This is a genomic window from Kocuria sp. APC 4018, from assembly GCF_030407675.1.
Taxonomy (GTDB): domain Bacteria; phylum Actinomycetota; class Actinomycetes; order Actinomycetales; family Micrococcaceae; genus Kocuria; species Kocuria rhizophila.
Window position 1 is genome coordinate 1 of sequence record NZ_JASDCY010000004.1, and the last position, 57,671, is coordinate 57,671.

General features: G+C 70.9%; 46 protein-coding genes and 4 tRNA genes. 30 read left to right on the forward strand and 20 right to left on the reverse strand.

The genetic code is table 11. The features are described 5' to 3' along the window. From QL985_RS01330 to QL985_RS01365, 8 genes are all read left to right on the forward strand, one after another. Positions 1-1,046, forward strand: a 1,046-nt coding sequence (locus QL985_RS01330; protein WP_290147308.1) for a PH domain-containing protein, incomplete at its 5' end; no start/stop codon positions are given. Positions 1,047-1,098: 52 nt separating this feature from the next. Beyond that, positions 1,099-2,088, forward strand: a complete 990-nt coding sequence (locus tag QL985_RS01335; RefSeq protein ID WP_019310543.1) for a DUF2520 domain-containing protein — start codon at positions 1,099-1,101, stop codon at positions 2,086-2,088. Continuing rightward, positions 2,085-2,933 (forward strand): pantoate--beta-alanine ligase, encoded by an 849-nt coding sequence (panC, locus tag QL985_RS01340; protein ID WP_053069381.1) that lies wholly within the window; start codon positions 2,085-2,087, stop codon positions 2,931-2,933. Before QL985_RS01335 ends, panC begins: the two co-directional genes overlap by 4 nt. A gap of 24 nt (positions 2,934-2,957) precedes the next feature. Further along, complete coding sequence (gene lysS, locus QL985_RS01345; RefSeq protein ID WP_019310541.1) at positions 2,958-4,490, forward strand: lysine--tRNA ligase; 1,533 nt, start codon at positions 2,958-2,960, stop codon at positions 4,488-4,490. Positions 4,491-4,551: 61 nt separating this feature from the next. Next, entirely contained in the window at positions 4,552-4,827 is a 276-nt protein-coding gene (locus tag QL985_RS01350; RefSeq protein ID WP_035885298.1) for a hypothetical protein, read from the forward strand. Positions 4,828-5,047: 220 nt separating this feature from the next. Next, positions 5,048-5,389 (forward strand): Lsr2 family protein, encoded by a 342-nt coding sequence (locus tag QL985_RS01355; RefSeq protein ID WP_019310539.1) that lies wholly within the window; start codon positions 5,048-5,050, stop codon positions 5,387-5,389. A gap of 283 nt (positions 5,390-5,672) precedes the next feature. After that, entirely contained in the window at positions 5,673-8,291 is a 2,619-nt protein-coding gene (locus QL985_RS01360) for an ATP-dependent Clp protease ATP-binding subunit (RefSeq protein WP_070636670.1), read from the forward strand. Positions 8,292-8,412: 121 nt separating this feature from the next. Beyond that, positions 8,413-8,931 carry an amino-acid N-acetyltransferase gene (locus QL985_RS01365; RefSeq protein ID WP_029603384.1) on the forward strand — a complete coding sequence of 173 codons (519 nt, stop codon included), beginning with the start codon at positions 8,413-8,415 and terminating at the stop codon, positions 8,929-8,931. On the opposite strand, the gene QL985_RS01370 is transcribed toward QL985_RS01365, so the two are convergent. Continuing rightward, a complete protein-coding gene (locus QL985_RS01370; RefSeq protein ID WP_052239250.1) occupies positions 8,915-9,898 on the reverse strand; it encodes an A/G-specific adenine glycosylase in 984 nt (327 codons plus the stop codon). The two genes, QL985_RS01365 and QL985_RS01370, sit on opposite strands and share 17 nt — an antisense overlap. Before the next feature lie 25 nt (positions 9,899-9,923). Between QL985_RS01370 and QL985_RS01375 the strand changes: the two genes are divergently transcribed. Then, positions 9,924-10,661, forward strand: coding sequence for a DUF4232 domain-containing protein (locus tag QL985_RS01375; RefSeq protein ID WP_121566302.1), 738 nt, complete (start codon positions 9,924-9,926; stop codon positions 10,659-10,661). A 28-nt stretch (positions 10,662-10,689) separates the two neighbouring features. On the opposite strand, the gene disA is transcribed toward QL985_RS01375, so the two are convergent. The 3 genes from disA to QL985_RS01390 all read right to left on the reverse strand — a co-directional run bounded on the left by disA (position 10,690) and on the right by QL985_RS01390 (position 14,548). Next, on the reverse strand, positions 10,690-11,766 hold the full coding sequence (disA, locus tag QL985_RS01380; protein WP_039101049.1) for a DNA integrity scanning diadenylate cyclase DisA: 1,077 nt from the start codon (positions 11,764-11,766) through the stop codon (positions 10,690-10,692). Between the two features lie 127 nt (positions 11,767-11,893). Continuing rightward, positions 11,894-13,285, reverse strand: coding sequence for a DNA repair protein RadA (radA, locus tag QL985_RS01385; RefSeq protein WP_039101096.1), 1,392 nt, complete (start codon positions 13,283-13,285; stop codon positions 11,894-11,896). A gap of 105 nt (positions 13,286-13,390) precedes the next feature. Continuing rightward, entirely contained in the window at positions 13,391-14,548 is a 1,158-nt protein-coding gene (locus tag QL985_RS01390; RefSeq protein WP_039101050.1) for an FUSC family protein, read from the reverse strand. Positions 14,549-14,784: 236 nt separating this feature from the next. On the opposite strand from QL985_RS01390, the gene pstS reads away from it, so the two are divergent. The 4 genes from pstS (at position 14,785) to pstB (ending at position 18,919) form a co-directional block, all read left to right on the forward strand. Continuing rightward, complete coding sequence (pstS, locus tag QL985_RS01395) at positions 14,785-15,891, forward strand: phosphate ABC transporter substrate-binding protein PstS (protein ID WP_039101051.1); 1,107 nt, start codon at positions 14,785-14,787, stop codon at positions 15,889-15,891. A 148-nt stretch (positions 15,892-16,039) separates the two neighbouring features. Then, positions 16,040-16,987, forward strand: a complete 948-nt coding sequence (gene pstC / locus QL985_RS01400; RefSeq protein ID WP_047979436.1) for a phosphate ABC transporter permease subunit PstC — start codon at positions 16,040-16,042, stop codon at positions 16,985-16,987. Then, complete coding sequence (gene pstA, locus QL985_RS01405) at positions 16,987-18,105, forward strand: phosphate ABC transporter permease PstA (RefSeq protein WP_102613582.1); 1,119 nt, start codon at positions 16,987-16,989, stop codon at positions 18,103-18,105. Before pstC ends, pstA begins: the two co-directional genes overlap by 1 nt. Positions 18,106-18,139: 34 nt before the next feature. Then, positions 18,140-18,919, forward strand: coding sequence for a phosphate ABC transporter ATP-binding protein PstB (gene pstB / locus QL985_RS01410; RefSeq protein WP_019310528.1), 780 nt, complete (start codon positions 18,140-18,142; stop codon positions 18,917-18,919). Between the two features lie 101 nt (positions 18,920-19,020). On the opposite strand, the gene QL985_RS01415 is transcribed toward pstB, so the two are convergent. From QL985_RS01415 to glsA, 4 genes are all read right to left on the reverse strand, one after another. Then, the gene (locus QL985_RS01415; protein ID WP_039101054.1) at positions 19,021-20,052 is read right to left on the reverse strand and encodes an inorganic phosphate transporter; all 1,032 of its coding nucleotides are present in this window, start codon (positions 20,050-20,052) and stop codon (positions 19,021-19,023) included. Between the two features lie 6 nt (positions 20,053-20,058). Continuing rightward, positions 20,059-20,676, reverse strand: coding sequence for a hypothetical protein (locus QL985_RS01420; protein ID WP_121566301.1), 618 nt, complete (start codon positions 20,674-20,676; stop codon positions 20,059-20,061). A 339-nt stretch (positions 20,677-21,015) separates the two neighbouring features. Continuing rightward, positions 21,016-21,636: a hypothetical protein gene (locus QL985_RS01425; protein WP_019310525.1), complete on the reverse strand. Its 621-nt coding sequence runs from the start codon at positions 21,634-21,636 to the stop codon at positions 21,016-21,018. Between the two features lie 275 nt (positions 21,637-21,911). Further along, positions 21,912-23,753, reverse strand: coding sequence for a glutaminase A (gene glsA / locus QL985_RS01430; protein ID WP_052239247.1), 1,842 nt, complete (start codon positions 23,751-23,753; stop codon positions 21,912-21,914). A gap of 259 nt (positions 23,754-24,012) precedes the next feature. Here glsA and QL985_RS01435 point away from each other — a divergent pair. After that, positions 24,013-24,088: transfer RNA gene (locus tag QL985_RS01435), tRNA-Lys, on the forward strand. Positions 24,089-24,337: 249 nt separating this feature from the next. On the opposite strand, the gene QL985_RS01440 is transcribed toward QL985_RS01435, so the two are convergent. Beyond that, the gene (locus QL985_RS01440; RefSeq protein WP_239357802.1) at positions 24,338-24,730 is read right to left on the reverse strand and encodes an SRPBCC family protein; all 393 of its coding nucleotides are present in this window, start codon (positions 24,728-24,730) and stop codon (positions 24,338-24,340) included. Positions 24,731-25,340: 610 nt separating this feature from the next. On the opposite strand from QL985_RS01440, the gene QL985_RS01445 reads away from it, so the two are divergent. Both QL985_RS01445 and QL985_RS01450 read left to right on the forward strand, forming a co-directional pair. Further along, positions 25,341-27,497: a RecQ family ATP-dependent DNA helicase gene (locus QL985_RS01445; RefSeq protein ID WP_039101056.1), complete on the forward strand. Its 2,157-nt coding sequence runs from the start codon at positions 25,341-25,343 to the stop codon at positions 27,495-27,497. A 118-nt stretch (positions 27,498-27,615) separates the two neighbouring features. Then, a complete protein-coding gene (locus QL985_RS01450) occupies positions 27,616-28,707 on the forward strand; it encodes a glycosyltransferase (protein WP_237573704.1) in 1,092 nt (363 codons plus the stop codon). A 44-nt stretch (positions 28,708-28,751) separates the two neighbouring features. Here QL985_RS01450 and QL985_RS01455 read toward each other — a convergent pair whose 3' ends face one another. Then, positions 28,752-30,263, reverse strand: coding sequence for a lipopolysaccharide biosynthesis protein (locus QL985_RS01455; RefSeq protein WP_050899492.1), 1,512 nt, complete (start codon positions 30,261-30,263; stop codon positions 28,752-28,754). Between the two features lie 10 nt (positions 30,264-30,273). After that, the gene (locus QL985_RS01460; RefSeq protein WP_019310519.1) at positions 30,274-31,395 is read right to left on the reverse strand and encodes a glycosyltransferase; all 1,122 of its coding nucleotides are present in this window, start codon (positions 31,393-31,395) and stop codon (positions 30,274-30,276) included. 263 nt (positions 31,396-31,658) lie between these two features. On the opposite strand from QL985_RS01460, the gene QL985_RS01465 reads away from it, so the two are divergent. From QL985_RS01465 to QL985_RS01475, 3 genes are all read left to right on the forward strand, one after another. Further along, positions 31,659-31,748, forward strand: a tRNA-Ser gene (locus QL985_RS01465). A 192-nt stretch (positions 31,749-31,940) separates the two neighbouring features. After that, a complete protein-coding gene (locus tag QL985_RS01470; RefSeq protein ID WP_259905333.1) occupies positions 31,941-33,917 on the forward strand; it encodes a S8 family serine peptidase in 1,977 nt (658 codons plus the stop codon). Between the two features lie 88 nt (positions 33,918-34,005). After that, entirely contained in the window at positions 34,006-36,009 is a 2,004-nt protein-coding gene (locus tag QL985_RS01475) for an FAD/NAD(P)-binding protein (protein WP_259905332.1), read from the forward strand. A 45-nt stretch (positions 36,010-36,054) separates the two neighbouring features. Here the strand turns inward: QL985_RS01475 and QL985_RS01480 are convergent, their stop codons facing one another. Beyond that, positions 36,055-36,990 (reverse strand): sugar-binding transcriptional regulator, encoded by a 936-nt coding sequence (locus QL985_RS01480; protein ID WP_259905331.1) that lies wholly within the window; start codon positions 36,988-36,990, stop codon positions 36,055-36,057. A 31-nt stretch (positions 36,991-37,021) separates the two neighbouring features. Further along, on the reverse strand, positions 37,022-38,239 hold the full coding sequence (locus tag QL985_RS01485) for a nucleoside transporter C-terminal domain-containing protein (RefSeq protein ID WP_259905330.1): 1,218 nt from the start codon (positions 38,237-38,239) through the stop codon (positions 37,022-37,024). A gap of 174 nt (positions 38,240-38,413) precedes the next feature. On the opposite strand from QL985_RS01485, the gene QL985_RS01490 reads away from it, so the two are divergent. The 3 genes from QL985_RS01490 to QL985_RS01500 all read left to right on the forward strand — a co-directional run bounded on the left by QL985_RS01490 (position 38,414) and on the right by QL985_RS01500 (position 42,161). Continuing rightward, entirely contained in the window at positions 38,414-39,709 is a 1,296-nt protein-coding gene (locus tag QL985_RS01490) for a thymidine phosphorylase (protein WP_121566296.1), read from the forward strand. Positions 39,710-39,801: 92 nt separating this feature from the next. After that, positions 39,802-40,458 carry a deoxyribose-phosphate aldolase gene (gene deoC / locus QL985_RS01495; protein ID WP_039101062.1) on the forward strand — a complete coding sequence of 219 codons (657 nt, stop codon included), beginning with the start codon at positions 39,802-39,804 and terminating at the stop codon, positions 40,456-40,458. Continuing rightward, a complete protein-coding gene (locus QL985_RS01500; RefSeq protein WP_259905328.1) occupies positions 40,458-42,161 on the forward strand; it encodes a phospho-sugar mutase in 1,704 nt (567 codons plus the stop codon). Before deoC ends, QL985_RS01500 begins: the two co-directional genes overlap by 1 nt. Positions 42,162-42,258: 97 nt before the next feature. Here QL985_RS01500 and QL985_RS01505 read toward each other — a convergent pair. Then, a tRNA-Ser gene (locus QL985_RS01505) sits at positions 42,259-42,346 on the reverse strand. A gap of 224 nt (positions 42,347-42,570) precedes the next feature. Between QL985_RS01505 and QL985_RS01510 the strand changes: the two genes are divergently transcribed. The 5 genes from QL985_RS01510 (at position 42,571) to QL985_RS01530 (ending at position 49,901) form a co-directional block, all read left to right on the forward strand. Then, on the forward strand, positions 42,571-43,554 hold the full coding sequence (locus QL985_RS01510) for an NAD(P)H-quinone oxidoreductase (RefSeq protein WP_191550733.1): 984 nt from the start codon (positions 42,571-42,573) through the stop codon (positions 43,552-43,554). A gap of 118 nt (positions 43,555-43,672) precedes the next feature. Then, positions 43,673-45,958: a carbon starvation CstA family protein gene (locus QL985_RS01515; RefSeq protein ID WP_223110584.1), complete on the forward strand. Its 2,286-nt coding sequence runs from the start codon at positions 43,673-43,675 to the stop codon at positions 45,956-45,958. Then, positions 45,958-46,182, forward strand: a complete 225-nt coding sequence (locus QL985_RS01520) for a YbdD/YjiX family protein (protein WP_135010770.1) — start codon at positions 45,958-45,960, stop codon at positions 46,180-46,182. The genes QL985_RS01515 and QL985_RS01520 overlap by 1 nt, the downstream gene beginning before the upstream one ends. A 46-nt stretch (positions 46,183-46,228) precedes the next feature. Then, positions 46,229-46,846: a hypothetical protein gene (locus tag QL985_RS01525; RefSeq protein WP_259905327.1), complete on the forward strand. Its 618-nt coding sequence runs from the start codon at positions 46,229-46,231 to the stop codon at positions 46,844-46,846. A 376-nt stretch (positions 46,847-47,222) separates the two neighbouring features. After that, on the forward strand, positions 47,223-49,901 hold the full coding sequence (locus QL985_RS01530) for an HAD-IC family P-type ATPase (RefSeq protein ID WP_259905326.1): 2,679 nt from the start codon (positions 47,223-47,225) through the stop codon (positions 49,899-49,901). Between the two features lie 90 nt (positions 49,902-49,991). Here QL985_RS01530 and QL985_RS01535 read toward each other — a convergent pair. From QL985_RS01535 to tmk, 4 genes are all read right to left on the reverse strand, one after another. Then, a tRNA-Thr gene (locus QL985_RS01535) sits at positions 49,992-50,067 on the reverse strand. An 86-nt stretch (positions 50,068-50,153) separates the two neighbouring features. Beyond that, entirely contained in the window at positions 50,154-51,728 is a 1,575-nt protein-coding gene (locus tag QL985_RS01540; protein ID WP_259905325.1) for an alpha/beta hydrolase, read from the reverse strand. Between the two features lie 17 nt (positions 51,729-51,745). Then, positions 51,746-52,873, reverse strand: a complete 1,128-nt coding sequence (locus tag QL985_RS01545; protein WP_121566292.1) for a DNA polymerase III subunit delta' — start codon at positions 52,871-52,873, stop codon at positions 51,746-51,748. Continuing rightward, positions 52,870-53,526, reverse strand: coding sequence for a dTMP kinase (gene tmk / locus QL985_RS01550; protein ID WP_259905322.1), 657 nt, complete (start codon positions 53,524-53,526; stop codon positions 52,870-52,872). The genes QL985_RS01545 and tmk overlap by 4 nt, the downstream gene beginning before the upstream one ends. Positions 53,527-53,621: 95 nt before the next feature. On the opposite strand from tmk, the gene QL985_RS01555 reads away from it, so the two are divergent. Next, entirely contained in the window at positions 53,622-54,752 is a 1,131-nt protein-coding gene (locus QL985_RS01555) for a PLP-dependent aspartate aminotransferase family protein (RefSeq protein ID WP_259905321.1), read from the forward strand. Positions 54,753-54,761: 9 nt separating this feature from the next. After that, positions 54,762-55,112, forward strand: coding sequence for a DUF2516 family protein (locus tag QL985_RS01560; RefSeq protein WP_259905320.1), 351 nt, complete (start codon positions 54,762-54,764; stop codon positions 55,110-55,112). Between the two features lie 98 nt (positions 55,113-55,210). On the opposite strand, the gene QL985_RS01565 is transcribed toward QL985_RS01560, so the two are convergent. Beyond that, positions 55,211-56,002, reverse strand: a complete 792-nt coding sequence (locus tag QL985_RS01565; RefSeq protein WP_259905319.1) for a class I SAM-dependent methyltransferase — start codon at positions 56,000-56,002, stop codon at positions 55,211-55,213. Between the two features lie 67 nt (positions 56,003-56,069). On the opposite strand from QL985_RS01565, the gene QL985_RS01570 reads away from it, so the two are divergent. Further along, complete coding sequence (locus tag QL985_RS01570; protein ID WP_019310500.1) at positions 56,070-56,828, forward strand: phosphoglyceromutase; 759 nt, start codon at positions 56,070-56,072, stop codon at positions 56,826-56,828. A gap of 75 nt (positions 56,829-56,903) precedes the next feature. On the opposite strand, the gene phoU is transcribed toward QL985_RS01570, so the two are convergent. Further along, entirely contained in the window at positions 56,904-57,602 is a 699-nt protein-coding gene (phoU, locus tag QL985_RS01575) for a phosphate signaling complex protein PhoU (RefSeq protein ID WP_019310499.1), read from the reverse strand. Positions 57,603-57,671 lie beyond the last annotated feature (69 nt).

Here is a 57,671-nt window from a genome sequence, read left to right on the forward strand (position 1 = left end):
CCCCGTGGGCGCTGGCCCCCGCGGACGGCCCGGGCGGCGTCGCCCACTCCGGTGCGGGGACGCAGGGGGCGGCCGTACGACGCCGCACCGGCATGGACCTGCGCATGGCCGAGAAGTACGGCCTGCTGAACCAGCAGGACGAGCTGCGGCGCGTGTTCATCGTGCCCACGGGGCGCGTGCTGCTCGGGCTGGTCTGCTCGCCGCCCGCCGTGGCGCTGGTGCTGATCGCGCTCATCACCGCGGGTCTGGCGCTGTGGTTCCCGGAGGCCCTGATCATCGTGCTGCCCTCGGCGATCGCGCCGCTGCTGGGTGTGCTGTCCGGGCTGTACACGCGGCTGGAGCGCAGCTGGGGATTCACGCTGAGCGAGGTCCCCTCCGGGGTGCGCACGCGCGCGGGGCTGTTCAACGAGCGCTCCTCCACGATCCCCACCGGCCGGGTGCAGGCCCTGCAGGTCACCCGGCCCCTGCTGTGGCGCTTCTTCGGCGGTCACAGGGTGGTGGTCACCACCGCGGGCAAGGGCGGCGCAGGGGAGACGGAGGACCTCGGCTCCGTGGTGCTGCCCGTGGGCACGTGGGACAACGTCCAGGAGATCCTGCGTCTGGTGCTGCCTCTGGAGCACGCCCCGCGTGACCTCGTGCGGGAGGGACTCTCGGGGGTCGGGGGCTCGTCACGGTTCACGGCGAACCCCCGCCGCAGCCGGTGGCTGGACCCGGTCACGTGGCGGCGCAACGGCTTCGCCCTGGACGACTCCTCCCTGGTGCTGCGCTGGGGCCGGATCACTCGCCACGCCTGCGTGGTGCCGCACCACAAGACACAGTCCGTGGCCGTTCGCCAGGGCCCGGTGGAGCGACGGATGGGTCTGAGCGGTGTGGCGGTGCACGTGACCCCGGGCGCCGTGACCACCGCGCTCGACCACCTGGACGTCCGCACGGCCCGGGAGCTGCAGTGGCGTCACGCGCAGCTGACCCGCGCCGCCAGGGAGCGGGACGCCGCCGGCGGGTCCTGGGCCGCGCTCCCGCCCGAGGGATCCGCGTCCGAGGTGTGAGCGCCGTGCGCTACCCTGTGCGTGCCGTCGTCCCCCTGTGAGGAGTTCCCGCGTGTCCCAACCCAGTCACCGTCCCGGCCGTCTCGGCGTGGGCGTCATCAGCGCGGGCAGGGTCGGTGCCGTGCTCGGTGCGGCGTTGCGGGGCGCGGGCCACGCCGTGGTGGGTGTGCACGCGTCGTCGGAGGCCAGCCGCGAACGCGCCGCGACCCTGCTCCCGGACGTTCCCGTGCTGGACGTGCAGAGCATCGTGGAGCGCAGCGAGCTGGTCCTGCTCGCCGTGCCGGACGACCAGCTTCCCGGTCTGGTGAGCGGGCTCGCGGCCACCGGTGCGTGGCAGCCGGGCCAGCTCGTGGTCCACACGGCGGGCCGCCACGGCACGGGCGTCCTGGAACCCGTCCGGGCGGCCGGTGGCATCGGGCTCGCCGTGCATCCCGCCATGACCTTCACGGGGCTCAGCCTCGACCTGCAGCGCCTCGCGGACTGCAGCTTCGGGGTCACCGCCGCGGCACCCGTGCTGCCCATCGCCCAGGCCCTCGTGGTGGAGATGGGAGCCGAGCCGGTGGTGGTCGCGGAGGCGGACCGCCCGCTCTACCACGCGGCGCTCGCCCACGGCTCGAACCACGTGATGACGGTTCTGGGAGAGTCCATGCAGCTGCTCGGGGAGATCGGGGTGGAGCACCCGGACCGCGTGCTGGGCCCGCTCGTGCGCGCCACGGTGGACAACGCCCTGGCCTCCGGGGAGAACGCCCTCACGGGTCCCGTGGCCCGCGGTGACGTCACCACGGTGGCCGCGCACGTGGCCGCGCTGCGGGAACTGGCGGGCGGCGGTGCCAGGGCCGGGCACGACGCCGCGGGCCCCGTTGGCAGCGCCGACCACGACGCCGCGGGCCCCACCGGGAACGCCGACCACGACGCCGCCCGGCAGCTGCTGGCCGGCTACCGCGCCCTGGCGAGGCAGACGGCCCGGCGGGCGGCGGCGTCGGGCAGACTGGACGAGACGAGCTACCGAGCCGTCATGGCGGCGATCGAGGAGGAGCAGTGAGCAGCACCGGACCCCTGGTGTGCACGTCCATTGCGCAGGTGCGCGAACAGATCGAGTCCCGCGTGGCGCGGGGCGCCCGCAGCGTGGGGCTGCTGCCCACCATGGGGGCGCTGCACCACGGGCACGTGCAGCTGGCGCGGCGGGCGCGGGACGAGAACGACCTCGCGGTCGTGTCCGTGTTCGTCAACCCGTTGCAGTTCGGACCGGGGGAGGACTTCGAGAGCTACCCCCGGCAGCTGGAACAGGACCTCGCCCTGCTCGCGGAGGTGGGCGTGGACCTCGTGTTCGCCCCGGACGTGCAGGAGATGTACCCGGACGGTGTCCCCGTGGTCTCGGTGACGTCCGGCGCCGCGGGAGGAGTCCTCGAGGGGGCCACTCGCCCCGGACACTTCGACGGCGCCCTGACCGTGGTGAACAAGCTGTTCACCATCATGGCGCCCGGGCCCGGAACCCCTTTCCGGGCGTACTTCGGTGAGAAGGACGCCCAGCAGCTGCTGCTCATGCAGCGCATGGCCCGTGATTTCGATCACCGCGTGGAGATCCGCCCGGTGCCCATCGTCCGCTCGGAACGGGGCCTCGCCCTGTCCTCGCGCAACCAGTACCTCTCCGAGGAGCAGGCGGAGCACGCTCTCGTGCTGCACAGCACCCTGCGCGCCCTCGCGGCCGGGGAACTCACCCTGGAGCAGGCCCGTCAGCGTGTGGACGCGGAACCGGAGGTCTCCCTGGACTACCTCGAGACCGTGGACCCGCGCACTCTCGAGTTCGTCGCGCCGGAGCCCGGGGTGCTGGCCCTCGTGGCCGCGTGGGTCGGTCCCACCCGGCTCATCGACAACATGCGGATCTGAGCGCTACCGGTATCCTGGTCCACTGTGACCGAGCAGCCTGAAACCACCGTTCCCGCCCAGCCCGCCAGCACCGATCCGGAGCTGAGCGCGCACGAGCTCAACGACCAGATGGCCGTGCGCGCCGCCAAGCGGCAGGCGGCCGCGGACGCCGGAATGGCGCCGTACCCGGTGGGCGTGGGGCGCACGGACACCCTCGCGCACGTGCGCGAGCAGTTCGCCCACCTCGAGGCGGGGGAGGAGACCGAGCACCGCGTGACCGTGGCCGGGCGTGTGGTGCACGTGCGCAACACCGGCAAGCTGTGCTTCGGGACCCTGCAGGAGGGGGACGGCACCCGGCTGCAGGTCATGCTGTCCAAGGCGAACGTGGGGGAGGACTCCCTCGCGCAGTGGAAGGCCCTCGTGGACCTCGGGGACTTCGTGGCGGTCACCGGCAACGTCATCAGCTCCCGGCGCGGTGAGCTGTCCGTGATGGCGGGCTCCTGGACCATGGCGTCCAAGGCGCTGCGCCCCCTGCCCACCATGCACAAGGAGCTCAACGAGGAGACCCGGGTGCGCCAGCGCTACCTGGACCTCATCGTGCGCCAGGAGGCCCGCGACGTCGTCCTGACCCGCTCCCTGATCACCCGCACCGTGCGCCGCGTGATGGAGGAGCAGGGATACGTGGAGATCGAGACGCCCATGCTGCAGCTCGTCCACGGCGGAGCGGCCGCGCGTCCCTTCGAGACCCACCTCAACGCCTTCGACCAGGACATGACCCTGCGCATCGCCACCGAGCTCTTCCTCAAGCGCGCGGTCGTGGGCGGCATCGACCGGGTGTTCGAGATCGGCCGCGTGTTCCGCAACGAGGGTGTGGACTCCTCCCACAGCCCGGAGTTCACCACCCTGGAGGCGTACGAGGCCTACGCGGACCAGTTCGTCATGGCGGACCGGATCCGCGAGATCATCCAGGAGTGCGCCCGGCAGCTGGGCGTCGAGGGCATCGACACACCGCAGGGGCGCATCGAACTGTTCGGTGAATGGCAGTGGGTCTCCGTGTACCCGGGCCTGTCCGAGGCCGTGGGGCAGGAGATCACCCCGGAGACTCCCGCGGAGCAGCTGCGGGCCCTGGCCGCGGAGCGGGAGATCCCGGTCAACCCCGCGTGGGACGAGCAGAAGCTCGTGATGGAGCTCTTCGAGGAGATCGTGGAGCCCACCCTCATCCAGCCCACGTTCGTCTACGACTACCCGCCGGCGGCCCAGCCGCTGGCCCGCCCGCACCGCGAGAAGCCCGGGCTGATCGAGGCCTGGGACCTCATCATCGGCGGCATGGAGCGCGGAACGGCGTTCTCCGAGCTCATCGACCCCGTGGTGCAGCGGGAGCGGCTCACGGAGCAGTCGCTGCTCTCCGCGGCCGGGGACGACGAGGCCATGCAGCTGGACGAGGACTTCCTGCGGGCCCTGGAGCACGGTGCGCCCCCCATGGGTGGTCTGGGCCTCGGTCTCGACCGCCTGATCATGCTCTTCACGAACCTCGGAATCCGGGAGACCATTCTGTTCCCGTTGATGAAGCCGGAGTGAGCCGGACCCGCGGAATCCTCCGCACAGCATTCGCACAGTCCCGGAGAGGATGATCTGCATCATGGAATACGTGGCGGTCTTTTTGCCCTCGCTGGGCGTGGGTCTGGTGTTCTACCTGATCATGAGGTGGTTGCTTCGGGGGGACCGCGCCGAGCGGTCTGCGCAGGGCGAGGCGCAGGCGGATGCCGAGCGCTGGTACCAGGCCGTCCGGGAGCGCGAGGGTGACAGGACGCCCTTCGGCCACCAGGAGGAGAATCCCCGTCAGCAGAGGGGTCTGGGGCTGCGGCACAGCATTCCCATTCGTGATTCGGCGGAAGACCGGAATCCTGCGGAATAGCCCGTGATGACAATTCAGGAATTGCGTGCCATGATGGGCCACGTGATTCGGAGATGAATTCTGTTCCAGGATCCGCGATAACCGTCTGATCCAGGGTGTCGCGCTGGGGCATTGATCGGGCACATCGCGCGAATGCCCGGGGAATCTCCGCATGGACCACATATCTTTGCACACGAACAAAAGACCTATGCAGCCCGCGGGGCGTTTGGAGGAGCTGACCATGGCTCAGACCGTGAAAATCATCCTGGAAGACGACATCGACGGCGGAGAGGCCCACGAGACCGTGCGTTTCGGCCTCGACGGCGGCCAGTACGAGATCGACCTGAGCTCGGAGAACGCCACCAAGCTGCGCGACGCACTGCGTCCCTTCATCTCCGCGGGTCGCCGCGCCACCGCCAAGACCGGCCGCAGTGCGACCACCACCACGCGGCCCAGCCGCTCGGGCAACCCCGAGACCCCGAAGATCCGGGCGTGGGCCAAGGAGCAGGGCCTGCAGGTCTCGGACCGCGGGCGCATCCACCAGGACATCCAGGACAAGTACTACGCGGCCCACAGCAGCTGAGCCGCACGCCGGGCGCACCGGCGGGAAGAGCTCTCCCACCGGGCCCCGCGCCCGGGTCCCCGGCGAACGACTCGGGGCCCTTTCCACGACGGCCGGGGCACACCAGATCTGGTGTGCCCCGGCCGTCGACGTTCGTGCCGGGATCGGGCTGCGGAACCCCCGGGGCCGGGGGTGGAAGGGCGATTTCGCCCCCGGCCGAGCACCGTGCGCCAGTGGCGAACAGTGCCCATGGCGGCCATTGCGGTGCCTAGCATCGTGGGCAGAGATCAATGAAGGAGTATCCATGTTCGAACGCTTCACCGACCGTGCCCGCCGGGTGGTCGTGCTGGCCCAGGAAGAGGCCAGGATGCTCAACCACAACTACATCGGCACCGAGCACCTGCTGCTCGGTCTGATCCACGAGGGGGAGGGCGTCGCCGCCAAGGCCCTCGAGTCCATGGGCATCACCCTGAGCGCCGCGCGCGAGCAGGTCCAGGACATCATCGGCCCGGGCCAGCAGGCGCCCTCGGGCCACATCCCGTTCACGCCGCGCGCCAAGAAGGTGCTGGAGCACTCGCTGCGCGAGGCCCTGCAGCTGGGCCACAACTACATCGGCACCGAGCACATCCTGCTGGGCATCATTCGCGCGGGTGAGGGTGTGGCCTCCCAGGTGCTCGTGAAGCTCGGCGCGGACCCGGCCAAGGTGAGGGCCACGGTGCTCGAGCTGATCTCGGGCTACCAGTCCGGGAACTCCGGCGGCGAGAAGGAAGCGGCCGGCGTCGGCGGCGGTGGACGTGCCGAGGGAACCCCGGCCGGTTCCGCCGTGCTGGACCAGTTCGGGCGCAACCTCACGGCGGCGGCTCGCGAGTCCAAGCTGGACCCGGTGATCGGGCGCTACCGCGAGATGGAGCGCGTGATGCAGGTGCTCTCGCGACGCACCAAGAACAACCCCGTGCTGATCGGCGAGCCCGGCGTGGGCAAGACCGCCGTGGTGGAGGGCCTCGCGCAGGCCATCGTCCGCGGAGACGTCCCGGAGACCCTGAAGGACAAGCAGCTCTACACGCTGGACCTCGGCTCCCTGGTGGCGGGTTCTCGCTACCGCGGTGACTTCGAGGAGCGCCTGAAGAAGGTGCTCAAGGAGATCCGCACCCGCGGGGACATCATCCTGTTCATCGACGAGATCCACACCCTCGTGGGTGCCGGTGCCGCCGAGGGCGCGATCGACGCCGCCTCGATCCTCAAGCCCATGCTGGCCCGCGGTGAGCTGCAGACCATCGGCGCCACCACCCTGGACGAGTACCGCAAGCACATCGAGAAGGACGCCGCCCTGGAGCGTCGCTTCCAGCCCATCCAGGTGGACGAGCCCTCCGAGGCCCACGCCGTGGAGATCCTCAAGGGGCTGCGCGACAAGTACGAGGCGCACCACCGCGTGTCCATCTCGGACGACGCCCTGGAGGCCGCGGTGCACATGTCCGCGCGCTACGTCTCCGACCGGTTCCTGCCGGACAAGGCCATCGACCTGATCGACGAGGCCGGTGCCCGCCTGCGCATCAAGCGCATGACCGCCCCGCCGGAGATCAAGGCGCTGGACGAGAAGATCGCGGAGACCAAGACCGCCAAGGAAGCCGCGATCGAGGGCCAGGACTACGAGAAGGCCGCGTCCCTGCGTGACACCGAGCAGAAGCTCATTGCCGAGCGGGACGAGAAGGACAAGGCCTGGCGCGAGGGCGACGACCAGATCTCCGAGGTCACCCCCGAGGTCATCTCGGACGTGCTCTCGGCGTCCACGGGTGTGCCGGTCTACAAGCTCTCCGAGGAGGAGTCCGGGCGTCTGCTGCACATGGAGGACGAGCTGCACAAGCGCGTCATCGGGCAGAACGAGGCCATCAAGGCCCTTTCCCGCTCCATCCGCCGCACGCGCGCCGGTCTGAAGGATCCCCGCCGTCCCGGTGGCTCGTTCATCTTCGCCGGGCCCACCGGCGTGGGCAAGACCGAGCTGGCCAAGGCGCTCGCGGAGTTCCTCTTCGGTGACGAGGACGCCCTGATCACCCTGGACATGTCCGAGTACCAGGAGAAGCACACGGTCTCCCGGCTCTTCGGTGCCCCTCCCGGCTACGTGGGTTACGAGGAGGGCGGCCAGCTGACGGAGAAGGTCCGTCGCAAGCCGTTCTCCGTGGTGCTCTTCGACGAGGTGGAGAAGGCCCACCAGGACCTGTTCAACTCCCTGCTGCAGATCCTCGAGGACGGCCGCCTGACCGACTCGCAGGGCCGCGTGGTGGATTTCAAGAACACGGTGATCATCATGACCACCAACCTGGGCACCCGGGACATCTCCCGCACGGTTCCCGTGGGCTTCCAGGCCAGCGGGGACGCCGCCACCTCCTACGACCGCATGCAGGCCAAGGTGCAGGAGGAGCTCAAGGAGCACTTCCGTCCGGAGTTCCTCAACCGCGTGGACGAGATCATCGTGTTCCCGCAGCTGAGCGAGTCCGAGATCGTGCAGATCGTGGACCTGTTCGTGGCGCGGCTGCAGCAGCGGCTGCGCGAGCAGGACATGTCCATCACGCTCACGGACGAGGCCAAGAAACTGGTGGCCAAGAAGGGGTACGACCCCGCCATGGGCGCCCGCCCGCTGCGCCGCACCATGCAGCGCGAGATCGAGGACCAGCTCTCGGAGCGGATCCTGTTCGGTGAGATCGCCTCCGGCGAGAAGATCACCGTGGGCGTCGAGGGCGAGGGTGACGACGCCTCGTTCACCTTCTCCTCCACTCCCATGTCGGAGCTCTCCGACGAGGAGATCGCGGAGATCGAGAACACCCCCACCCTGACGGACAACGACGACAGCACGTCCGGCAAGGACGTCCCGCGCTCGCCGCACACCGGCGGGGACACGGGCGGGGGAGCGGCCCAGGCGCAGGCCTGACCCACCCCGGCCCGGGCGGGCCCCGGATGCTGCCGGCGGGCGGCGTCGTGAACCACAGCGGTTCGCGACGCCGCCCGCTCGCGTCCCGGGGGGCGCGGTCGGCCCGCGTACAGTCGTGGCCATGACCGAGATCCGCATCCGCCCAGCCCGCACGTCGGACGTCCACGGGATCAAGGAGCTCGTGGCCCCCATGGCCACGGAGCGCATCCTCATCACCAAGGACACCGTGACCTACTACGAGAGCATCCAGGAGTTCGTGGTCGCGGAGGACGAGTCCGGGGCGCTGGTGGGCTGCGGCGCGCTGCACGTGATGTGGGAGGACCTCGCGGAGGTGCGCACGCTCGCCACGTCACCGGCCGCGCGCGGCCACGGTGTGGGCGGGCGGATGCTGCGCGAACTGCTGTCCCGGGCGGAACGGCTGGGGGTGAGCCGGGTCTTCTGCCTCACGTTCGAGGTGGGGTTCTTCGCCGCCCACGGTTTCGAGGTCATGGCCAACCAGGAGACCATTCCCGCGGAGGTGTTCGCGGAGCTGCTGCGCTCGCACGACGAGGGCGTCGCGGAGTTCCTGGACCTCGCGCGGGTGAAGCCCAACACGCTGGGCAACACCCGGATGATCCGGCAGCTCACACCGGAAGGCTGACCCCGGCGTCGTCCGCGGCGGCGAGACCGTCGGTCAGCAGGCCGGCCAGGGCACGACGGCGCTGCTCCGGCGGGGCCGGCAGCCGCCACAGGGCCTTCAGCTCGTCCACCACCACGGCGGGTGGCGCCTGGTGCTCGGACGCCAGCTGCTCCGAGCCCGCGAGGTCCGTGAGCAGGAGGGCCTCCGGCACCGGAGCGGTGGCGGCCCTCAGCACGGCCATGACGGCGCCCCGGACCTGCCGGTCCGTCCCGTGCCACGACTGCCCGCGGGGCGTCTCCTCAGCCGGAGGACTGCCTGCGGCCACCCACGCGCACGCGTCCCGCACGGGGCACTGCCCGCAGCGCGGGGCGCGGGCGGTGCACACCAGTGCGCCCAGCTCCATCACGGCCTGGTTCCACGCCACGGACTCGGCCACGTCCTCGGGGAGCAGCCAGTCCGCGAGCCTCGTCTCCGCGGCGGTCAGGGAGCGTGAGGGAAGCGCGCGGCCCGAGAACAGCCGGGCCTCCACACGGCGGATGTTGGTGTCCACCACTGTGTGGCGCTGCCCGAAGGCGAACACGGCCACGGCCGCGGCGGTGTAGGTCCCGATGCCGGGCAGGGCGAGCAGCTCGGCGTGGTCGCCGGGCACCCGCCCGCCGTGTTCGTCCCGGATCTTCTGGGCGGCCGCGTGCAGACGCAGTGCTCGCCGCGGGTAGCCCAGCCTGTCCCACTCGCGCACCACGTCCGCCGGCGCGGCCCCCGCGAGGTCACCCGGGATGGGCCAGCGCTCCAACCACCGCCGCCACACGGGCAGCACCCGCGCCACGGGGGTCTGCTGGAGCATGATCTCGCTGACCATCACGCCCCACGGGGTGCGCTCGGCCGCGCGCCACGGCAGCTCGCGCGCGTTCGCGCGGTACCACCGGAGCACCGCCTGGCGGACGTGGTGGGTGGCGGGCTGTCCATGGGTTTCGGCACTCGAGTTCATCACGGACCACGGTAGCCTGGAGCGCATGGCTTCCCACGGTTCCGATCGGCACGATCCTCCTGCTTCCCCCGCCGACCACGAGGACACCGAGGCCAGGCTCCCGCAGCACGTCTACCGGCGACGCCGCCTGGTGGCGCTGGGCGTCGTCGTCCTGCTCCTGCTTCTGCTGGTCTGGGGCGTCACCAAGGGGGTGCGTGCGGTCACCGGCGCGGGAGACGCGCCCGACGACGCCCCGGCCACGGCACAGGAGCCGGCCACCTCCCCGCAGGTGAGCGCGGATCCGGCACAGAAGTTCGCGGACTTCACGCCGCGCCCGAGCCCCTCCGGCTCGGCATCGCCCGGTGGCTCGGCCGGCCCGAGTGCCTCGAGCACGGCGGCCGTTGAGTGCCAGGCGGACCTTTCCGTGAGGGCCTCCACGAGCAAGGAGAGCTACGCGGGGGAGGAGGAACCGGTCCTCACCATGACCCTGGAGAACACGGGCGAGCAGCCCTGCACGGTCAATGCCGGGACCAAGCAGATGGCGTTCGTGGTCACCTCCGGCGCGGACACCGTGTTCGACTCCCGGCACTGCGCCGCGGGCGGCGAGGACCGCAAGGTCACCCTGGCCCCCGGGCAGAAGGAGACCTCCAACCTCACCTGGAACCGCGTGCGCACCGCGGAGGGCTGCCCCGCGGGACAGCCGAAGGCACTCGCCGGGTACTACAACCTGGCGGTGTCCCTGGGAGAGACCACCAGCGAGCAGGCCGCCTTCGTGCTGCAGTAGCGCGGCACCCTCGGGGGCCGCGCCCGGTTCACATGAACCGGTCCAGCAGGCTGGTCTCCGCCATCCGGGACAGGGACTCCCGCACCGTGCGGGCGCGCTGCTCGCCGATGCCCTCCACGGACATCAGGTCCTCCAGGTTTGCCGCCATGAGCGACTGCAGCCCGTCGAACTGGGCGACCAGCCGTTTGGCCACCGCGCCGGGCATGGACTTGATGCCCTCCAGCAGGCGGTACCCGTGCGGGTGCAGGTCCGTCTCCAGGGTGCCCTGGGGACCCGTGAGTCCTGCGGCCACCGCGACCTTCTGCAGGTCGATGAGGTCCACGGAGGAGAGCTCGGCGAGCGCGGCCAGGGACTGTGCCAGGGCCTCCGCGTCTGTGCCCTCGGGGAGGTAGTCGCGCAGCACCACGTCCGGGCCCGGGCCGTTGCCGGCGGTGAGCTCCTCCAGCTGGAGGGAGATCAGCCGGCCGTCCGTGCCGAGCTCCAGCACGTACCAGCCGATCTCCTCCGAGATCCGGCGCACCATCTCCATGCGCTGCAGCGTCAGGGCCACGTCCCGGATGGTGACCGCGGCCTCGATCTCCAGCGCTGAGAGGCTGCCCAGCACCTGTTCGAGCCGGTTGCTGTAGTGCTCGAGGGTCTGCAGGGCCTGGCTGGCCCGGGCCATGATGGCCTGGGAGCCCTCGATGACGTAGCGCTCCTCGTTCTTGTAGATGGTGATCACGTTCATGGACTGGCTCACGGAGATGACCGGCACCCCGGTCTGCTTGGCGGTGCGCTCTGCGGAGCGGTGCCGGGTTCCGGACTCCAGCGTGGTGATGTCCGCGTCCGGCATGAGCTGCACGCCGGCCTTCAGGATGCGGGTGGCGTCCTTGTCGCACACGATCGCGCCGTCCATCTTGGCGAGCTCGCGCAGCTTGGTGGGGGTGAAGTCGGTGTCGATGTCGAAGCCCCCGGAGCACAGGGACTCCACCGAGCGGTCGAATCCGAGCACGATCAGGGCTCCGGTGCGTCCGCGCAGGATGCGTTCGAGGCCGGTGCGCAGCTCCGTGCCGGGGGCGACCCTGGCGAGGGTCCTGCGCAGGGAGGTTTCGCGAGTTTTGGCCACGGGCTCATTCTAGGGTCGGGGCGGGGACGCGCGGCGGCACCGCGCGCGGCACTGGCGCGCTGCACGGCGGCGTGCGGCACGGGGGACGCGCGGCACGGGGGGACGCCGGACAGCCGACCCCGGCGCCTCAGTCCGGGCGCGCCGGGAACAGCAGCTCCAGGGCCTGCCCCACGGTGGTCACTTCGCGCACCGAGAACCCCGCGGGGATCTTCCCCGGGCCGGTGGGGGAGGCCGGCACCACGGCGTGGGTGAACCCGAGGCGCGCGACCTCCTGGATGCGTCGGTTGATCTCGGGCACCGGCCGCACCTCCCCTGCCAGGCCGATCTCCCCGAAGCACACGAGGCGCTGGGGCAGCGGGCGGTCCTGGGCCGCGGAGGCCAGGGCCATGCACACCGCGAGATCGGTGGCGGGCTCCGTGAGGCGCACCCCGCCCACGGTGGAGACGTAGCAGTCCAGGGAGGCGAGGGCGAGGCCCGCCCGGCGCTGCAGCACGGCCAGCAGCATGGCCACGCGGGAGCCGTCCAGCCCGGACGTGGCGCGGCGTGGCTGAGCGGTGCTGGAGGTGTCCAGCAGCGCCTGGACCTCGGCCAGCAGCGGTCTGCGCCCCTCCACCGTGACGCTCAGACACGTGCCCGCCACGGGCACGGGGGTGCGCGAGACGAACAGTCCCGAGGGGTCGGAGACGGAGCGGATGCCGTTCTCCTCCAAGTCGAAGCACCCGACCTCGTCCGTGGGTCCGAACCTGTTCTTCACGGCGCGCAGCAGCCGGATGCGCGAGTGCTTCTCCCCCTCGAACTGGCACACCACGTCCACCAGGTGCTCCAGCAACCGGGGCCCCGCGATCGAACCCTCCTTGGTCACGTGGCCCACCAGCAGAGTGGTCATGTTCCTGGTCTTCGCGGCGTGGATCAGGCTCGCGGCGACCTCCCGCACCTGGCTCACGCCGCCGGCGGATCCCTCGATCTCCGGGCTCGCGAGCGTCTGGACGGAGTCCACGACCAGCAGGTCCGGCTCCAGCTGCGCCACGTGGGCGAGGGCCACGGAGAGGTCGGACTCCGCCGTGAGGTAGAGGGTCTCGGAGATGGCACCGATCCGTTCGGCGCGCAGCTTGACCTGCGCCGCCGACTCCTCGCCCGTGACGTACAGGACGGTGCGGGGCGTGTCCCCGCCGGCCACCTTGGCGGCCGCGTCCAGCAGCAGGGTGGACTTTCCCACACCCGGTTCTCCCGCGAGCAGGATGACCGCGCCGGGCACGAGACCCCCGCCCAGCACGCGGTCCAGCTCCTCCACACGGGTGGGGGTGAACTGCGCCAGCGAGGAGTCCACCCGGGCGATCGGCTGCGCCGGGGTGGTCACGGCCGCCGCGGCCCTGGTGCGGCCGTGCTCCTGCTCCGCGCCCATCTCCTGGACGGTGCCCCAGGCCTGGCACTCGCCGCACCGGCCCACCCACTTGGCCGTGGTCCAGCCGCACTCGGTGCAGCGGTAGACGGTGGACTGCTTGCGGGTCTTTGTGGCCATGCCCACACGGTAGGTCCCCGTTCCGACGCGCACAGCGTTCCGGCGCACGACGCCGCTCCGCGGGCCTGGTCGGCGGGAGGTGAGCGGGCGGCGTCGTGCGCCGAATCAGCAGCGCTCGAGGGGCGGCAGGTGCTTGGCCGCGGTCTCGTGGGAGACGCCCGCGGCCTCCAGCAGGTCCACGACCATGGGGCGCAGCAGCAGCACGAGAGCCTCGCCCTCCATGGTGCGGATGCCCATCTGCGCGGGGGACAGCCGCTCCGCCACGGAGAAGAGCTCGTTGCGGGTCTGGCGCAGGTAGCTCTCACGGCTCTGGGCGTGGCTCTCGCGCAGGGCATGGCCGTAGCTCAGCACGGCGTCGGAGAGGTCTGCGAGGGCCTCGGAGAGGGACTCGACGGCGGCGTCGGCCAGGGTCACACGGTTGAGCACCGAGGCGAGCCTGCGCGCGAAGACGCGGGAGTTGCGCACCGCGAGGTCCAGGTAGCGGATGCTCGCGCTGAGCTCGTCGATCTCCTGCCGGTGGCGCCGGTAGATGGGGGAGGCGTGGGCGATCTCCTTGGAGCCTGTCAGGCCGGTGCGCACGGAGTCCACGAGCGGCTGGGTCTGGCGTCCGCGCACGAGTGCGTGCCAGGCCAGCTGCGAGTCGGTGTCCGCCACGGCGCGGGAGCAGTCGGAGAGCATCCGGGTGAACTCGGTGATGAGGACGGTGAGGTCCTGTCGCGGCTCCCGGCGCGGGTCCTGGGGCACCACGTACGCGAGCACCAGGGCGCACAGGCAGCCCACCACGGCGTCCAGGGAACGGGCGAACACACCGTCCTGGGATGGCGGCAGCAGCACCACGAGCACGGACTGCAGGCCCATCTGCGTGGTGAAGATCGCGCCGTTGTCCAGGAAGCGGGCCAGCAGCAGCGAGATCAGCAGCACCACGGCCGCCTGCCACTCCCCGGGGCCCAGCACGTGGATGAGCAGGTCCCCCATGATGATTCCGAGCGTGCAGCCGACCGAGACCTCCAGCACCCGGCGGTAGCGCAGCCCGCCCTTGGCGTAGCCCAGGGACACGAGGGCGGCCGTGGCCGCGAAGATGGGGCCGTGGTGGCCCAGCACCCGTTCCGCGATGATGTAGGCGCCCACCGCGGCCACGGTCATCTGCACGGCCTGGAACAGGCCGGACGTCATGCGGTCCCAGCCCGTGCGGCAGCGCTGCCACACGAGGTCCGCGGCACGGCGGGTCCGGGAGCGGGAGAGTGCTGCTTCCGAGGACGCCATGACGCCATCTTAGGCGGGACCGGACCCCGCTCTGGCGCCACCCGGTGCCACGGGGTGGAGTCGGTTCCGGCATCCCCCGGCGTTGTTAATCGTCCGTTCACCTTCTTGGCTGAATCTGGCAACATCTGCTCCCTACCGTGATCCGCGGGCACGCTGCGCACGCAGCGGAGATGGGCGTCGGGCTGCGACGCCACACGCCGCCGGAATCGCCGGCAACCGTTTTCGAAGGAGAAACAGTGAAGGTTTCGAACGTCGGCCGCTCGGCCGCAATCCTGGCCATTGGCGCCCTCGCCCTGACCGCTTGCGGTTCCGACAACCCCACCGGCGAGAGCGGTGGCGGTGGCGGCGAGAGCAGCGGTGTCTCCGGCACCCTGACCGGCATCGGTGCCTCCTCCCAGCAGGCCGCCATGACCGCCTGGCAGAACGGCTTCCAGTCCTCCAACAGCGGCGCCACGGTGCAGTACTCCCCGGACGGCTCCGGCGCGGGCCGCGAGGCGTTCCTCGCTGGCGGCGCGAACTTCGCCGGCTCGGACGCCTACCTCTCCGAGAAGGAGATCCCGGACGCCAAGAAGCAGTGCGGCGACGCCGGGGCCATGGACCTGCCCGTGTACATCTCCCCGATCTCCGTGGCGTTCAACCTGCCCGGCGTGGAGAGCTTGAACCTGGACGCCCCCACCATCGCCAAGATCTTCAAGGGCGAGATCAAGAAGTGGAACGCCGAGGAGATCAAGAAGCAGAACCCGGACGCCGACCTGCCGGAGACCGCGATCACCGTGGTGCACCGCAGCGACGACTCGGGCACCACCGAGAACTTCACCGACTACCTCAGCCAGGCCGCTCCCAAGGACTGGACCGACGAGCCGGACCAGGCCTGGCCCTCCAAGTACGCCGCGGAGAACAACAAGGGCACCTCCGGTGTGGTCACCACGACCTCCGGCACCGAGGGCGCCATCACGTACGCTGACTCCTCCGCCGTGGGTGACCTCGGCACCGCCGCCATCAAGGTGGGCGAGGAGTACGTCAAGCACTCGCCCGAGGCCGCGGCAAAGGCCGTGGAGGTCTCCAAGCAGGTCGAGGGCCGCGGCGAGCACGACATGGCGATCGAGATCGCCCGCGACACCAAGGAGGCCGGCGCCTACCCGCTGGTGCTGGTGTCCTACCACATCGTGTGCGCCCAGTACGACTCCAAGGAGACCGCCGACCTCGTGAAGGCCTTCGAGACCTACGTGGTCTCCGAGGAGGGCCAGAAGGCGGCTGCGGACTCCTCCGGCTCCGCCCCGCTGTCCGAGTCCCTGCGCAAGCAGACCCAGGCCGCCGTGGACACCATCTCCGCCAAGGGCTGATCCGGCCCGAGGACCCTCGAGTGCGGCGTCGGTGCGTTGAGCGCGCCGACGCCGCACTCGCGCACGAGGTCGTCGACCGCCGCCACGTCCTACGCTGGGCGGTGGCCACCGCCCAGCTCGCACCACACCTGAACGAAGGGACTGGTCCATGTCCACCACCGTCAGCACACAGAAACCGGAGTCGAAGTCCTCCTCGGCCGGTCGTGCCGGGGACTCCATCTTCTCCGGGCTCAGCCTGGCCGCCGGCATCCTGATCTTCGTGGTCCTGGCGGCCGTGGCGATCTTCCTGTTCCTGCAGGCCGTGCCCACATTCACCGCCGCACCCGAGGACATCACCGGTGGAAAGGGCTTCGGCGCCTACATCGGTCCCCTGGTCGTCGGCACGATCATCTCGTCCGTCATCGCGCTGCTGATCGCCACACCGATCGGGATCCTGGTGGCCCTGTACATTTCCCACTACGCGCCCGCGAGGGTTTCCAAGCCGGTGGGCTACGTGATCGACCTCCTGGCCGCGATCCCCTCCGTGATCTTCGGCGCGTGGGGTGCCACTGTGCTGGCCCCCGCGATGGTGACGCTGTACAACTGGCTCGCGGAGCACCTGGGATTCATCCCGTTCTTCGCCGGCCCCGCCTCGCAGACCGGCAAGACGATGCTCACCGCAGGTGTGGTGCTGGCCATCATGATCCTGCCGATCATCACCTCCATGTCCCGCGAGATCTTCACGCAGACGCCCAAGCTCCACGAGGAGGCTGCGCTCGCACTGGGGGCCACCCGGTGGGAGATGGTGCGGATGTCCGTCCTGCCGTTCGCCCGTCCGGGCATCATCTCCTCCGTGATGCTGGCCCTGGGGCGCGCGCTCGGTGAGACGATGGCCGTGGCCCTCGTGCTCTCCTCGGGCCCGATGATCGCCTCGCTCATCAAGTCCGGCAACCAGACCATCGCCGCGGAGATCGCCCTGAACTTCCCCGAGGCCTACGGACTGCGGCTGTCCGAGCTGATTGCCGCCGGCCTCGTGCTGTTCCTCATCACCCTGGTGGTCAACATGATCGCCCGTGCCATCATCGCTCGCTACAAGGAATTCTCGGGGGCCAACTGATGTCATCGACCACGAACTCTCCGGGCGTCTCACCCGTCCGGCAGTCCAAACTGACCCGCGGGCAGCGCCCCGGGTGGCTGGTCCCGGTCATCGGCCTGGGTGCCGTGGTGGCGGGGGCCGCCATCGCAGCCCTGGTGGGCTTCAGCATCGCCCTGTGGGCACTGTTCGCCGCCGTGATCTTCCTGATCGCGGGGCCCCTGGCCGTCGGCCTCATCGAGGGCCGCCGCTCCGGTGCGGACTCCATGATGACCTTCCTGGTCTACGGCGCCTTCGTGCTGGCCGTGATCCCGCTGGTGTCGGTGATCTGGACCGTGCTGGCCAACGGCCTGCCCGGTCTCAGCGCGGACTTCCTGACCACGTCCATGAACGGGGTCACCGGGTTCCAGGACAACCAGGCCAAGACCTCCGGCGACGTGGTCGGCGGTGCCTACCACGCGATCGTGGGCACCGTGTCCATCACTTTCTGGGCCACCCTGATGTCCGTCCCGGTGGGCCTGCTCACGGCCATCTACCTGGTGGAGTACTCTCGCGGAGGCTGGCTCGGCAAGGCCATCACGTTCTTCGTGGACGTCATGACGGGCATCCCGTCCATCGTGGCCGGCCTGTTCGCCGCCGCGCTGTTCGGGCTGATCTTCGGCCCGTCCACCCGTACCGGCTTCGTGGCCGCCGTGGCCCTGACCGTGCTCATGATCCCCACGGTGGTGAAGAACACCGAGGAGATGCTGCGGATCGTTCCCAACGAGCTGCGTGAAGCCTCCTACGCGCTGGGTGTGCGCAAGTGGCGGACCATCCTCAAGGTGGTCATCCCCACCTCGATCTCGGGCATCGCCTCCGGCGTGACGCTCGCGATCGCCCGCGTGATCGGTGAGACCGCGCCGCTGCTCGTCACGGCGGGCTTCGCCACGGCCATCAACTGGAACTCGTTCTCCGGCTGGATGACCACGCTGCCCACGTACATCTACTACCAGATCATGAACCCCACGTCGCCCACGAACCCGGATCCGTCCCTGCAGCGAGCCTGGGCCGCGGCCTTGATCCTGATCCTGATCGTGATGCTGCTGAACCTCGTGGCCCGCCTCGTCGCCCGGGCGTTCGCTCCCAAGACCGCCGGCCGCTGATCTTCCGACCCACCTGAGCTAAGGACAAGCAACCATGTCGAAACGCATTGACGTCGATCACCTCAACGTCTACTACGGCGACTTCCTGGCGGTCCAAGACGTCAGCATGAACATCGAGCCCCGCTCCGTCACGGCCTTCATCGGCCCGTCGGGCTGCGGCAAGTCGACCTTCCTGCGCACCCTGAACCGGATGCACGAGGTCATCCCCGGCGCCTACGCCGAGGGCAAGGTGCTCCTGGACGGGGACGACCTCTACGGCAAGGGTGTGGACCCCGTGACCGTGCGGTCCATGGTGGGCATGGTCTTCCAGCGCCCCAACCCGTTCCCCACCATGTCCATCCGGGACAACGTGCTGGCGGGAGTGAAGCTCAACAACAAGCGGATCTCCAGCAGCGAGGCGGACGACCTGGTGGAGAGCTCGCTGCGCGGCGCGAACCTCTGGAACGAGGTCAAGGACCGGCTGGGCAAGCCCGGCTCCGGGCTCTCCGGAGGTCAGCAGCAGCGTCTGTGCATCGCCCGTGCCATCGCGGTCAAGCCGGACGTCATCCTCATGGATGAGCCCTGCTCCGCGCTGGACCCCATCTCCACCCTGGCCATCGAGGACCTGATCAACGAGATCAAGACCGACTACACGGTGGTCATCGTGACGCACAACATGCAGCAGGCCTCCCGTGTCTCGGACAAGACGGCGTTCTTCAACATCGAGGGCACCGGCAAGCCCGGCCGCCTGATCGAGTACGCACCGACCTCCGAGATCTTCAACACCCCGCAGAAAAAAGAGACCGAGGACTACGTCTCCGGCCGCTTCGGCTGATCGCGTCCTCCTGCGCCCGCCCGGCCCGTCACCGCTGACCGCGGTGGCGGGCCGGGCGTCGTCGTGCCGGGACACTGGTGCGCGGGACCTGCGCGCGAGGGTCAGCCGGCCGGGGTGGGGATCAGCGGGGACACGGCGAGGAAGAGGACCGCTGAGACCACGCCGCACACGGGCACGGTGAGCAGCCACGTGCCGAGGACCCGCACCAGGGTGGAGTGGTACACGGTGCGGAACTTCTGGGCCGAGCCCGCGCCCAGGATGGCTGCGGTGCTCGTCTGCGAGCTCGACAGCGGGATGGGGGAGAGGAAGGCGCCCAGGAACAGCAGCGTGCCGGAGACGGTCTGGGCGATCGCCCCGCGCAGCGGGTCCAGGGAGACCACGCGGGAGGACAGCGTGTAGGAGATGCGCCAGCCGCCCAGCAGGGTGCCGAACGCCAGGCACAGGCCCACGAGCAGGCTCAGCCACACGGGGATGCCGTCCCGGGAGCCGCCCTCACCGGCCATCAGCAGCAGCAGGACCAGCAGCCACAGGGTGCGGCGGGCGTGCTGGATCCCGTGGCCGAAGTGGATGGCGGCGGCGCCGGTGGCCTGCACCACGCCCGCGCGGAAGCCCACACGGCCCGGGGACTGGTGCTTGACCAGGTGGACCATGGGGATGACCAGCAGGAACGCGAGCACGAACGCGATGATCGGCGCCACGACGAGAGGTGCAACCACGTTCCACGAGAGGTACGGACCGAGGGAGAGGTCGCCGCCGGACAGTCCCACCGCACGAGCGCCCAGCAGCGATCCCACGAGGGCGCCGCCTATCGCCGCGGTCGAGGAGGAGGGCATGCGCCACCACCAGGTGAGCAGGTCCCAGCCGATGGCGCTGAGCAGCGCGCAGATCAGGGCGACCGTCCCCACGCCGTTGAGGGGCACGGGGATCTCGAAGGTGATCATGTCGGTCAGCACGATCCCCACGAGGAGGGCACCCACGAGGTTGAACACGGCCCCCATCCACAGAGCCACTCGCGGTGTGAGGGCGTTGAAGCGCACGGGCAGTGCCACGGCATTGGATGCGTCGTGGAAACCGTTGATCACGGTGAACGCGAGCGTCAGCAGGATGCCCGCGAAGGCCAGCACCTCGGTCATGACGGGTCAGTACTCCGCCACGAGGATCCGGCCCACCTCGGAGGAGACCTGGCCCAGGGCATGGGCGGCGTCGAAGAGCTGCTGGGCGGTGTCCATGCGGCGGATCGCCTGGGCGGCCTTGTAGTCCTCCATGAGGCGGGCCCGGTACGCCCGCTGGGTGCGCTCCGCCTGGCGGGTGAGGCGCATCATCTCGAACCAGTAGTCGTCCAGCTCGTCCATGCTGGTGAGACGCCCCATGGCCTTGCAGGTCATGTGGGCCATGTGCTGGATCACGGCCAGCTGCTCGGTGGCCTGGGAGCTGGGGCGCTCCACCTTGTACTGGCGGTGCAGCTCGGCGCACGCCACGAGGCACTGCACGGAGCGCAGCAACCAGTGGCCCAGGACGTAGACGTCCTGGCGGGGGATAGGCACCACGTACGAGGAACGAGTGGTGGTCATCAGCGAGAAGTAGAGGTTGGTGCAGCGGTCCTCGGTCTCCAGCAGGTCCGTGAGCGGTTGCTCCCAGACCTTGTCCACCTGCCCCACGTGCTCGGAGAGCTGCTCGACCGCGGTGACGACGCATCGGCTCATCTGGACCAGCAGGTCCGTGACCCGCTCGTCCTCCGGGAAGATCCGAAAGGCCATCCGTCCGTCCTTGGGTTACGCACCGTGAAGTTTCGGCGTCATGCTACCCAACGAAGGTTAACCGGTCGGATTCGCCACGAACCGGTGAGGAAGCGGTGCCGGACCGGGAGCGCCTCTCGGCGGAAGGCCGCTCGTAGCGGCTGAATGATGGAGCCCGGGGCTGCCACGGCCCGACACCTGCTCATCATTTTAGCGCCGGCCCCCGGGGGCCCACCAACCGGAGCGCACCCACCGGGCCGCGCTCGCCGGCGATCACCAACGGTGTGTCGCACCGGCCAAGGCGCGGCCACCGGACCGTGCCCGCCGGGAAGAGGCACCTGGGCGCCCGGTGGGTGCCGGTCACTCGAGGTGGCCGTGGCGCCAGGCCCGCGCGGCGGCGTCGAGCTCGTCGGCGGTGCGCAGCAGCCGGGGGATCCGCTCCCACGGACGGTCCACGGTGAGCCCGGGTGCGTCCAGCGTGTGCTCCTGGCCCACGGCGATCACACGGCAGAACGCGGCGAACCGTTCGAGGGCCACGTCGAACTCGCCGTCGAAGGCCCCGGAGAGGATGACGTCCGCCACGTCGCAGATCTCCTCCGCGCCTGGAGGGTCCGCCACGCCCGCGACCACGTTCGAGACCTGGGCGGCGTGGCGGCCCGTGGCGAACCACCGTCCCATGCGATGCGGATCGGTGCGGGCCGCCGCGCGCAGCGCGTAGAGCCGCCACAGCGCTCCTGGGAGGGAGACGGCCGGGGCCTCGGCCCACATCTCGGCGATCCCGTCCAGCCCCTGCTCGTCCGTGAGCCGCACGAGACGTTCGTGCACCTCGGGGTCGCGGGAGCGCCGCCCCCTGGACACGAGCGCCTGCGCCGCCAGGTGCGCCGCCTCCGAGACCCGCGCGGGGTCCGTCCCGCCCTCGTGGGCCTCGAACTTCTCGGGGGAGAACTTCACGGGTGAGTGGTGCATGCGGCGTTCGGACATGCGCCCGAGTGTACGCCCGGGGTCGTCCGGTCCGACCGGCCCGGGGGCGTCCCCCGGCGCGGACGGTGGGCCGTGGCGCGGGCGCACCCCGGGCGCCGTCGGGCCCGTGGGGCCCCCGCGCCCCGTGAAGGCCGCGCACTCCCGTGCGCAGGTCGGACGCACCCGCGCAGACCAGGCGCCCGCCCACAGGCCGGGCGCTCCGGTGCATGCCGGGTGACCGGGCCAGACCAGGTGCGCGGGCGGCGTCGTCCGGGGCGCGCACGACGCCGCCCGGCTCAGTCCGCGGTGTACGTCTCGCCGGCCTGCTGCCGCCAGCGCTCCTCGAGGCGCAGCATGGCCTGCTGGCTCACCGCGCGCCACCAGCGCAGGGCCAGGGCGGGGTCCTGCTCCTCGATGCGCGTGATGGCCTCGGGGGAGAGTCGGCGTGCGGTCACGTGGGTGAGCGCGGTGAAGCTCACGAGGTAGCGCAGCTCGGTGCCCAGGGCGATCTCGCCGAAGCTCATGCCGGGGCCGATCACCTCGAGCTCCACGCGGTCCCCCTGGGGAGAGCGGCGCGAGACCTCCACGCTGCCGGAGGTGACCATGTACACGCCGCTGAACTTCTGACCCGTGCGCAGAAGCGTGGTCCCGGCGTCCCACTCCACGGCCTCGGTGTGGGAGCGGATCTGGCGGACGTCGTCCTCGGCGAGGGTGCTCAGCAGCTCCGAGCGGGTGGAGTGGACGTTGTCCGGCATGCAGTCGGGGTCCCCGAACTGCTCCAGGATCCTGTCCTCAGCCCACGTCAGGGCCTCCGCGCGGGTGGCGAAAACCGTCATGGGGTGCTCCATCCCGCGGGTGTGCTCGTTGCTCTTCTCCGCGATCAGCACCATGTGGTGCCCGGTGCTCTCCACCTGTTCCGCGGTGCGGGAGAGCATGGGGATCACGAACCGCGCCATGTCGTCGACCTGCCGGATGTCCACGAGCACGTACTGGGAGCGCCGGGCGGCGTCGCGGACCGTGCGCACGGCGGTCTCCGCCCCCGCGAACCGCAGGTCCCCCTGCAGCTCGATGATCCGGGCGTCCTCACCGTGCTGCTCCAGGACCTCGCTGGCGGCCTCGTTGCGGCGCACCAGAGAGGGGGCTTCCGCGAGGGTGTACTCGGAGCGCACCGTGGAGTGGCCGTTGCGCTCGGTGCGTGCGAAGTGCAGGTCCAGGTCCTGGGTCAGGCGCTCGCACGCGGCCACACCGCGCACCGAGTTCCCGTGCCGGTCCAGGGGAGGGGAGAACACCGCCACCGCGAGCTGACCCGGGAGCACCGCGATCACGCCGCCGCTGACCCCCGACTTGGCGGGCAGGCCCACGCGCAGCGCCCACCGTCCGGCGTCGTCGTACATGCCGCACGTGCTCATCACGGACAGCACGTCGGAGACCACGGCGGGCTCCAGCACCCGCTCTCCCGTGACGGGGTTGCGCCCGCCGGCCGCCAGGGTGGCGCCCATGCGCGCGAGGTCCACGCAGTTGAGCATCACCGCGCACTGGCCGAAGTAGTCGTCCAGGGCACCCGTGGGGTCCCCGTCGATGATGCCCCGCGAGGTCAGCAGCCACCCGAGGGCCCGGTTGCGGTCCCCGGCCCGGCGCTCCTGGGCCTGCACGTTCTTGTTGATCCGCAGTCGGCGCCCCGCGCACGCCGAGTACAGCCGCAGGATCCGCTCCATGCGTGTCCCGTGGGACGTGTTGCGCACCAGGGAGGTGGCGGCGATCGCCCCGGCGTTGATCATGGGGTTGGAGGGGCGCCCCGTCTCGGGCTGCAGGGAGATCTCGTTGAACGCGTCCCCGCTGGGCTCCACGTCGATCTTCTCGAACACCCCGTCCGCTCCGCGGTCCGTGAGCGCCTGGGCGTACGTGAACGCCTTGGAGATGGACTGGATGCAGAACTCGTGCTTGGTGTCCCCGGCCTGGTACAGGGCGCCGTCCACGGTGGCCACCGCGATCCCCACGGTCCCGGGATCCGCTCCGGCGAGCTCCGGGATGGACGTGTTGACCGCACCGCCCTCAACCTCACGCAGCTCCGCCACGACCCGCCGCAGGTACTCGGTCACCGGGGACGGGCCCAGCTTGGACATGGGGACGGTGCTCATGGGTGTTCCTCGGGGGTCGGTGGGCTGGTGCGCCGGGGTGGACCGCGGCCGTGCACGCCGCGCTCTTCTCGGCCTCCAGGGTCCCACATCTGCGCGGTCCCGGCGCGCCGGGCCCCGGACGACGACGCCGCACGGCCGCCTCCCCGGCCCAGGGCCCGGCGCGGTTGGGGGCCCGGGCTGCGCACGGGTGAACTGGCGGCGGGTCGGTGCTGCGGTAGAGTGGGGCTGCTCGTGCGCGGGGTGACCCGGCGGCGAGCACGCGCCTTTAGCTCAGTTGGTAGAGCAGTGGACTTTTAATCCATGGGTCGTGGGTTCGAGCCCCACAGGGCGCACCACCCGTCCCGCGCCGGTCCCGACCGGCGCGGGACGTTCCATGTCCGGCCGCTGCGCGGCACGCGGCGTCGTTCTCCGGGAGCTGCGGCCTCGCCCGTGCGCATGCCCAGGGTCACAGACCCTGCTCTGGCCACGGCCCCCACTCACGGCCAGTGCCCAGGCCGTGGTGCTCCTGCCCGGGAGGGGCGGCGTGTGGGGAGTCCGGTGCCCTCACCCTGGTCCGTGGCGCCGGGACCGCCGGACCTCCGCGGTCAGCGCCCGGTGCCCACCCTGACGAGTCTCGAAAGCGCCCAGCCCATGAGGGGGCGGTAGGCCACGAGCACCGCGGCCGGTCCGTGGACCGTGACTCCCGCGCGGGTGCCGCCGCTCGAGGACGGGGAGACCCAGTGCGCCAGCGTCAGCTCGAGCGGTCCCAGGCGCACCCGCCACGACCAGCGGCCCTGAGCGGCCTGCACCGAGAGCACGCGGAACGGAACGGGAACCACGCGCAGCGCCCGCACCGTGCCCTCGGTGCCGGGCAGAAGCGTCTCGGTGTCCGCCCGCACGTTCGTCAGGTGCGGTGCCCAGGCGGTCCACAGGTCGAGGCGCTCGTAGTGCTCCCACACGTCCGAGGTGCGTGCCGGTCCGGTGCGGGTCACTGTCATCTTCACGAGGTCGAGTCTGCCCCCGTGCCACAGGAAGCGCCACCGGCGCCGAGGGGGTGAGGCTGTCCCCACTTTGCGCTACGTCCCGTGCGGTCGAGGCTGCGCCGTGCGCTGTCCGGTCTCGCGAAAGGTCGGCCTGACCTGGGCAAACATGCGAAATGGTCGGCTTGTCCACAAAATGGGGATGGTTCGGGGGCGCACTCGCAACCGGTGGAAATACGGGTGGGTGCGTGCCAGCATGAAGACATCGCAACACGGAGCTGGATGGTGCGGTGCGGTCATGACCGGGGGGGAAAACGGGCCGCCTGTGCCGCCGCTGATCCGAACGTCCACCACGCTGGGGGGTGTGGTGTGTTCGGAGCCTCCGTGTGGCGTTGGAACGAAGCCAGTGCCGGGGGGGCACAGGCTTCGAGCGGATCTGATCCGCGCCGGTTGCCGGCGTGTGCGTCCGCTGCGCCCACGCCGGCCCGTTCGGGGGAACGGGCCGGGGCGCAGCGGGCGCATCACGTTAAGGTGCGCCGCGCGCCCGCCATCTCCTCGCGACCGCTGCTCGACGCCGTGCCGTCGCCGCTCGTTGTGCGTGTCCGGACCCCCTGCGACACTGCAGCACATGACTCCGTCCGAGCCGTCCACCCCGTCCGATCTGCGAGCCCGTGCCCTGGGGCACCTGAGAGACCTCACGGGCAATCCGTCCGCGGACTTCCACCCGGGCCAGTTCGAGGCCGTCTCGGCGCTGGTGGAGGGGCACCGGCGGGCTCTCGTGGTGCAACGGACTGGTTGGGGAAAGTCCGCCGTCTACTTCCTCTCCGCGCTGCTCATGAGGGCGCAGGGCTACGGGCCCACGCTGATCATCTCCCCGCTGCTCGCGCTCATGCGGGACCAGGTCTCGGCCGCCCAGCGTGCCGGGGTCCGAGCGGCCGCGATCTCCTCCGCCAATCCCACCGAGTGGGCGGAGATCTCCAGTGCCCTGGACCGCGGTGAGGTGGATGTCCTGCTGGTCTCGCCGGAGCGGCTCAACAACCCGCGGTTCCGGGACGAGCAGCTGCCTCAGCTCATGGACCGGCTGGGGCTGCTGGTCGTGGACGAGGCGCACTGCATCTCGGACTGGGGCCACGACTTCCGCCCGGACTACCGGCGGATCAAGGACATGCTGGCGCAGCTGCCGGACTCCGTGGCGGTGCTGGCCACCACGGCCACCGCGAACGAGCGCGTGATCGAGGACGTCAGGGAGCAGCTGGGGGTGGGCTCCGGGTACGGGGGCGAGGTGTTCACCCTGCGCGGTCCGCTGTCCCGCGCGTCGTTGCGGCTGGGGGTGCTGCGCCTGCCCTCCACCTCGGCGAGGCTGGCCTGGCTGCTGGCCCATCTGGACGAGCTGCCGGGCAGCGGGATCATCTACGCCCTGACCATCGGTGCGGCGGAGGACACCGCCCAGGCCCTCACGGACGCGGGTCACCGCGTGGCCGCCTACACGGGCCGCACCGACGCCGCGGAGCGGGAGGACCTCGAGGCGGCGCTGAAGGACAACCAGGTCAAGGCCCTCGTGGCCACCTCCGCGCTCGGCATGGGTTTCGACAAGCCCGATCTGGGCTTCGTGGTGCACCTCGGTGCGCCGTCGTCCCCCGTGGCCTACTACCAGCAGGTGGGGCGTGCCGGGCGCGCCACGGACACCGCGGACGTCCTGCTGCTCCCCGGGCGCGAGGACCGGGACATCTGGGAGTACTTCGCCACCGCGTCCATGCCCACCGAGGAGAAGGCCACCGCCGTCCTCACCGCACTTGCGGAGCACGGCGGGCCGCTGTCCGTCGCGGCGCTGGAGCCCCGCGTCAACATCAAGCGCTCGCCGCTGGAGCTGCTGCTCAAGGTGCTCGCCGTGGACGGAGCCGTGGAACGCGTGGGCGGGGGATGGCAGAGCACCGGCAGGCCGTGGCACTACGACGCTCCGCGGTACGACCGTGTGGGCCGCGCCAGGGAGGCCGAGCAGCGGGCCATGCTGGACTACCAGGTCACGGACGGGTGCCGCATGCAGTTCCTCACGCGCCAGCTCGACGACCCCTCGGGGGAACCGTGCGGGCGGTGCGACGTGTGCGCGGGGCCGTGGTACCCCACCGACGTCGATCCCGAGGTCTCCTCCGCGGCGGATGCCGCCCTGCACCGCGCCGGTGTCCCCCTCGAGCCGCGCGCCCAGTGGCCCACGGGAATGGAGCGTCTCGGCATCCGTGTGAAGGGCAAGATCCCGGAGACGGAGCGCGCGGAGCGCGGTCGCGCCGTGGCGCGCCTCACCGATCTCGGCTGGGGGGCCCGGCTGCGGGAGATCTTCCGCGCGGACGCGAACGGGCAGCCGGTGGACTCCCAGGTCACCGCGGACCTCGGACGGGCCGCCCTCACGGTGCTGTCGCAGTGGGACTGGCAGCAGCGGCCCACGGCCGTGGTGGCCATGCCGTCCCAGTCCCGACCGCAGCTGGTGGACTCCCTGGCACGGGGCATTGCGTCGGCGGGCCACCTCCCGTTCTGGGGCGCGCTGGAGCTGAATCCCGACGTCCCCCGGGGCAGCCACGGGGGCAACAGTGCCTACCGGCTTGCCGAGGTGTGGGACCGGTTCACCGTTCCGCCGGACGTGACGGAGCAGCTCAGCGCTTCGGGGCGTCCCGTGGTCCTGCTGGTGGACGACCTCGTGGACAGCCGCTGGAGCCTCACGGTCGCGGCGCAGCAGCTGCGGCTGGCCGGTGCTGAGGCCGTGCTGCCGTTCGTGCTCGCGGCACAGGGCTGAGCGGTTTGAGTGCCCGACCGGGCCGGGGCCGCCGCCCCCCCCCCCGGAGCGTCCCCAGCTCGGGTTCCGGACACTGAATTATCCTGACGGCATGGCCCAGCACTCAGGTGATCCGCTCGTGGAGATCGTCATTCCCGTCCACTCCACATCACGTCCCATCGAACGCGCCGTGTCCTCCGCGCTTCGTGCGAGCCGAGGAGCCCGCCCGGGGCAGTGCCGCGTGACGGTGGTGGCGCACCACGTGTCCGCTGACGAGGTCCGGGCCGTCCTGTCCGCTGAGCAGCGCGCAGCGGTCACGGTGATCGAGTGCGAGGACCGTGGGAGCACGGCGGCGGTGCCCCGCAACGAAGCCCTTCGCCGCACCAGGGCACGCTACATCAGCTTCCTCGACAGCGACGACACCCTCGACGCGGGCGCGGTGACCCGGTGGCTCGGGATCGCCGAGCGCAGGGGCAGCGACCTCGTGATCCCCTTCCAGCACCACACGGGCCATCGAGTGGACATCACCCCCATCCTCCGCCCGTTCCGCAGCTCCCGTCTGGACCCGGTGAAGGACCGGCTGGGGTATCGCAGCTCAGCGTTCGGCCTCGTCCGGGTGGCCACCATCCATCGTCTCGGGGCCCGGTTCGACGAGCATGTGCGCACGGGTGAGGACCAGGCCTTCGTGCTGGCTCTGTACGCCGGCGCCGCAAGGATTGACTACGCCCCGGGATCACCCGGATATCTCGTGCACGCGGACGCCGAGGTGCGGGTGTCCAGACAGCCGTTGCCCATCCGCGCGCAGGTCGCTGCCGCCCTCGACATCACGCACGGTCCGGGGGCACTGCCGGTTGGTTCGGGTCTGCGGGCGTCCTACATACTCAAGTACATCCGGGTGAACTTCTTTCCCTCCCTGGAAGAGTCGTTGCGGGCGGGGCAATGGGGCCCGCAGCTCGAAGAGGCTGCCAATCGCACGGCGCAGGAGATGCTGGCCTTCGCTCCCCATGTTGAGCAGCGCCTTTCCCACGCAGATGTCGAGGTTCTCCGGTTGCTGCGTGATGGAGCGGGTGGGGACGATCTCCTCAAGGCCTTGCAGGCACGCCGCCGGTTTGCCGCCCCAGCGGCGTTGATCACTTCGGATCCCCGCTGGGCGCTCGATCGGCAGAGCCCCTTGCGCATCGCTGCCGCGAGCGCCGTGCAGATGTTCCGCTACCGCATCGGGTCTCGCTGAGCAGAGTCAGGAGAAAGACCGAGCCCTCGCGAGCAGGCTCCGGTTCACCGCTCTCGGCGCAGCTGTGCCCGGCCCCGCAGGGAATGGAGGCGAGGAACTACATCTTGCCAAGAAATGGCGAACCAGGCGGTCAGGAACACCAGCGTGGCCAGGACGTTCGAGCCGATGCCCGGGTGGGTCGTGACGAACCACACCCCCGTCAGGACCAGAACGTAACCCGCTGCCACTCGCAGCATGAGCCCCGTCCAGGCCATGCGGTCGTGGATCCACACGATGACGAGCGGCCCGAGGGAGCTCACCAGGCAGCCCACCAGGTAGCCCAGGGCCGCAGCCATGACCCCCAGCTCGGGCCCCCACCACAGGATGGTTCCCACTCCCAGCAGCAGGCCCACGGCGTTGCCCGCGGCGAGGGCGCGCACGCCCCAGTTCTCGCCGCCGTTGAGTCGCGAGTTGGAGGCGTTGAAACTCGTGGCGGAGACCGCGAAGAAGAGCACGATGAGCAGCGGAGCGGCCTGGGTGAACTCCTCGGCCCGCGCGTTGTAGAGCAGGTGGATGATGGGCTCCGCCCACAGGATTCCCACCCCGAACACGGGCAGGAACACGAGCACCATGATCCGCAGGATCGAATCCAGCTGCCGACGCATGCCGGGGAGGTCTCCGGCCGTGAACATGCGCGCCACCGCCGGTGCGAGCGCCACCAGCATGGAGGAGGACAGCATGCTCGCGGGCGTCGCGATGCTCACGGCCGCGGAGTACTGGCCCACGGCTGAGGCCGTGTCGTAGTGCTTGCCCATGATCATGGAGAGCTGCAGCAGCCCGGAGGCCGTGAGGATGTTGATGGCCGCCCACACGGTGAACGTGTTGATCTCTCGCTTGAGCGGTCGGGGCAGAGGCCCGCCGGAGGTGCGGGGCCAGCCCGGGATCGCGTAGATGAGGTACCCCAGGCTCAGCGGGAGCAGCAGCAGGGGAGTGAACCCTCCCAGCAGGACCAGCAGCAGCAGGGTGAGGGTGACACCCGAGCTGATGCAGTCCCACACGGCAGTGGTGACGAACTGGTTGTTGCCGGTACGGACTCCACGCACGAAGTTGTAGGCGGACAGTGCGACCACCAGCAGGCCCGCCGAGACCGCGTAGGAGGGTGGCAGGTGCAGCGACCACGTGGCCACCCCGACCGCCGCCACGGCCAGCACGGCGGTGGCCAGCGCGGCCGTCCGGGACGTGTAGACCGCCACGGAGAGCTGCTCCTCACGGTGCTGCTGCCCGCGCGCCATGGCGATGAACTTGGAGGCGGCGTTGCCTGAGGCCTGCGGCCACAGCAGCACGAGGAACAGCGCCAGGGAGATCGCCAGGTTGACCTGGCCGAGGATCTCGCTGCCCAGCATGTTGCCGATCAGCAGGCTGTAGCCGAACCGGGACAGCCCCTGGACGAACACCGCCACCACGGTCAGAGCGAAGGACGACCCGATGGGGTTGTCCTTGTTCTCGTGGTTGGGCGGCGGGAAAAGAATCCGGCGCCACTTGCCGGGGGGCGCTGGAGAAGGGGGGCTTGACGTCACTCGTGGAAGTTTATCGATCGCCGCGGGTCCCTGGATCCTCGTGGGCGACCAATCGATAGATTCGGGAGAACGCGGAGCCGACTTCCGCCCGGGAGAACCGAGTGCGCACGGTGCTGGCGATCGCGGCCGGGTCAGCATTGTGGAAGGTGTCCCAGGCCCGCTGGACGGCGTCGGCGAGATCGGACACGTCCCAGCTGTCGGTGAGGACGGAATTCTCCTCAGTGCAGTAGTCGTCAAAACCGCCGCTCAACGGCACAGCGGCTGGCCGACCCGCGGCGATCGCCTCGGCCACTGCTGTGAAGAAATTTTCCTGCGCACTTGGCAGGAAGAAGATGTGGGCCGCGGCGAGCCGATCCGCAACCTCGGCCGGGGGAATCGGCCCGGTGAGTTCCACACGGTCCTCGATGCCCAGGTCGCGAGCCGTACTGCGCAGTGTGTTCATGAGAGGACCGTTGCCCACCAAGGTGTAGCGCACGTCCATGCCTCGTCGCACGAGTTCCGCGATGGTTTCCAGGGCCAGTACCGGGCGCTTGCGATCAATGAGGGCCCCGACCCCCACCAAACCGATCGGGGGGCTGCTGGGAAATGCCGTGGCGGGTTCCGGGTTCTGCACGACGCAGGGCACCACATGCGTGGCGCCAGGCCGGGAGAAACGGGCCATTTCCCGGCACAGTGCATCGGTCACGCCAGTGACGGCATGGGGCAACCGCAGGGCGTGCCGCAACCAGGCTGAACGCTCCCACAGAGGACCCACACTGCTCGGGTTCACCACGCCGTTCCAGTGTTCCGTGTGCACCCACGGCAGTCGGCGCACAGCCCAGGGCGCCGCGGCAAAGAGCACTGCGGAGAAAGCCATGGTGTGCAGCACGTCTGCGCCCCGTAGACCAGCAGAGATCACCCGTGTCACCTCGACATAGCTGCGTGGGTCCACGACATTGAGCCGAACACGCGTAACAGGGACGCCCTCGTAGCTCTCTTGAACGGTCGTGCCCGAGGCGCGTCCGATGAGGACGTGGACGACCGCCACCTGGTGGCCGGCCTCCTGCAGGGCCCAGCAGTGCTCGAGGATGAAGGGGGTGCGGCTGGGGGTCTTGGCATCGGGGAACCACGCGGTGACGACGAGGGAACGCACAGGACGACGGCCTTTCGGAAGAGGAGAGGGCGGCTTGACGCCGCACCTCCACGATTATCACTCAGGTCCACGCGGGTACTGGATCCCGTGGCGGCACGCCGGACGAACTGGGCCGACGCGTCAGGGCGGCCGACGTCCATCCGCGTGGGGCTCACGGCCTGCGTAGGCGACCGCTTTGACCGCCCGCGCACCAGCCCGATAGTCTGATAACCGTTGTTTTGTGGTGAGGCGTTCCCCGGGGCGCCCGTCGCCACGAATGACACGGAGACGTGCCAGAGCGGCCGAATGGACTTCACTGCTAATGAAGGGCTCGGATTAACCCCGGGCCGGGGGTTCAAATCCCCCCGTCTCCGCCCACGAGCAGAACGCCGTCCGCGATCACGCGGGCGGCGTTCTGCGTGTCTCCCCCTGTCACAATCCGGCGACCGACGTGTTTGCTCCTGCATATCGATGCACATGGATACACTCCAAAACAGCACCAGGTCCACTCCCGCCCGCTCGGGTCCGCGGCGTACCGGACCCGGGCCGGAGCAGGAGGAACGGGTATGAGCAACGTACGAGTGCGCGGCTGGATCGCGGCAGGACTGTCGGTGGCCGTGATCGCCGCCGCGGGACCCGCGGCTGCGGCGCCCCCGGATGGAGCGGCGTCGTCGGGAGAGCAGGCCGCGCAGGCGCAGCCGGCGGTGACCGGGGGAGTGGCCACCCTGGGCCGGGGGTCGGCAGGGCAGGGCCGTGTGCTCCCCGAGACGGACCGGTTCGTGGTGGAGTACAAGGAGGGCGCGCCCCGGGAGCACCGCAGTGCCGCGCTCGCTCAAGCCTCGCAGACCGCTGACGTCCCGCGGGCGGAGACGGTCCGGGCCACGGGCAGCGGTGAGGATGTCGTGGAGACGGACACCATGCTCTCCCCTGCGGAGCAGAAGGACATGGTGGCCGCTATCGAGGCCAACCCTGCCGTGGAGTCCGCGGAGCCCGACCAGATCGTGGTGGGGGCGCTCGCCGCGACACCTCCCGCCACCCCGAACGACACGAACTGGAACTACCAGTGGGGCCCGCGCAACATCGGCGTGCCGAACGCGTGGTGGCAGGGCACCGGTCAGGGCGTGGTGATCGGCATTGCGGACACTGGCCAGATCAACCACCCGGACCTCAACGCCAAGACGGTGCCCGGCTACGACTTCCTCTCCGACACCTACCACTCGCGGGACGGCAACGGGCGTGACGCGAACCCGCAGGACCAGGGGGACTGGAGCCCGGGGCGGCCCTCCTGGTGGCACGGTTCGCACGTGGCGGGCATCGCCGCCGCGCAGACGAACAACAGGATGGGCATCGCCGGCGTGGCCCCCGACGCGAAGATCCAGCACGCACGCGTTCTCGGGGCGGACGGCCGCGGGTACGTCTCGGACATCGCGGACGGCGTGATGTGGTCTGCGGGCATTCCCATCCCGGGAGTGCCCCGGAACACGAACCCGGCCAAGGTGGTCAACCTGTCGGAGGCGTGGGACTCCGGAACCTGTCCCGCGGTGATGCAGAACGCGATCAACCGGATGCACAGGATCAACGTGCCGCTCGTGGTGGCGGCCGGCAACGCGGCCAAGAGCGCGAACCTGGCCTCGCCCGCCAACTGCGGGGGCGCCATCGTGGTGGGGGCCACGAATTCCCACAACCAGCTCACCGGATACTCCAACTGGGGGCCGATGCTCGACGTCGTGGCTCCGGGGGGAGACGCGGGCGCCCCCATCTGGTCCACGGTCAACACGGGCACCTACTCGATCGGCAAGCCGTCCTACGGTGACCTCAGCGGAACCTCCATGGCCGCACCCCACGTGGCCGGGGTGATCGCCATCATGAAGGAACGGAACCCGGACCTGGGGGTCGAGGCCATCCGGAGCACCCTGCGCAGCACCGGCACCTCCGTGAACGGCTACCGGAAGGTGAACGGCTATGCGGCGGCGCGAGCCGTGCCCAAGGCCAAGCCCACGGTGCGCGGGGCCATCGCCACCTACTACAACGCCCACGGAGGAGCCGCCACCATGGGGGCGCCCACCACGGGCGAGCAGAGCACGGGAACGGGCGGAGTGGTCCAGAGCTTCGTGAAGAACGGCCGGACCACGCGGATCTACTGGTCCCCCGGCACCGGGGCGCACCGGGTGGACACCTGGACCGGTATCGGTGCGCGCTACGTGCAGCTGGGCGGACACGCAGCACTTGGGCTGCCGCACAAGGACGAGCAGCCTACCGCCACCGGCGGGGCCTACCAGAGCTTCGTGGACCCGCAGACCCGGCGCGCCACCAAGATGATGTGGAGCAAGGCCACCGGCGCGCAGCCCGTGGTGGAGACATCGGCCATCGGGCAGCGGTGGTCCCGCGACGGCTACGAGGCCGGCGCCGGCTACCCCACCTCACCCGAGGTGAAGACCTCCGCGGGGGCGTACCAGCGCTTCCGCAACCTGAAGACCGGTGAGACCACGCAGTACACCTGGACGCGGAGCACGGGGAAGGTGGTTCGCACCGCGGTCCGCTGACGGCGCGCAGAGCGGGCCGGGAGGGCGGACCGGGCGGGTGACCCGGGCATGCACCGGCCCCGCCCTGCCCGTCGATATCCTGGACGGCATGGGAATTCAGCAGCGCGTGGTGGTGGTGGGGGCAGGCCCCCGTGGTCTGTCGGTCGTGGAGCGGCTCGTGGCCCGCTCGACGCACACGGGGGCACGTGTCCACATCGACCTGGTGGATCCCTTCCCTCCCGGCCCGGGGCACGTCTGGCGCACGGACCAGTCGGATGTGTTCCTCATGAACACGCCCTCCCTGTTCCCCACCGTCGTTGCGGCACCCGGGGCGCTGGAGGTGCCCTCGCCGGAACCGCTGCGGGGGATGAGCTTCGAGCAGTGGCGCCGCGGCGTCGTCGCGGGAGAGATCACGCCCGTGACGCCGCTCTCACCGGAGCAGATCGCGGCGCTCGCGGACCTTACTCCCCAGGGCTACCCGCCGCGCGCCGTCTACGGGCGCTACCTCGAGTGGGTGTTCGCCACGCTGCAGGAGAACCTCCCGGACACGGTGCACCTGGAGGTGCACCGCGGGGAGGCCGTGGACGCGTGGGTCCGTTCCGAGGGGCGGCACCGCTACGCAGTGGAGCTGTCGGGCGGTCTCGTGCTCCCGGCGGACGCAGTGGTGCTCGCCCTGGGGCACCTGGACGCGCACCTGCGCCCGGCGCAGAAGGACCTGGTGGACGGCGCCGCCGAGCACGGCCTCACGTACTGGCCGCCCACCGTGCCCGCGGACGCCTTCTGGTCCGAGCTGCCCAGCGGTGAGACGGTTCTGGTGCGGGGCATGGGTCTGAACTTCTGCGACGCGCTCGCACGGCTCACCGAGGGCCGGGGCGGGAGTTTCGACACCGACCCGAACAACCCCGAACGGTTGGTCTACCGCCCCTCAGGGCGCGAGCCGAAGATCGTGGCCGGCTCCCGGCGGGGCACCCCCTACCGCGCGAAGCCCGTGCTGCAGGGCTACTACGCGCAGTCCCTGCAGACCCGGTTCTTCACCCTGGACGCCGTGCAGGAGCTGGCGGAGGACTCGCGGCGGGCCCTGTCCTTCGAGCGGCAGCTGTGGCCGCTGATCCGCAAGGACGTGATCTGGAACTACTACACGGTCCTGGCCCGCACCGCCCCCGAGGCCTTCCAGTCCGATCCGCAGCAGTTCCTGCGGGAGCTCGACGAGATCCTCCTGGACACCACCGACCCCGGCTGGTCGCACCACAGCGACGCACTGATCTCCGACGCCGTGGTCCCCGGCCGGCAGCTGCAGCAGGCACGGCTGGCCCGTCCGTTCGAGGACGTCAGCTTCGCGAGCCACGACGAGTACGCCGCGGCGGTCGTGCACTACCTGGACCGCGATGTCCACGGCTCGCTGCGCGGCGAGGACGACCCCGTGAAGATGGCGATCGCGTCCCTCAACGCCGCGCGCACGGTGCTCAAGTGCGTCCTCGCGGAGATCGGGATCTCGGACTCCTCGTGGGTCCACGAGCTGCGCCGCCAGTTCGAGCCCCTCGTGGAAGGCCTCGCCTCGGGCCCGCCCGTGCTGCGGATCCAGCAGCTCGCGGCGCTCACCCGGGCGGGCGTGGTCCGCTTCCTCGGCCCCGAGCCCCGTTTCGTGGTGGACCGCACCGAGGGGTGCTTCGTGGCGGCCTCTCCGTGGGTCGAGGACGCACCGGTGCGCTCGCGGTGGCTCATCGAGGCGATGTCCCCCACCAACGACGTCCACCGCAACATCTCGCCGCTGCTCACCCACATGCACGAGCGCGGGCTGGTGCGCGCCCGCCTCATGGAGACCCAGGACGGCGCGAGCCCCGAGTCCAGCTCGGGTCTGGACGTGAGCATCGAGCGCGCTCGCGGTTACCGGGACGACGACGCCGCGTCCCGGTCCTTCGTCTACCGCGCCGTGGGCGCCGGGGACCAGGCGGAGGAGGGGATCTACGTGATCGGCCTGCAGCTGTCCTCGGTGCAGTGGGGCGTGTCCATCGCCGCGGAGGCCGAGGCTCCTGCCCACCTGGGTGCCCGCACGATCGCGGACGCGGACCAGATCGCGCAGGACGTCTTCGCGGGGGCGCGGCGCGAACCGTGAGCGGCGCGCCCGGGGCGCGGGCGGCGTCGTCGTGGAGCCGTGCGTTCAGCCGAGCACCGCGCGGGCGGTCCGCTCGTCCGTGACCAGGTGGGAGACGAAACCCGCCTGCAGGACGGCGCGCAGGACCGGGACCTTGGCGGTTCCTCCGGCCACGCAGATCCGGATCTCCTTGCGGCGCAGCGCGTCCAGGGGGATGGAGACGGTGCGCTCGTCCAGCTCCGGGACGGCCGCCCGGCCGTGCTCGTCGATGAAGTGGGAGCACAGGTCGCCCACGGCGTCGCGCGTGACACCGGCGCGCTCGGAGGGAGTGAGGACGTCGCGCACGAGCAGCGGGGAGTCCTCCGCCACCGAGCCCACGGTGAAGATCGCGGTGCGCGCGCTGCGCCCGAGATCCAGGACGTACTTGATGCTCCGGTCCTGTTCCACCACCCGCCTGACCTCGGGGCTGTCGAAGAGCATGGGCAGGGGGAGGGTGTGGGGGTAGGCGGCGAACGCGGCGCACAGCAGCCGGATGGTCTCGTGGTGGCCCACGAGCGGCGAGGCCAGGCTGCTGCCGCCCTTGAGCTGCACCATGTGCACCCCGCTGCGCGGCTGGGGTGTGAGGGCCTGGGCCACGGCCCGCATGGTGCGCCCCCACGTGATGCCCACGAGATCGCCGTCGGCCACGTTCTCCTCGAGCACCTGTGCGCCCATGCCCCCGAGCTCGTGCAGCAGCTCCTCGTCCGTGTCCGCCGCGGCCACCACGCGCGTCTGCGCCAGACCGAAGCGCTCGCACAGCTGCCGGCCCACGTCCGAGGACACGGCCCGGGGGTCGCGGATCTCGATGCTCACGAACCCCCGGTCCTTCGCGTGCTGCAGCAGCTTGGACACCGTGGGCCGGGAGATCGCCAGCTTGCGGGCGATGTCAGCCTGCGGCAGCCCGCGCTGGTAGTACAGCCGCGCCACGTCCAGGGACTGGGCGTCCCGTGGGCTCAGTTCCACGAGCCGTGCTCCCGACCCGGCAGGGGACCGGTCACAGGCCCATGATCACGCCGACGAGCGCGGCGTTGAGCATGTTGGTGAGGAAGCCGGCGAAGAGGGCGAACATGCCCATCTGGGCCACGTCCGCCCGGCGGTCCGGCGCGAGTCCGCCGAACGAGCCGATCTGGATGGCGATCGAGGACAGGTTGGCGAAGCCCGCCAGGGCGAACGTGGTGATCAGCACCGACTGGGGCTGCAGGTCCGGGATGGCCGGGCCGAAGGACGTGTAGCCCACGAACTCGTTGAGAATGGTCTTCTGGCCGATGAAGTTGCCCACCTGGGCGGCGTCCTCCCACGGCACGCCGATCGCCCAGGCGAGCGGTGCGAAGAGGATTCCGAACAGGCCCTCGAGGGACCAGCCCTCGAAGCCGAAGAGCGAGCCGAACCACTCCAGACCGCCGGACACCATGGCGATCAGGGCGATGAACGCGATGAGCAGGCAGCCCACGATCACCGCGATCTTGCCGCCGCTCAGCGCGCCGTTGCCGATCGCGTCGATGAGGTTCTTGGACTCGGTGTCCTTCACCTTGAGGGTGTTGACCGACGCCACGGACTCCTCGGTCTCCGGCATGAGGGCCTTGGCGATCAGCAGTGAGCCGGGGGCGTTCATCACGGAGGCCGCGAGCAGGTAGGGCAGCGGCGCCCCCAGCAGCGAGTAGCCCACCAGGGTGGATCCGGCCGCGGCGGCGAAGCCACCGGTCATGCACGTGAACAGCTCCGAGCGGGTCAGCTTGCTCAGGTAGGGCTTGATCACCAGCGGGGCCTCGCTCTGCCCCAGGAAGATCACCGTGGCTGCGAACACGGACTCCACCTTGGAGGTTCCCATGATCTTGTTCAGCGCCGTGCCCACGAAGTGGACGAACACCTGGATCACGCGCAGGTAGTACAGGCCGCCGATGAGCGCGCCCAGGAAGATGATCACGGGCAGCACGCTCAGCGCGAAGACGAAGCCGTTGTCCTCGCTGACCAGCCCGCCGAAGACGAACATGACGCCCTCGTTGGTGAAGCTGATGAGCTTCTGGATCAGGTCCGAGACCCACTTCAGGGCCTCGTAGCCGGTCTCCCACTTGAGGATCAGCAGTGCGACCCCCACCTGCAGGGCGAGACCCACGCCCAGCGTGCGCCACTTGATGGCGTGCCGGTGGCGGGAGAACAGGATGATGATGCCCAGGATGAGCGCAATGCCCACCAGGCCCTGGAAACGGCCCACGGTGACCCCAGCTTTCGTTGTCCGGCACGGCGGCCCCGTTGCCGCAGCGTGCACATTTGTCAAAACTATAAGTGCCAGAATTTCCGAAACGGCGCATAGGATGGAGAACGAGTCGTGTCGCGGGCGCGGAAGCGCACCAGCACGGCGCCGCATCTACACGAGGGAGTGAGCAGGATGGTCGAATCGTTCGACGCCGTTGACGTGATCCGCATGAAGAGGGATCGCCAGACGCTGTCCCCGGAGGCCATCGACTGGGTGATCGACGCCTACACCCGCGGTGTGGTGGCGGACGAGCAGATGTCCGCCCTGGCCATGGCCATCTTCCTCAACGGCATGGACCGGACCGAGATCTCCCGGTGGACGCAGGCCATGATCGACTCCGGCGAGCGCATGAACTTCCAGGCGCTGTCCCGGCCCACCGCGGACAAGCACTCGACCGGGGGCGTGGGGGACAAGATCACGCTGCCGCTCGCCCCGCTGGTTGCGAGCTTCGGGGTGGCGGTGCCGCAGCTCTCGGGCCGCGGGCTGGGCCACACGGGCGGCACCCTGGACAAGATGGAGGCCATCCCCGGGTGGCAGGCGGATCTGTCCAACGAGCGCATGATGGAGATCCTGGACACGGTGGGCGCGGTGATCTGCGCGGCCGGCAGCGGCCTGGCCCCCGCGGACAAGAAGCTCTACGCGCTGCGCGACACCACCTCCACGGTGGAGTGCATCCCGCTGATCGCGTCCTCGATCATGTCCAAGAAGATCGCCGAGGGCACCGGTGCCCTGGTGCTGGACGTCAAGACCGGCCCGGGCGCGTTCATGAAGCTCGAGCAGGACGCCCGCGAGCTCGCGCGCACCATGGTGGACCTGGGCAAGGACCACGGCGTGAACACCGTGGCCCTGCTCACGGACATGTCCCGCCCGCTCGGACGCACGGTGGGCAACGCCCTGGAGGTGCGCGAGTCCGTGGAGGTGCTCGCCGGGGGCGGTCCCAGCGACGTCGTGCGCCTGACCGTCGCGCTCGCCCAGGAGATGCTCGCTGCGGCCGGTGTGAAGGACGCGGACGTGGAGGCCGCGCTGCGTGACGGCCGGGCCATGGACTCCTGGAAGAAGATGGTGGCCGCTCAGGGTGGCGATCCGGAGGCCCCGCTGCCCGTGGCGAAGCACACGCAGGACGTGCTGGCCGAGACGGACGGCGTGCTCACCGAGATGGACGCCATGTCCGTGGGGGTGGCGTCGTGGCGCCTCGGAGCGGGCCGCGCCCGGCAGGGGGACCCCGTGCAGGCCGGTGCCGGTGTGGAGATCCACGCGGTGCCCGGCGAGCGGGTCACCCGTGGGCAGAAGCTGTTCACCCTGCACACGGACACCCCGGAGCGCTTCGAGCGCGCGCTGGAGTCCCTGACCGGCGGCGCCACCATCGACCCCGACGCCGCGGACGGCACCGGCGCCCGCGAGGACGTCGTCATCGACAGGATCGACTGAGTCAGCGCCCCGCACTGCCGTGCCCGCGGCGTGCCCCACGACCGTTGCCGGTGCGGACCGCACGGCAGCCCGAAACCACTGAGGAGAACCACATGATCACCCGCGCAGAGCTGGCCGCCATGGTCGACCACACCCTGCTCAAGCCCGAGTCCACCGCCCAGCAGGTCGCGGACCTCGCCCGCGAGGCCGCTGACCTGGGGGCCTACTCCATCTGCGTCTCGCCGTCCCGCCTTGACGTGGAGCTTCCCGAGGGCGTCAAGCTGGCCACCGTGTGCGGCTTCCCCTCCGGCGCCCACCCCTCCGAGGTCAAGGCCGTGGAGGCCGCGGACTCCGTGGCCCAGGGCGCGGACGAGGTGGACATGGTCATCAACCTCGGTCTCGCGATGGACGGGGACTGGGACGGCGTGCAGGAGGACATCGAGGCCGTGCGTGCCGCGTGCCCCGAGCCCACCGTCCTGAAGGTCATCATCGAGTCCGCGGCGCTGGACGACGAGCAGATCGTGGCCGCGTGCCGGGCTGCCGAGGCCGCCGGGGCGGACTTCGTGAAGACGTCCACGGGCTTCCACCCCGCCGGCGGCGCGAGCGTGGAGGCCGTGCGGCTCATGGCCGAGACGGTCGGCGGCCGCCTGGGTGTGAAGGCTTCGGGTGGCATCCGCACCACGGAGGCCGCACTGGCCATGATCGACGCCGGGGCCACCCGCCTGGGGCTCTCCGGCACGGCTTCTGTACTGGAAGGACTGGATTCCTGATGAACACGCAGCTGGCAGACCGCGTCCAGCAGTGGCTGGAGCACGACCCCGACGAGCGCACGCGCGCCGAGCTGAGCGCGCTGCTGGAGAAGGCGCAGGGCGGGGACGACGCCGCCGCGGCGGACCTCGAGTCCCGCTTCGAGGGGCCCCTCATGTTCGGCACCGCCGGGCTGCGCGCCGCGGTCGGCGCGGGGGAGTCCCGCATGAACCGCGCCGTGGTGATCCGCGCGAGCGCCGGGCTGGCCTCGTTCCTCGCGGACCGCGTGGGCTCCGAGCCCCTCGTGGTGGTGGGCTGCGACGCCCGGCACGGTTCCGAGGACTTCGCCGCCGATGCCGCCGCGGTGTTCGCCGCGGCCGGCTGCCGGGCGGTGCGCCTGCCCGCCCAGCTGCCCACGCCGCTCGTGGCCTACGCCGTGCGTGAGCTCGGAGCGGACGCCGGTGTGATGGTCACGGCCTCCCACAACCCGCCCGCGGACAACGGCTACAAGGTGTACCTCGGTGCCCGCGCCGTGGACGGCGACGACGAGATGGGCGTGCAGATCGTGCCGCCGGACGACGCCCGGATCGCCGAGCGCATCGCGGCCGCCCCTTTCGCGGACGAGGTCCCCCGCGACCCCGAGTCCGTGACCACCGCCGAGGACTCGGTGCTGGACGGCTACGTCCGCCGCGCCGCCTCCCTGCGGGCCGGCGCGGGCGAGGGCCAGGAGATCCGGATCGCCCTGACGCCCATGCACGGCGTGGGTCTGGGCACCGCCCTGCGCGTCCTGGACGAGGCCGGCTTCCCGAACGTCTCGGTGGTGGCCGAGCAGGCCGAGCCGGACCCCGACTTCCCCACCGTGGCGTTCCCCAACCCGGAGGAGCCCGGCGCCATGGACCTGCTCATGGCGCTCGCGGCCCAGGAGGACGCGGACGTGGCCATCGCCATGGACCCGGACGCCGACCGCTGCGCGGTGGCCATCCCCACCGGCGCAGGCACCGGGGACCCGCTGCGCGACTGGCGCCGTCTGAGCGGCGACGAGATCGGGGCCCTGCTCGGCGAGGACGCGGCCTCCGACCCCGACCGCGCGGGGGACACCCTGGCGTGCTCGATCGTCTCCGGCCGGCTGCTGGGGCGCATTGCCGAGAACCACGGGCTCTCCTTCCGCCAGACCCTCACGGGCTTCAAGTGGATCGCCCGCACACCCGGGCTGCGCTTCGGCTACGAGGAGGCGATCGGCTACTGCACCGACCCCACCGCCGTGCGCGACAAGGACGGGGTGACCACCGCGGTGCGCGTCGCCTCGCTGGTCGCCCGGCTCAAGGAGCGCGGCACCACGGTCCAGGACGAGCTGGACCGGCTGGCCCACATGCACGGGCTCTTCGCCACGGCACCGCTGACGTTCCGCGTGGCGGACCTCTCGCTCATCACCCGCGGCATGCAGCGGCTGCGCGAGAACCCGCCCACGGAGCTCGCGGGGTCCCCGATCGCGGAGTTCGTGGACCTGGCCAAGGGCAGCCCCGAGCTGCTCCCCACCGAGGGCATCCTCATGCGCACCGAGGCGGACGACCGCGTGATCGTGCGCCCCTCCGGCACCGAGCCCAAGCTCAAGTGCTACCTGGAGGTCGTGCTCCCGGTGCTGGACGACGGCGTGGTCCCGCGGGAGGACGCCGCGCAGCGGCTGCAGCAGATCAGCACGCAGCTGCGGGAGGTCGTGGGTCTGTGATCCCCGAGCGCGCCCCAGCCTCCCCGAGGCGGTGAACGCGACTCACGACGAAGCCCCTGTCACCTGGTGTTCCAGGGGACAGGGGCTTCGTGCTGCGCGGAAGGTAAGGGATTTGAACCCTTGGTACGGGGTTACCGCACACTGGTTTTCAAGACCAGCTCCTTAGGCCGCTCGGACAACCTTCCCTCCGTCCGGTTCCGCGCGGGGCGGTCTCGGACAAGTGGCCATTATTCCACGCGGCGCGCACGGGGTGCCACCGTGCCGCCCCGGGGACGACGCCGCTCCGCCGCCTCCCACGGGGCGGTGCGGCTGTCCGCCAGGCGGGAACAGCGGCGTCGTCCCCTGGCGCGGGCGGCGGCACCGGCGGGAGGATGGGCACGAACGAGCCGACGAGCGAGAGGAAGCAACCATGCGAGCCGTACGAGATCTGCGGTCCGGGGGCCCCGAGGTCCTGGAGGTCACCGAGGTGGCGGAACCGGAGCTGACCCCCGGTGGGGTGCTGATCGAGGTGACCGCCGCCGGGCTGAACCGCGCGGACGTGCTGCAGCGGCAGGGCCACTACCCGGTGCCCGAGGACGCCACGGACGTGTTCGGTCTGGAGGTCTCCGGGACCGTGCTGGAGCTCGGACAGGAGGTGCCGGAGACGCTGGGCTTCGCCGTGGGGGACCGCGTGGTCGCGCTGGTGGACTCCGGGGGCTACGCCGAGCGCGCGGTGGCCCCGTGGGAGCAGGTGCTCCCGCTGCCCGAGGGCGTGGACCCGGTGGCTGCCGCGGGACTGCCGGAGGTGGCCGCCACGGTGTTCTCCAACGTGTTCATGGCCGCCGCCGCGCGCGAGGGGGAGACCCTCCTGGTCCACGGCGGTGCCGGCGGGATCGGCACGCACGCGATCCAGGTGGCGCGGGCCCTGGGCATGCGGGTGCTGGCCACCGTGGGCAGTACGGAGAAGGCCCGGGTGGTGGAGGAGCTGGGTGCCACCGCGATCACCTACCGGGACGAGGACTTCGTGGTCCGCGCCCGGGAACTCACCGACGGCCGCGGGGTGGACGTGGTTCTGGACGTCGTGGGCGCCAAGTACCTCGAGCCCAACCTGCGGGCGCTCGCCGCGAACGGGCGCATCGTGGTCATCGGGATGCAGGGCGGGGCCAAGGGGGAGCTGAACGTGGGCCTGCTGCTGCAGAAGCGTGCCGCGCTCATCGGCACCACGTTGCGGGCACGCCCCGCGGCGGAGAAGGCGGCGATCATGGCCGCGGTGCGGGAGCACGTCTGGCCGCTGCTGGCGTACGGGGCCGTATGGCCCCTCGTGTCCCGCGTGTTCCCCCTCGACCGGGTGCGCGAGGCCCACGAGTACTTCGACAGCGGCTCCCACGTGGGCAAGGTGCTGCTGAGCATGTGACGCGTGCGCGGCGCCGGGCGGGTCCACCTGGGCGGGCACGTGGCGCGGCTCGCATACAATCGTGCGCACCATCACACGCGTTTTCCAGCGTGCTGGCACGACGTTCGGAGCCTTCCCCATGAGCACCACACACCACCAGGCGGCGGGAGCACCCCGCCCGGCGGACGAGAGCCATCCCGATCTCCCGCCCAACCACGTGGACCCCGAGGTCCTGGACCGCGAACAGACCCGGTGGACCCCGCTGCGGATCGCCCTGTGGGTGGGCGTGGCCCTGCTCGGCGGAGTGGCCTGGTCCATGATCGCGTTCGCGCGCGAGGAGTCCATCAACGCGATCTGGTTCGTGTTCGCGGCCGTGTGCAGCTACTTCATCGCGTACCGCTTCTACTCCAAGTTCATCGAGATGAAGCTGACCCGGCCGGACGACCGGCGCGCGACCCCGGCGGAGTACCACGCCAACGGCAAGGACTACATGCCCACGGACCGGCGGGTGCTCTACGGGCACCACTTCGCCGCGATCGCGGGCGCGGGACCGCTCGTGGGGCCCGTGCTCGCCGCGCAGATGGGCTACCTCCCGGGAACCATCTGGATCATCGTGGGCGTCATCCTGGCCGGCGCGGTCCAGGACTACCTGGTGCTGTTCTTCTCCATGCGCCGGGGCGGGCGCTCCCTCGGGCAGATGGCCCGTGAGGAGCTGGGCGTGGTCGGTGGCTACGCCGCGATCGTGGCCACGCTCGCGATCATGGTCATCATCGTGGCCATCCTGGCCCTCGTGGTGGTCAACTCGCTGGGCGAGTCCCCGTGGGGTGTGTTCTCCGTGGGGATGACCATCCCCATCGCCCTGTTCATGGGCCTGTACCTGCGCTACCTGCGCCCCGGCAAGGTCATGGAGATCTCCGTGATCGGGTTCGTGCTGCTCATGGCGGCCATCGTGGGCGGCGGCTGGGTGGCCAACACCGAGCTGGGTGTCCAGCTGTTCACCCTGGACCGGGTCACCCTCGCGTGGTGCGTGATCGGCTACGGCTTCGTGGCCGCCGTGCTGCCCGTGTGGCTGCTGCTCTCGCCGCGCGACTACCTCTCCACCTTCATGAAGGTGGGCACCATCGCGCTGCTCGCCGTGGCCATCGTGGTGGTGCGGCCCGAGATCACCACGCCGGCCGTCAGCGAGTTCGCGAGCCGCACGGACGGGCCGGCCTTCACGGGCTCGCTGTTCCCGTTCCTGTTCGTGACCATCGCGTGCGGAGCGCTCTCCGGATTCCACGCCCTGATCGCCTCCGGAACGACCCCCAAGATGATCGAGAAGGAGCGCCAGGCGCGGTTCGTGGGCTACGGCGGCATGCTCATGGAGTCCTTCGTGGCGATCATGGCGCTCGTGGCCGCGGTGTCGATCGACCGCGGCATCTACTTCGCCATGAACGCCTCTCCCGCCGCCACCATGGGCACCGTGGAGGGCGCGGCGGCCTACGTGAACTCCCTCGGGCTCTCCGGCGTGCACGTGACCCCCGAGATGCTCCAGGGGACGGCGGACGCGGTGGGCGAGGAGTCCATCGTCTCCCGCACGGGCGGCGCCCCCACCCTCGCGGTGGGCCTGGCCCACATCATGAACCAGTGGTTCGGCGGAGCCTCCATGATGAGCTTCTGGTACCACTTCGCCATCATGTTCGAGGCGCTGTTCATCCTCACGGCGGTGGACGCCGGGACCCGCGTGGCCCGGTTCATGCTCACCGACACCTTGGGCAACTTCTTCCCCAGGTTCCGGGACGCGAACTGGCGCGCCGGAGCGTGGCTCACCACCGCGGTCATGGTCGCGGGCTGGGGTTCCATCCTGATCCTGGGCGTCACCGACCCCCTCGGCGGGATCAACACGTTCTTCCCGCTGTTCGGCATCGCCAACCAGCTCCTGGCGGCCATCGCCCTGGCGGTGTGCCTCGCGATCGCCGCGAACACGGGGCGGTTCAAGTACCTCTGGATCATCCTGCTGCCGCTCGCGTTCGACGTGGTGGTCACGGTGACCGGCTCGTGGATGAAGATCTTCTCCTCGGACCCCAAGGTGGGGTACTGGGCCAGTCACTTCGCGGTCAAGGACGCCCTGGAGCAGGGCAAGACCAGCTTCGGGGCGGCCAAGGACGTCGCGGCCATGGAGGCGGTGGTCCGCAACACGTTCGTGCAGGGCAGCCTGTCCATCCTGTTCGTGGTGCTCACGATCATCGTGGTGGTGATGGCCGTGGTGGAGACGGTCAAGGCCCTGCGGGGCCACCAGCGCCGCACCCGCGAGGACCCCTTCGTCGAGTCGCGGATCTACGCGCCGTCGGGGCTGATCGCCACCCCATCCGAGAAGGCGCTCGAGAAGCAGTGGGCGGCCCTTCCGCTCGAGCTGCGCACCCCCACGGGCGGAGGCCACCACTGATGCCCGCGGCCGAGGGGGCGGAGCTCACCACGCGCGGTGTGCTCGCGTCCTGGTGGCAGCGCGCGCTGCGCTTCGGCAACGGTGTGCTGGGCGCGGACAAGTACGAGCGCTACCTCGAGTACCACCGGGCCACCGGGAGCGTGGAGGCTCCCATGACGGAGCGGGAGTTCTGGCGCGACTACCAGGACTGGCAGGACGCGCACCCCGAGGGGCGGTGCTGCTGAGGGGATAGCATGGACCGCTGCCGGCGGACACGGGAAAGAGGTTTCGGTGGGATTCTTCGGTGAGTACAGGGCCACGCGCCGTGACGAGCGCGAGCTCGGGGAGGGCGTCTGGCGCCGCGCGCACGACCGCTTCAAGCGGGGCCTGGACCGGTACCACCAGATCCTGGAGTCCGTGCGGGACCCCGAGCTGCGGGAGGCCGCGGTCTCCGTGGCGAACGACCTCGCGGACCTGCTGCCGCGGGTGCGTGCCGTGTGCACGGAGGCCCACCTGCGGGCTCCGTCCCAGACCCAGGACATCCCGCACTCCTCGTCCGGCTACCTCTCGGACGTCCACCGCCAGCTCTCCCGGGCCGGCAACGCCATGGCGCAGACGGCCGAGGCTCTGACCATGGCGCGCTTCGCCGCGCAGGGCACTCAGCGCTCCGGGGCTCCTGACTCCGCGTCGAGTGGGCGCGGTCTCGGGGCGGCCGGCTCTGCAGAGGGCGCGCGGGGCCCCCGGTCGGGGTCGACCACGGGGGGCGACGCCGCCGGGGCTGTGCGGCGACCCCACTCGCCGAGCTCGGGGGTCGGCTCCGTCCAGCGCCGCTTTGCGGTGGTGCAGGAGCACGTGGATTCGGCGGAGTCCCTCTTGGCGGCCCACCAGGGAGATCGAGCCGCACGCTGAGCGGGCGGCCGCCGAGGGCAGCCCTGGACTGCGGTGAGCGGAACGACTGGTCGGGCAGAGACGCGCCGAGCGGCGTCGAGCGGGCGGGCACTCCAGGTGCTGGCCAGGGGCCGTGGAGAGGTCTGCCGGGTTGTGTCCGGGCGGTGCCCCGGGACCCCTCCAGCCCTCGACCGTCTCCGGTCACCGGGAAGCGTCTCCGGGGCACCGGTGTGTCCCCTGTGGTGGACCTGGCGGCCGCCTGAGCCGCACCGTCCTGGTCGCAAGTTTATAAAACACCGTTGTGCCACGGTAGGCCTGCGCGGGATTGTTGCCGCCCCCGGTGCGTTCGCGGTGCTCATAGACTGAAGGGCGTAGCGGTGCCGACCCGAGGAGAACCATGCCCCAGCGGACGCAGAGTCCTTCGCCCACGCCGGCCACTGTCGACGACGGCGTCCTCGTCCGCCAGGGTCTCAGCTCGGACGCCGTTGCCGAGCGGATCGCCCTCGGGCTGACCAACGCGTCCTCCAGCACCACGTCCCGCAGCGTGTGGGCCATCGTCCGCACCCACGTGTTCACCCTCTTCAACCTGGTGCTGGGGCTGTGCGCGGCGGTCATCATCGCACTGGGCCGGTGGCTGGACCTGCTGTTCTGCCTGGCCGCGGTGAGCAACGTGGTGATCGGCTTCGTCCAGGAGTACTCCGCCAAGCGGCAGCTGGACAGGATCGCCCTGCTGCGCCGGGATCCCGCGCGGGTGCTCCGCGACGGTGCCACCGTTCGGATCCCCCTGGAGGAGATCGTGCTGGACGACGTCCTGCTGCTCTCCCGCGGGGACCAGGTCCCGGCGGACGCCGTGGTGCTCGAGGCGGACGGCCTGGACCTGGACGAGTCACTGCTCACGGGGGAGAACGACCCCGTGGTCAAGCGCCGGGGGGACCAGGTGTTCTCCGCCTCGAGCGTCACGGGCGGCGCGGGGAAAGTACGGGTCACGGCCGTGGGGGAGGCGTCCCACGCCTCCAGACTTGCCACCGAGGCCAGGCAGTTCGCCCCCATCAACTCGGAGCTGCGGGCCTCACTGGCTCGTGTGGTGCGGTGGCTCACCATCGCGCTGCTGCCGATCGTGGCCGTGGTGCTCAACGGGCAGATGCTGGCCGCCGGCGGGTGGCAGCACGCGTTCACCTCGGGCGGCTGGGAGGACGCCCTGGTCGCGGCCGTCTCCTCCGTGGCGTCCATGATCCCGCAGGGTCTGGCGCTCATGACCACCATCAGCTTCGCGGTGGCGGCCGTGAAGCTCGCCCGTGACGAGGTGCTGATCCAGGAGCAGCCCGCGGTCGAGGTGCTCGCCCGCGTGGACACCGTGTGCTTCGACAAGACCGGCACGCTCACGGAGGGCGGGGTCTCGTTCGACGCCGCCCGCAGCCTGACGGCCGGGGCACGCCCGTCTCCCGGCGGCGTCGGCGAGCGCCCCGCCGCCACGCCGGACCGTGGCCGCGCTGACGGTGCTCCCGGGCGGAGCGCTGCCTGCGAGGCGACCACCACAGCCTGCACCGCGGCGTCGACGTCTGCCGGGGACAGGCCCGACGGCGTCACGGGACGAGCGGCCACCGACGTGGTGACGCCCGCGCCCGACGCCGCGGCCGCGCTCGCGTGGTTCGGAGCGGACCCGCACGCGAACCCCACGGCGGCCGCGCTCGCCGAAGGCTTCGAGCACCCGAACCCGCTGCCGCCGGTGGCCGTGCTCGCCTTCTCCTCCGCCAACAGGTTCTCCGGCGTGGAGTTCCCGGACAGCGGGGCCTGGATCCTGGGTGCCCCGGAGGTGCTGCTCGCGGCGCCGGAGCACCTCGCGGCGCGGGGGCACGCGCACGCCCTGGCGGCCGCGGGAATGCGCACCATGGTGCTCTCCCACGCGCCCCACCTGGTCCTCGCGGACGAGGGCGGGGTGGACGAGAAGCCGCGCGCCGCGCAGGTGCTGCCCGCCGAGCACGAACCCCAGCTGCTGCTGACCTTCTCGGAACAGGTGCGCTCGGACGCACGGCAGACCCTCGAGTACTTCCGGGAGCAGGGTGTGGACCTGAAGGTGCTGTCCGGGGACAACCCCGCCACGGTGGCGGCGGCTGCGGCCACCGCCGGGATGGACGTCTCCCACGGGGCCGTGGACGCGAGCACGCTGCCGGAGGACGGCGAGGAGCTGCACCGCGCCGCGCTGGAGCACAGCGTGTTCGGCCGGGTGTCACCTCACCAGAAGAAGAACATGGTGCTCGGACTGCAGCGGAGCGGGCGCGTGGTGGCCATGACGGGTGACGGGATCAACGACGCCCTGGCCCTCAAGCACGCGGACCTGGGGATCGCGATGGGCAACGCCGCGCCGGCCACCAAGGCCGTGTCCCGACTCGTGCTGCTGGACGGGCAGTTCTCCCGGCTGCCCTCGGTGCTGGGTGAGGGGCGTAAGATCATCGCGAACATCGAACGGGTCACCAACCTGTTCCTCACCAAGACGGGCTTCGCGGTCATGATGGGGCTCGCGCTCGGGCTGCTGGCCTGGACCTTCCCGTTCCTGCCGCGTCAGTACTCCACGGCGGATGCGCTGATGATCGGCATCCCGTCCTTCGTGCTCACGATGCTCCCGAACACCCGCCGCTACGTCTCCGGGTACCTGCGCCGGGCCCTGCACTTCGCGCTGCCGAGCGCGGCGATCGTGACGCTCTGCGTGGTGGGTCTGAACTTCTACGAGCGCACCGTGGACCCCGCGCACAGCACGGGGGCGTTCCAGACCGCCAGCTTCATGGTGCTCGTGCTCGTGGGCCTGTGGGTGCTGTGCGTGGGCTCCCGGCCGCTCACGCCCGTGCGCCTCGCGCTGGTGCTGGCGATGTACGCGGGGCTCGTGCTGGTCCTGGTTGTGCCCCTCTCCCTGGCGTACCACCAGTTCGAGCTGCCCCACGAGTCGCTGTTCTGGGCGTCGCTGGCGATTGCGGTGGCGGGTACCGTGCTCGTGGAGATCAACTTCCGGGTGCACACGCGGTGGCTGCGGCGCACGCAGCGGGAGGCGTACCGGGAGGCGGAGAACGCCCAGCAGCAGTGACAGTTCCCGCCGGACACGCAGAACGGGCGGCCCCGAGGAATCCTCGGAACCGCCCGTTCTGTAGCCGCGGAACAGCTGCCCGGGGCCGTGTGGAGCCGCCTGCCGGAATCGAACCGGCGACCTATTCATTACGAGTGAATCGCTCTACCGACTGAGCTAAGGCGGCGTGACCGGGATGCGGACACCCCAGATGCACGCCGAAACAGTATCAGATGCCGGTCAGGCACCACCAATCACGCCTGCGCGGCGAGCTCAGCTCTGCTCGCACATGGTGCCCTCGTCCGGCAGCCGGCCCCGGAGGAAGTAGTCGTCCACGGCGTCCGTGATGCACGAGGAGCCGGAGGTGTAGGCCGTGTGGCCGTAGCCGTCGTGGGTCAGCAGACGGGCGTCCCCGAGCTGATCGGTCAGGGACTCGGCCCAGGCGTGGGGCGTGGCCGGGTCGTGGGTCGTGCCGATGACCAGGGCCGGGGTCTCCATGTCCGCGCGGTAGTCCTCGAGCGGGGTAACGGGCTCGTCCGGCCAGCCCTGGCACGCCGCAGCCCCGTAGCCCAGGTAGGGGCCGAACGTGGGGGCCTGCTGCGCCATGTCGCGGGCGGCCCGCTCCATCTGCTGGTCCGTGACCTTTGCGGAGGAGGCGTCCAGGCAGCTCACCGCGGTGAAGGCCATGGACACGTTGGAGGTGTACTCCCCGGATGGGCTGCGCCCGTGGTTGGAGTCGCTGAAGGCCATCAGGGCGTCGTAGGTCCCGTCGAAGGCCTCCTGCAGCGCGGAGTTCAGCTGGGAGTAGCCGGTGGTGGAGTACAGGGGCACCAGGATCCCCTCGATCGCGTTCGTGGCGGTCACGGTGCGCCCGTCCGACGTCTTGGCGTGCCCCTCGGAGACGGTGGCCAGCATGTCCTGGACCCGGGAGATCCCCGCGTCCACGTCCGCGCCGGCCACCGCACAGTCCTTGGTGGTCTCCTGGCAGTCGGCCACGAAGTGGCGCAGGTTGTCCTCGAATCCCTTCGCCTGCGCCAGCGCTGCGGACTGCTCGTCCAGGGTGGGGTCCACCGCGCCGTCCAGCACCATGCGTCCGGTGCGGGCGGGGAAGAGGTGGGCGTACGTGGCACCGATCTCCGTGCCGTACGAGAAGCCCAGGTAGTGCGTGGTGGGCTGCTGCAGCACCGCCCGCAGGACGTCAAGGTCCCGGGCCACGCTCTGGGTGTCCATGTGGGACACCACGGCCGAGGAGTTCTGGTGGCACTTCTCGCCGACCTCCCGGGAGCTCGCCCGCAGCTCCTCGAGGGACTGCTTCTCGGGGTCGAACGCGGGTTCGGAGCGCCACTCGTCCATCTCACGGTCCGTGAGGCACTCGATGCCGTCCGAGCGGTCCACCCCGCGCGGGTCGAAGCCCACGAGGTCGTACTCCCTGCGCATGTCCTTGGAGGAGAAGTAGTCCGCGGACGCCATCATGTCCACGCCCGAGCCGCCGGGGCCACCGGGGTTGAGGAACAGGGTTCCGGCGGCGTCCCCGTCCGAGGCCTTCAGCCGCGCGATCTCCACGGTGGTGTCGCCGGCGTCCGGGTGGGCGTAGTCCACGGGCACCGTGACGCCGGCGCACTCCAGGCCCCGGGGGAACTCCTGCTTCTGGGAGGTCTTCTCGCACTCGCCCCACTGCGGGGTCTGCGTGTAGAACCGCGTCAGCGCAGGATCCGTGCCGGCCGCGACCTCCGGGTCGGCGCTGCCGCTGGCGTCGGACGCCCCGGTGCCCGCGCTCGAGCACGCGGACAGGGACAGCGCGGCCGCGCACAGCAGGACGAGCGCGCGGTGGGGAAGTCTGCGGTTCACGGGGTCCTCTCGGCGGGTCAGACGATGGAGACCATCATGGCCTCGAACGCCAGCTGCGCGCTCACGTTCGTGCGGATCCTCCGGCGCGTCTCACTGATCACGTCGATCGTGTGCAGTGTCTGCTCCGCGGCGGTGTTGGTGGCGTAGCCGCGGATCTGATCGCTCAGGTGCACGTTGATCAGGGGCATTCCGGTGTCCAGCTGCACGCTCAGCACGTCCCGGTAGAACGTGGTGAGGTCGATCAGGAACCGGTCCAGGGTGTCGGTCTGGATCCGGCGGGAGCGGCGCTTCTGATCCGCCTCCAGCCGGTTGAGGGCCCCCCGGATGGCGGGAGGAACCCGACCCGTCTCGGGGGCGCCCAGGGACACGAGCAGCTGGGCCCGCTCCTCGTCGTTGCGGGCCTCCGCGTCCGCCGCGGACTCGTCCACGGCCAGGCGGTGCAACCGGTCCGCCGCGCGGACGGCCTGGGTGACCCCGCGCATGGACAGGGGGAGGGAGACGACCTCCTGCCGACGGGTGCGGGCGTCGTCGTACAGGGCGAGGCGCGTGGCCACGCCCACGTGGCACTGGGCGAGCCGCGCGCACTCCACGGCACGCTCCTCGGTGACGCCGTGGCGGGCCACGAGCAGCCGGGCGACGTCCTCGGGGGAGGGGACCTTGAGGGTCACGGCGCGGCACCGGGAGCGGATGGTCACGAGCACGTCCATGGGGGAGGGTGCGCACAGCAGCCAGATGGTGTGCGGGGGCGGCTCCTCGATGCTCTTGAGCATCACGTTGGAGGTGCGCTCCGTCATGCGGTCGGCGTCCTCCACGATCATGATGCGCCAGGAGCCCACGGACGGCCGGTCCTGAGCCCGCACCACGAGCTCACGGGCCTCCTCGATGCTGATCTGGGGGTTCTCCGTGACGAAGTTGGTGACGTCCGCGTGGGTGCCGGCGAACGCCGTGCGGCACGCGTGGCACTGCCCGCACCCGGTGCCGTGCTCGCACAGCAGCGCGGCCGCCAGCGCGCGTGCTGCGGTGGAGCGGCCCGAACCGGGTGGGCCCGTGAACAGCCAGGCGTGGGTGGGCTCGTTGTCCCGCGCGGCGCGCTGCAGCTGCTCCACCACGCGGGGCTGCCCCACGACCTCGTCCCACACGCTCACAGTGCCCCTCCCGGGGTTCCGGGCAGCAGCGGCGCCACGCGAGCTGCCACCGCGCGCGTGATCGCCTCGACGGGCTCGGCCGCGTCCAGCACCAGGTACCGCTCGGGGCTGCGGGCGGCCAGCTCGAGGAACGCCGCGTTCACGGCGTGGTGGAAGGCGCGGTCCTCGGCCTCCATGCGGTCCACGGCCACGCCGCGGTGGTGACGTCGGGCCTCGGCGGTGGCCGGGTCCACGGCCAGGACCACCGTGAGCTGCGGGACCAGTCCCTGCAGGGCCCACTGGTTCAGCTCGAGCACGTGCTCGGTGCCCAGACCCCGCCCCGCTCCCTGGTACGCCACGGAGGAGTCCACGAACCGGTCGCACAGCACGATCTCGCCGCGCTCCAGGGCGGGCCGGATCATGCGGGACACGTGGTCCGCGCGGGCGGACGCGAACAGCAGGGCCTCCGTGGCGGCGTCGACCGGTGCGTGGGAGGGGTCCAGCACGAGAGCCCGCACAGCCTCGGCGAGCGGCGTGCCCCCGGGCTCGCGCGTGCACGTGACCGCGTGCCCGGCACGGCGCAGGGCCACGGCGAGGGCACTGACCTGGGTGGACTTCCCGGCGCCGTCACCGCCTTCGAACACGATGAGCGCCCCGCGCGTTGAATCCTTCACGCGCACCACTCTAGCCAGCGTCCCCGACACCCTCGGGTCCCGCCCGGGGCTGGGCAGGCAGCACGGCACGGGCCCACGGTCGTAGGCTGACGGGCATGTACAAGGACACCCTGGTGGTGACGGGCGGGCGCCCCGAGCCCCTGCACGACGCCCCCGTGAACCCTCCCGTGGTGCTGAGCTCCACGTACCGGGGGACGGGGGAGGTCGCGGACGGCGACCGCTCCTACGCGCGCTCTTCCAACCCCACGTGGGAGGCGTTCGAGGAGGTCCTGGGGCGGCTCGAGGGCGCGCCCTGCCCGGCGCTGTCCCACGCATCGGGGATGGCCGCGATCTCTGCGGTGCTGAGCCTCGTGCCGGTGGGCGGCACGGTGGTGGTGCCGCGGCACAGCTACCAGGGCACTCTGCAGCTGGCCCGGCGCCTGCAGGACCGCGGGATCCTCACCGTGCGTGCCGTGGACATCGCGGACACCACCGCCGTGCTCCGCGCCCTGGCCGGCGCGGACCTGCTGTGGGTCGAGAGCCCCACCAATCCCATGCTGGAGGTCGCCGACCTCCCCGTGCTGCTCACGGGCGCCCGTGCGCGGGGCGTGCTCACGTGCGTGGACAACACGTTCGCCACGCCGCTGCTGCAGCAGCCGCTCGCGCTCGGCGCGGACCTCGTGGTGCACTCGGCCACCAAGTACCTGTCGGGGCACTCGGACGTCCTCATGGGTGCCGTGGTGTGCGCGTCACCCGAGCTGCGGAGCCGACTCCACACCCAGCGCACGCTGGAGGGCGGCATCCCGGGCCCCTTCGAGTCGTGGCTCGCCCTGCGGGGGCTGCGCACGCTCGCGGTGCGCCTCGAACGCGCCGTGGCGAGCGCGGCGGTGCTCGCCCGGAGGCTCCAGGAGCACCCCGCCGTGGCCCGGGTGCGCTATCCCGGCCTGCCGGGCGATCCCGGGCACCAGCGCGCCGCCGCGCAGCTGACGGGCGGCTTCGGCGCGGTGCTCTCGGTGGTGCTGCACGACGACGCCGCCGCGGCCGAGCGCCTCGTCGCCGGCCTGCGCGTGTGGACCCCCGCCACGTCGCTCGGCGGTGTGGAGTCCCTCGTGGAGAGACGGCGCCGGCACCCGGAGGAGCCGACCACCGTTCCCGAGAACCTGCTGCGGCTGTCGGTGGGGATCGAGAACGTGGAGGACCTGTGGAGCGACCTCGCCGCGGGGCTCGACGCGCTCGCCGATCGGTAGACTGCTCCCGTGACTTCTTACCCGTGGGCCCTCACTCTGGCGAACTACCTGGACTACGCCATCACCGTGGTGGTGGCGGTGCTCGCCCTCCTCGCGGCACTCGACTGCGTGCGGCGCTCCCCGGTGCAGTTCGAACGGGCGTGGAAGCGCACCAAGTCCTTCTGGCTGGCCCTCACGGGCGGTGCCGCCGTGGTCACCGTGTTCAGCGCGGTCTTCTCCACCCTGTCGATCCTGCGGGTGGGCATCCCGGGGACCGGGTCGCTGATCCTCATGCTCATTGCGGCCACGATCGCCGGTGTGTACTTCGCAGACGTGCGCCCCGCCGTGGCGGGGGAGTCCAAGAAGCCCGGGTCCTGGTGACGCGGACGAACACACTGCGCTGAGCGCCCGGACAGCGTGGTCCGTCGGGCCCCCTGGGATCCAGCGGGGTCCACGCTCGGAACAGTGCCGCGCACGGCTCAGTGCGGCGCCACCGCATCCCACGGCACCGTGAGCTCACCGAGTCGCCACCGCGCGGGTCCGTGCAGCACGGGCCATCCGGTGAACTTCAGATCGCGGCACATCGCGTTCCAGCGCTGCCGCGGCCCGAACGGTGACAGTGCGGCGTTCGCCAGCCAGGCGGCGTCGGCGGCGGCCAGGAGGTCGTGGACGCGCTCACCCAGCACGTTGCGGTGGATCAGGACCTTGGGCAGCCGGGCGGCCACGTCCGAGGGCAGCGCGAAGGCGCCCGGGCGCATGCTGACGGTGAAGGTCTGCGGCCCCTGGGCGGTGCAGCACAGCCACGTGGCCAGCCGCCCCAGCTCGTCGCACGTGCCGTCCATGAGCACACCGCCCGGCGCCAAGCGGGAGCACGCGAGCTCCCACGCCGCCGGCACGTCCTCGACCGGGTACTGGCGCAGCACGTTGAACGCGCGCACGAACACCGGCGACCGTGCGCCGGTGGGAATCTCGAAACCGCCGCGCTGGAACGACAGCCCCGGGCGGGCGTGGGACTGTGCGCCGGCCACGCGGGCCGGGTCGATCTCGATCCCCGTGAGCTCCACGTCCTGCCGGACGGTGCGGGCGCGCTCCCACAGCTCCACTGTGGTCACGGGGGCGGCCCCGAAGCCCAGGTCCACCAGCAGGGGATCGGCGGCGCCGCGGAGCACGGGGGCCAGCACGCCCGTGAGGTAGCGGTCCGCGCGGCGCAGCCGGTTGGGGTTGGTGGTGCCCCTGGTGACGGATCCCACGGGGCGCTGCTGAAGGGGCACACGGCCACTGTACGTCCGGTGCGCGTCGCCCGTTCCCCCGCGTGGTCAGGGGTGGAACAATGGAGCCATGGCTAACGAATCAGCGACTTACAAGCTCATCCTCCTGCGCCACGGCCAGTCCGAGTGGAACGAGAAGAACCTCTTCACCGGCTGGGTGGACGTCCCCCTCACGGAGAAGGGGCGCGCCGAGGCCACCCGGGGCGGCGAGCTCATGGCCGAGAACCAGCTGCTGCCGGACGTGGTCCACACGTCCCTGCTGCGCCGCGCGATGAACACCGCCAACCTCTCGCTGGACGCCGCGGACCGGCTGTGGATCCCCGTGAAGCGCTCGTGGCGTCTCAACGAGCGCCACTACGGTGCGCTGCAGGGCAAGAACAAGGCCGAGATCCGCGAGGAGTACGGCGAGGAGCAGTTCATGACCTGGCGCCGCTCCTACGACACCCCGCCGCCCGAGCTGGACGACTCCTCCGAGTGGTCGCAGGCCGGGGACCCCCGCTACGCGGACGTGGCCAACCTGCCCCGCACCGAGTGCCTCAAGGACGTGCTGGAGCGGTTCATGCCGTACTGGGAGGAGCAGGTCATCCCCGACCTCAAGGCCGGGAAGACCGTCCTGGTGGCCGCGCACGGCAACTCCCTGCGCGCCCTGGTCAAGCACCTGGACGGGATCTCGGACGAGGAGATCGCCGGGCTCAACATCCCCACGGGCATCCCGCTGTACTACGGACTGGACCAGAACCTGAAGCCCGTGACCCCGGGCGGTCGCTACCTGGATCCGGACGCCGCCGCGGAGTCCATCAAGGCCGTGGCCAACCAGGGCAAGAAGTAGGGGTCACCATCCCATGACGAAGGCCCCGCCCGAAAGGGCGGGGCCTTCGTCGAGAACGGGCCGGGGCCCGCAGGATCACTCCCCGGCGTCGGTGCCGTAGTGTCCGTGGCCCGTGGGGTGGGTGTCCGTAGCGGGCGCCCAGTCCCCGGTCACCAGGTAGGACACCTTGCGAGCCACCGAGACCCCGTGGTCGCCGATGCGCTCGAGGTAGCGGGAGGCCAGGGTCACGTCCACCGCGGTGGGCACGGAGGAGTCCCACTCCGGGGCGGCGAGCATCTCGAAGACCTGCTGGTGCTTGAGGTTCAGCTCCGACTTCAGCGCGAAGATCTCGTCCGACTGGCTGATGTCGCGGTTGCCCAGCACGGAGATCACGCGGGAGATCAGCTTGAGGTCGATCTCGAACATCTCGTCGAAGTGGGCGCGCATGGCCTCGGGCAGGACGGGCTCGGGGAAGCGCAGCCGGGCCAGCTGGGCCAGGTGGCGGGCCAGATCCCCCATGCGCTCCAGGGAGGCGCTCATGCGCAGGGCGCCCACGATCATGCGCAGGTCGGAAGCCACGGGGGCCTGCAGGGCCAGGATGTCGATGGAGCGCTCGTCCAGGTCGTTCTGCAGGAAGTCGATGCGGGCGTCGTTGGAGATGACCTCCTCGGCCACCTGGATGTCGGCGTCGAGGAAGGCGGTTCGGGCGCTGGCCAGTGCCTGCTGCACGAGCGTGGCGATCTGGATCAGTTCTTCACCGACCTGGTGGAGCTCGGCCTGGAAAACCTTGCGCACAGGGGCGTCCTTTCATTCACGGCAGTTCTTGGTCCCGTAGCCTACGCGTCTCGAGCGGGTCGGGTGCCA

What these genes read in the sequence shown, in the direction of transcription:
- QL985_RS01350 (WP_035885298.1), top strand. Translation starts at nt 4,552, where the DNA reads ATGGAATACGTGGCGGTCTTTTTGCCCTCGCTGGGCGTGGGTCTGGTG.
- QL985_RS01355 (WP_019310539.1), top strand. Translation starts at nt 5,048, where the DNA reads ATGGCTCAGACCGTGAAAATCATCCTGGAAGACGACATCGACGGCGGA.
- QL985_RS01360 (WP_070636670.1), top strand. Translation starts at nt 5,673, where the DNA reads ATGTTCGAACGCTTCACCGACCGTGCCCGCCGGGTGGTCGTGCTGGCC.
- QL985_RS01365 (WP_029603384.1), top strand. Translation starts at nt 8,413, where the DNA reads ATGACCGAGATCCGCATCCGCCCAGCCCGCACGTCGGACGTCCACGGG.
- QL985_RS01370 (WP_052239250.1), bottom strand. Translation starts at nt 9,898, where the DNA reads ATGAACTCGAGTGCCGAAACCCATGGACAGCCCGCCACCCACCACGTC.
- QL985_RS01375 (WP_121566302.1), top strand. Translation starts at nt 9,924, where the DNA reads ATGGCTTCCCACGGTTCCGATCGGCACGATCCTCCTGCTTCCCCCGCC.
- radA (WP_039101096.1), bottom strand. Translation starts at nt 13,285, where the DNA reads ATGGCCACAAAGACCCGCAAGCAGTCCACCGTCTACCGCTGCACCGAG.
- QL985_RS01390 (WP_039101050.1), bottom strand. Translation starts at nt 14,548, where the DNA reads ATGGCGTCCTCGGAAGCAGCACTCTCCCGCTCCCGGACCCGCCGTGCC.
- pstC (WP_047979436.1), top strand. Translation starts at nt 16,040, where the DNA reads ATGTCCACCACCGTCAGCACACAGAAACCGGAGTCGAAGTCCTCCTCG.
- pstA (WP_102613582.1), top strand. Translation starts at nt 16,987, where the DNA reads ATGTCATCGACCACGAACTCTCCGGGCGTCTCACCCGTCCGGCAGTCC.
- pstB (WP_019310528.1), top strand. Translation starts at nt 18,140, where the DNA reads ATGTCGAAACGCATTGACGTCGATCACCTCAACGTCTACTACGGCGAC.
- QL985_RS01415 (WP_039101054.1), bottom strand. Translation starts at nt 20,052, where the DNA reads ATGACCGAGGTGCTGGCCTTCGCGGGCATCCTGCTGACGCTCGCGTTC.
- QL985_RS01420 (WP_121566301.1), bottom strand. Translation starts at nt 20,676, where the DNA reads ATGGCCTTTCGGATCTTCCCGGAGGACGAGCGGGTCACGGACCTGCTG.
- QL985_RS01425 (WP_019310525.1), bottom strand. Translation starts at nt 21,636, where the DNA reads ATGTCCGAACGCCGCATGCACCACTCACCCGTGAAGTTCTCCCCCGAG.
- glsA (WP_052239247.1), bottom strand. Translation starts at nt 23,753, where the DNA reads ATGAGCACCGTCCCCATGTCCAAGCTGGGCCCGTCCCCGGTGACCGAG.
- QL985_RS01440 (WP_239357802.1), bottom strand. Translation starts at nt 24,730, where the DNA reads ATGACAGTGACCCGCACCGGACCGGCACGCACCTCGGACGTGTGGGAG.
- QL985_RS01445 (WP_039101056.1), top strand. Translation starts at nt 25,341, where the DNA reads ATGACTCCGTCCGAGCCGTCCACCCCGTCCGATCTGCGAGCCCGTGCC.
- QL985_RS01470 (WP_259905333.1), top strand. Translation starts at nt 31,941, where the DNA reads ATGAGCAACGTACGAGTGCGCGGCTGGATCGCGGCAGGACTGTCGGTG.
- QL985_RS01475 (WP_259905332.1), top strand. Translation starts at nt 34,006, where the DNA reads ATGGGAATTCAGCAGCGCGTGGTGGTGGTGGGGGCAGGCCCCCGTGGT.
- QL985_RS01490 (WP_121566296.1), top strand. Translation starts at nt 38,414, where the DNA reads ATGGTCGAATCGTTCGACGCCGTTGACGTGATCCGCATGAAGAGGGAT.
- deoC (WP_039101062.1), top strand. Translation starts at nt 39,802, where the DNA reads ATGATCACCCGCGCAGAGCTGGCCGCCATGGTCGACCACACCCTGCTC.
- QL985_RS01500 (WP_259905328.1), top strand. Translation starts at nt 40,458, where the DNA reads ATGAACACGCAGCTGGCAGACCGCGTCCAGCAGTGGCTGGAGCACGAC.
- QL985_RS01510 (WP_191550733.1), top strand. Translation starts at nt 42,571, where the DNA reads ATGCGAGCCGTACGAGATCTGCGGTCCGGGGGCCCCGAGGTCCTGGAG.
- QL985_RS01515 (WP_223110584.1), top strand. Translation starts at nt 43,673, where the DNA reads ATGAGCACCACACACCACCAGGCGGCGGGAGCACCCCGCCCGGCGGAC.
- QL985_RS01520 (WP_135010770.1), top strand. Translation starts at nt 45,958, where the DNA reads ATGCCCGCGGCCGAGGGGGCGGAGCTCACCACGCGCGGTGTGCTCGCG.
- QL985_RS01530 (WP_259905326.1), top strand. Translation starts at nt 47,223, where the DNA reads ATGCCCCAGCGGACGCAGAGTCCTTCGCCCACGCCGGCCACTGTCGAC.
- QL985_RS01555 (WP_259905321.1), top strand. Translation starts at nt 53,622, where the DNA reads ATGTACAAGGACACCCTGGTGGTGACGGGCGGGCGCCCCGAGCCCCTG.
- QL985_RS01570 (WP_019310500.1), top strand. Translation starts at nt 56,070, where the DNA reads ATGGCTAACGAATCAGCGACTTACAAGCTCATCCTCCTGCGCCACGGC.